Annotated in this window: 47 protein-coding genes, 3 tRNA genes and 1 pseudogene (1 of these 51 running past the window's edge); 12 read left to right on the plus strand and 39 right to left on the minus strand. The window is 36.3% G+C overall.

Annotation, left to right across the window (positions count from 1 at the left end):
* Positions 1–2: 2 nt before the first annotated feature.
* From AC4BHP_RS06010 to AC4BHP_RS06025, 4 genes are all read right to left on the minus strand, one after another.
* Positions 3–88, minus strand: a tRNA-Leu gene (locus tag AC4BHP_RS06010).
* Between the two features lie 14 nt (positions 89–102).
* Positions 103–177 (minus strand) — tRNA-Gly (locus AC4BHP_RS06015).
* Between the two features lie 8 nt (positions 178–185).
* Positions 186–267: transfer RNA gene (locus AC4BHP_RS06020), tRNA-Leu, on the minus strand.
* Between the two features lie 765 nt (positions 268–1,032).
* Complete coding sequence (locus AC4BHP_RS06025; RefSeq protein WP_490551688.1) at positions 1,033–1,518, minus strand: hypothetical protein; 486 nt, start codon at positions 1,516–1,518, stop codon at positions 1,033–1,035.
* Between the two features lie 467 nt (positions 1,519–1,985).
* Here AC4BHP_RS06025 and AC4BHP_RS06030 point away from each other — a divergent pair, with 467 nt between their 5' ends.
* On the plus strand, positions 1,986–2,720 hold the full coding sequence (locus AC4BHP_RS06030; RefSeq protein ID WP_490551690.1) for an alpha/beta fold hydrolase: 735 nt from the start codon (positions 1,986–1,988) through the stop codon (positions 2,718–2,720).
* A gap of 344 nt (positions 2,721–3,064) precedes the next feature.
* Here AC4BHP_RS06030 and AC4BHP_RS06035 read toward each other — a convergent pair whose 3' ends face one another.
* The 18 genes and pseudogenes from AC4BHP_RS06035 to AC4BHP_RS06120 all read right to left on the minus strand — a co-directional run bounded on the left by AC4BHP_RS06035 (position 3,065) and on the right by AC4BHP_RS06120 (position 25,605).
* Entirely contained in the window at positions 3,065–5,068 is a 2,004-nt protein-coding gene (locus AC4BHP_RS06035; RefSeq protein ID WP_490551693.1) for an FtsX-like permease family protein, read from the minus strand.
* Positions 5,058–5,825 carry an ABC transporter ATP-binding protein gene (locus AC4BHP_RS06040; protein WP_490551695.1) on the minus strand — a complete coding sequence of 256 codons (768 nt, stop codon included), beginning with the start codon at positions 5,823–5,825 and terminating at the stop codon, positions 5,058–5,060. Before AC4BHP_RS06040 ends, AC4BHP_RS06035 begins: the two co-directional genes overlap by 11 nt.
* 186 nt (positions 5,826–6,011) lie before the next feature.
* Positions 6,012–7,028: a sensor histidine kinase gene (locus tag AC4BHP_RS06045; RefSeq protein WP_490551697.1), complete on the minus strand. Its 1,017-nt coding sequence runs from the start codon at positions 7,026–7,028 to the stop codon at positions 6,012–6,014.
* Entirely contained in the window at positions 7,025–7,705 is a 681-nt protein-coding gene (locus AC4BHP_RS06050) for a response regulator transcription factor (protein WP_490551699.1), read from the minus strand. The genes AC4BHP_RS06045 and AC4BHP_RS06050 overlap by 4 nt, the downstream gene beginning before the upstream one ends.
* A 234-nt stretch (positions 7,706–7,939) precedes the next feature.
* A pseudogene (locus AC4BHP_RS06055) lies at positions 7,940–8,288 on the minus strand (GyrI-like domain-containing protein); the annotation flags it as partial.
* 376 nt (positions 8,289–8,664) lie between these two features.
* Positions 8,665–9,162, minus strand: a complete 498-nt coding sequence (locus AC4BHP_RS06060) for a hypothetical protein (RefSeq protein ID WP_490551700.1) — start codon at positions 9,160–9,162, stop codon at positions 8,665–8,667.
* 479 nt (positions 9,163–9,641) lie between these two features.
* Complete coding sequence (locus tag AC4BHP_RS06065) at positions 9,642–10,085, minus strand: hypothetical protein (protein ID WP_490551702.1); 444 nt, start codon at positions 10,083–10,085, stop codon at positions 9,642–9,644.
* Positions 10,086–10,523: 438 nt separating this feature from the next.
* Positions 10,524–10,832, minus strand: a complete 309-nt coding sequence (locus tag AC4BHP_RS06070) for an HIRAN domain-containing protein (RefSeq protein ID WP_490551703.1) — start codon at positions 10,830–10,832, stop codon at positions 10,524–10,526.
* A gap of 358 nt (positions 10,833–11,190) precedes the next feature.
* Positions 11,191–12,516, minus strand: a complete 1,326-nt coding sequence (locus AC4BHP_RS06075) for a hemolysin family protein (protein WP_490551705.1) — start codon at positions 12,514–12,516, stop codon at positions 11,191–11,193.
* Positions 12,517–12,819: 303 nt separating this feature from the next.
* Positions 12,820–14,259, minus strand: a complete 1,440-nt coding sequence (locus AC4BHP_RS06080) for a glycoside hydrolase family 1 protein (RefSeq protein ID WP_490551707.1) — start codon at positions 14,257–14,259, stop codon at positions 12,820–12,822.
* 6 nt (positions 14,260–14,265) lie between these two features.
* Positions 14,266–15,837: a response regulator transcription factor gene (locus tag AC4BHP_RS06085; RefSeq protein ID WP_490551708.1), complete on the minus strand. Its 1,572-nt coding sequence runs from the start codon at positions 15,835–15,837 to the stop codon at positions 14,266–14,268.
* Positions 15,834–17,558 (minus strand): cache domain-containing sensor histidine kinase, encoded by a 1,725-nt coding sequence (locus tag AC4BHP_RS06090; RefSeq protein ID WP_490551709.1) that lies wholly within the window; start codon positions 17,556–17,558, stop codon positions 15,834–15,836. The genes AC4BHP_RS06085 and AC4BHP_RS06090 overlap by 4 nt, the downstream gene beginning before the upstream one ends.
* 6 nt (positions 17,559–17,564) lie before the next feature.
* On the minus strand, positions 17,565–18,413 hold the full coding sequence (locus tag AC4BHP_RS06095; RefSeq protein WP_490551710.1) for a carbohydrate ABC transporter permease: 849 nt from the start codon (positions 18,411–18,413) through the stop codon (positions 17,565–17,567).
* Positions 18,414–18,426: 13 nt separating this feature from the next.
* A complete protein-coding gene (locus tag AC4BHP_RS06100) occupies positions 18,427–19,302 on the minus strand; it encodes a carbohydrate ABC transporter permease (RefSeq protein ID WP_490551711.1) in 876 nt (291 codons plus the stop codon).
* 65 nt (positions 19,303–19,367) lie between these two features.
* The gene (locus AC4BHP_RS06105) at positions 19,368–20,651 is read right to left on the minus strand and encodes an extracellular solute-binding protein (RefSeq protein ID WP_490551712.1); all 1,284 of its coding nucleotides are present in this window, start codon (positions 20,649–20,651) and stop codon (positions 19,368–19,370) included.
* Between the two features lie 506 nt (positions 20,652–21,157).
* Positions 21,158–22,492 (minus strand): MFS transporter, encoded by a 1,335-nt coding sequence (locus AC4BHP_RS06110; protein ID WP_490551714.1) that lies wholly within the window; start codon positions 22,490–22,492, stop codon positions 21,158–21,160.
* Between the two features lie 149 nt (positions 22,493–22,641).
* The gene (gene xsc, locus AC4BHP_RS06115; protein ID WP_490551716.1) at positions 22,642–24,399 is read right to left on the minus strand and encodes a sulfoacetaldehyde acetyltransferase; all 1,758 of its coding nucleotides are present in this window, start codon (positions 24,397–24,399) and stop codon (positions 22,642–22,644) included.
* Positions 24,400–24,420: 21 nt separating this feature from the next.
* On the minus strand, positions 24,421–25,605 hold the full coding sequence (locus AC4BHP_RS06120) for an iron-containing alcohol dehydrogenase (protein WP_490551718.1): 1,185 nt from the start codon (positions 25,603–25,605) through the stop codon (positions 24,421–24,423).
* A 177-nt stretch (positions 25,606–25,782) separates the two neighbouring features.
* Between AC4BHP_RS06120 and AC4BHP_RS06125 the strand changes: the two genes are divergently transcribed.
* On the plus strand, positions 25,783–27,234 hold the full coding sequence (locus tag AC4BHP_RS06125; protein ID WP_490551720.1) for a sigma-54 interaction domain-containing protein: 1,452 nt from the start codon (positions 25,783–25,785) through the stop codon (positions 27,232–27,234).
* On the opposite strand, the gene AC4BHP_RS06130 is transcribed toward AC4BHP_RS06125, so the two are convergent.
* The gene (locus AC4BHP_RS06130) at positions 27,231–28,148 is read right to left on the minus strand and encodes a selenium metabolism-associated LysR family transcriptional regulator (protein ID WP_490551722.1); all 918 of its coding nucleotides are present in this window, start codon (positions 28,146–28,148) and stop codon (positions 27,231–27,233) included. The genes AC4BHP_RS06125 and AC4BHP_RS06130 overlap by 4 nt on opposite strands.
* Positions 28,149–28,288: 140 nt before the next feature.
* Here AC4BHP_RS06130 and AC4BHP_RS06135 point away from each other — a divergent pair, with 140 nt between their 5' ends.
* Entirely contained in the window at positions 28,289–29,317 is a 1,029-nt protein-coding gene (locus AC4BHP_RS06135; RefSeq protein ID WP_490551724.1) for a YeiH family protein, read from the plus strand.
* Positions 29,318–29,644: 327 nt separating this feature from the next.
* Here the strand turns inward: AC4BHP_RS06135 and AC4BHP_RS06140 are convergent, their stop codons facing one another.
* The 6 genes from AC4BHP_RS06140 to AC4BHP_RS06165 all read right to left on the minus strand — a co-directional run bounded on the left by AC4BHP_RS06140 (position 29,645) and on the right by AC4BHP_RS06165 (position 36,641).
* Positions 29,645–30,451, minus strand: coding sequence for a MurR/RpiR family transcriptional regulator (locus tag AC4BHP_RS06140; protein ID WP_066104144.1), 807 nt, complete (start codon positions 30,449–30,451; stop codon positions 29,645–29,647).
* 28 nt (positions 30,452–30,479) lie between these two features.
* Complete coding sequence (locus AC4BHP_RS06145; RefSeq protein WP_490551725.1) at positions 30,480–31,166, minus strand: N-acetylmannosamine-6-phosphate 2-epimerase; 687 nt, start codon at positions 31,164–31,166, stop codon at positions 30,480–30,482.
* Between the two features lie 178 nt (positions 31,167–31,344).
* Positions 31,345–32,943 (minus strand): PTS transporter subunit EIIC, encoded by a 1,599-nt coding sequence (locus tag AC4BHP_RS06150; protein ID WP_077248034.1) that lies wholly within the window; start codon positions 32,941–32,943, stop codon positions 31,345–31,347.
* A gap of 465 nt (positions 32,944–33,408) precedes the next feature.
* On the minus strand, positions 33,409–34,281 hold the full coding sequence (locus AC4BHP_RS06155; protein ID WP_490551727.1) for a pirin family protein: 873 nt from the start codon (positions 34,279–34,281) through the stop codon (positions 33,409–33,411).
* A 593-nt stretch (positions 34,282–34,874) separates the two neighbouring features.
* The gene (locus tag AC4BHP_RS06160; protein ID WP_050614125.1) at positions 34,875–35,075 is read right to left on the minus strand and encodes a cold-shock protein; all 201 of its coding nucleotides are present in this window, start codon (positions 35,073–35,075) and stop codon (positions 34,875–34,877) included.
* A 423-nt stretch (positions 35,076–35,498) separates the two neighbouring features.
* On the minus strand, positions 35,499–36,641 hold the full coding sequence (locus tag AC4BHP_RS06165) for an acyl-CoA dehydrogenase family protein (protein ID WP_490551730.1): 1,143 nt from the start codon (positions 36,639–36,641) through the stop codon (positions 35,499–35,501).
* Between the two features lie 187 nt (positions 36,642–36,828).
* Between AC4BHP_RS06165 and AC4BHP_RS06170 the strand changes: the two genes are divergently transcribed.
* Complete coding sequence (locus AC4BHP_RS06170) at positions 36,829–37,197, plus strand: hypothetical protein (RefSeq protein WP_139891090.1); 369 nt, start codon at positions 36,829–36,831, stop codon at positions 37,195–37,197.
* Between the two features lie 25 nt (positions 37,198–37,222).
* Here the strand turns inward: AC4BHP_RS06170 and AC4BHP_RS06175 are convergent, their stop codons facing one another.
* The 6 genes from AC4BHP_RS06175 to AC4BHP_RS06200 all read right to left on the minus strand — a co-directional run bounded on the left by AC4BHP_RS06175 (position 37,223) and on the right by AC4BHP_RS06200 (position 43,358).
* Positions 37,223–38,146 carry a TIGR01777 family oxidoreductase gene (locus AC4BHP_RS06175; RefSeq protein ID WP_139891092.1) on the minus strand — a complete coding sequence of 308 codons (924 nt, stop codon included), beginning with the start codon at positions 38,144–38,146 and terminating at the stop codon, positions 37,223–37,225.
* A gap of 126 nt (positions 38,147–38,272) precedes the next feature.
* Positions 38,273–38,977, minus strand: coding sequence for a Type 1 glutamine amidotransferase-like domain-containing protein (locus AC4BHP_RS06180; protein WP_490551735.1), 705 nt, complete (start codon positions 38,975–38,977; stop codon positions 38,273–38,275).
* A gap of 133 nt (positions 38,978–39,110) precedes the next feature.
* Positions 39,111–39,521, minus strand: coding sequence for a hypothetical protein (locus tag AC4BHP_RS06185; protein WP_140461378.1), 411 nt, complete (start codon positions 39,519–39,521; stop codon positions 39,111–39,113).
* 310 nt (positions 39,522–39,831) lie between these two features.
* A complete protein-coding gene (locus AC4BHP_RS06190; RefSeq protein ID WP_140461377.1) occupies positions 39,832–40,893 on the minus strand; it encodes an NAD(P)H-dependent flavin oxidoreductase in 1,062 nt (353 codons plus the stop codon).
* A 182-nt stretch (positions 40,894–41,075) separates the two neighbouring features.
* A complete protein-coding gene (locus tag AC4BHP_RS06195) occupies positions 41,076–41,765 on the minus strand; it encodes a response regulator (RefSeq protein WP_066104175.1) in 690 nt (229 codons plus the stop codon).
* Positions 41,766–41,777: 12 nt separating this feature from the next.
* Positions 41,778–43,358 carry an ATP-binding protein gene (locus AC4BHP_RS06200; RefSeq protein ID WP_490551736.1) on the minus strand — a complete coding sequence of 527 codons (1,581 nt, stop codon included), beginning with the start codon at positions 43,356–43,358 and terminating at the stop codon, positions 41,778–41,780.
* Between the two features lie 88 nt (positions 43,359–43,446).
* Here AC4BHP_RS06200 and AC4BHP_RS06205 point away from each other — a divergent pair, with 88 nt between their 5' ends.
* Together AC4BHP_RS06205 and AC4BHP_RS06210 are read left to right on the plus strand one after the other, a co-directional pair.
* A complete protein-coding gene (locus AC4BHP_RS06205) occupies positions 43,447–44,490 on the plus strand; it encodes a DctP family TRAP transporter solute-binding subunit (RefSeq protein ID WP_139891101.1) in 1,044 nt (347 codons plus the stop codon).
* A 213-nt stretch (positions 44,491–44,703) separates the two neighbouring features.
* Positions 44,704–45,981, plus strand: coding sequence for a dicarboxylate/amino acid:cation symporter (locus tag AC4BHP_RS06210; protein ID WP_490551737.1), 1,278 nt, complete (start codon positions 44,704–44,706; stop codon positions 45,979–45,981).
* A 245-nt stretch (positions 45,982–46,226) separates the two neighbouring features.
* Here the strand turns inward: AC4BHP_RS06210 and AC4BHP_RS06215 are convergent, their stop codons facing one another.
* Genes AC4BHP_RS06215 through AC4BHP_RS06225 form a run of 3 tightly spaced genes read right to left on the minus strand, consistent with a single transcriptional unit; the run spans position 46,227 to position 48,513 of the window.
* Complete coding sequence (locus AC4BHP_RS06215) at positions 46,227–46,595, minus strand: hypothetical protein (protein ID WP_066104187.1); 369 nt, start codon at positions 46,593–46,595, stop codon at positions 46,227–46,229.
* Positions 46,596–46,608: 13 nt separating this feature from the next.
* Positions 46,609–47,688: a toxic anion resistance protein gene (locus tag AC4BHP_RS06220; RefSeq protein WP_066104191.1), complete on the minus strand. Its 1,080-nt coding sequence runs from the start codon at positions 47,686–47,688 to the stop codon at positions 46,609–46,611.
* A gap of 24 nt (positions 47,689–47,712) precedes the next feature.
* On the minus strand, positions 47,713–48,513 hold the full coding sequence (locus tag AC4BHP_RS06225) for a hypothetical protein (RefSeq protein WP_066104194.1): 801 nt from the start codon (positions 48,511–48,513) through the stop codon (positions 47,713–47,715).
* A 379-nt stretch (positions 48,514–48,892) separates the two neighbouring features.
* Between AC4BHP_RS06225 and AC4BHP_RS06230 the strand changes: the two genes are divergently transcribed.
* Positions 48,893–49,354: a PH domain-containing protein gene (locus AC4BHP_RS06230; RefSeq protein ID WP_490551738.1), complete on the plus strand. Its 462-nt coding sequence runs from the start codon at positions 48,893–48,895 to the stop codon at positions 49,352–49,354.
* A gap of 109 nt (positions 49,355–49,463) precedes the next feature.
* Here the strand turns inward: AC4BHP_RS06230 and AC4BHP_RS06235 are convergent, their stop codons facing one another.
* On the minus strand, positions 49,464–50,156 hold the full coding sequence (locus tag AC4BHP_RS06235) for a DUF1919 domain-containing protein (protein WP_490551739.1): 693 nt from the start codon (positions 50,154–50,156) through the stop codon (positions 49,464–49,466).
* Positions 50,157–50,439: 283 nt separating this feature from the next.
* On the opposite strand from AC4BHP_RS06235, the gene AC4BHP_RS06240 reads away from it, so the two are divergent.
* The 5 genes from AC4BHP_RS06240 to AC4BHP_RS06260 form a co-directional block, all read left to right on the plus strand.
* Entirely contained in the window at positions 50,440–53,379 is a 2,940-nt protein-coding gene (locus AC4BHP_RS06240) for an SH3 domain-containing protein (RefSeq protein WP_490551740.1), read from the plus strand.
* 190 nt (positions 53,380–53,569) lie between these two features.
* On the plus strand, positions 53,570–53,842 hold the full coding sequence (locus AC4BHP_RS06245; RefSeq protein WP_139891105.1) for a phospholipase A2 family protein: 273 nt from the start codon (positions 53,570–53,572) through the stop codon (positions 53,840–53,842).
* Positions 53,843–54,110: 268 nt separating this feature from the next.
* Entirely contained in the window at positions 54,111–54,878 is a 768-nt protein-coding gene (locus tag AC4BHP_RS06250; protein WP_139891106.1) for a YqjF family protein, read from the plus strand.
* Between the two features lie 289 nt (positions 54,879–55,167).
* Positions 55,168–55,326, plus strand: a complete 159-nt coding sequence (locus tag AC4BHP_RS06255; RefSeq protein ID WP_175354261.1) for a hypothetical protein — start codon at positions 55,168–55,170, stop codon at positions 55,324–55,326.
* 428 nt (positions 55,327–55,754) lie between these two features.
* Positions 55,755–57,671: the 5' portion of a DUF8508 domain-containing protein gene (locus AC4BHP_RS06260; RefSeq protein WP_490551741.1), read on the plus strand. The gene runs 465 nt beyond the window's last position; only the first 1,917 of its 2,382 coding nucleotides appear in the window; it begins with the start codon at positions 55,755–55,757; the stop codon falls past the right edge of the window.

The following is a 57,671-nucleotide window of genomic DNA, read 5'->3' on the forward strand; positions in this document are numbered from 1 at the left end:
AGTGCCGAGGGCCGGTCTCGAACCGGCACGGTAGTCACCTACCGCAGGATTTTAAGTCCTGTGCGTCTGCCAATTCCGCCACCCCGGCATATAACTTGGCATTGGAGCGGAAGACGGGATTCGAACCCGCGACCCCCACCTTGGCAAGGTGGTGTTCTACCACTGAACTACTTCCGCATAATAAGTGCGGGTGAAGGGAGTCGAACCCCCACGCCGTAAGGCGCCAGATCCTAAGTCTGGTGCGTCTGCCAATTCCGCCACACCCGCATGTTTATAGATGGTAAGCCATGAAGGACTCAAACCTGCAATCCTCGAGCTTCTAATAGATTAATTTCAAACCCTCTCGTTGACTGCTTTATTATTCTAATATGTATTTATCTATATTTCAATAAGTAATATATGGTAATATTAATTTATTTTTCTTCTTATATCAAAAAGATTAAAATTCCATGAATACATCTATCATACATAGGGATACAGGTTCCTCATATGTTGTTTGAACCCTTGCTTATACGCTATATAAACAACTCAAGATCCTTAATATCCTATTTATATTTTAAATTATCTTAGGAAGGCATAACTATCATGTTACAGTTTGAAACGGAAAGAGTGATATTCCTAGCATCATTAGAAATATAGATATCAATTCTAGTATAAAAAATCTCCTATCTTCTCCATAAAACTTTTGAAGATCTCATGAATTGAATTTTAGCTTGTAAAGATTTTTTTCTCGCTTTTCCAATTATCTTTTACCTACTTAACAATACCTTTAATGATTCTAATATCAAAAACCAAAAAGTTGCCGTATAATTACCATTAAATACAGTTGAAATATCAATCCTATTAATCATTAATAATTGTTCACTGCTTTTTTATCGCTATTGATATTTATTGCTTTATGATTCCATTCCTGATTACCAATTGGTAATGAAGAAGTAACTCTCATTCTTCGCTTCGTCTGCACCAATCAAGCCTATAGAAACAGTTTTTTCATCAGTCTCCCTCTATTTTCTTTAAAATATGTAGATATATTTAATTCATATGATCATAGATAATTTCTTTGAATATCTGTTTGAGTTCTTTTGAGGTTTTTCCGCGAAGCCATTCGACCTGGTCAATTGGCAGTGTGAGCTTAAGGGTGATCTTTTCATCAGGCATCTCGACTTTCCTGATGTCGGCAAGGGAAATCCCCTTCTCAACATCTGGAAAATTAATCCCATTCTCATCGATATGGTCAAGGCCCTGGTACTCATAGGGACCATCAATCACGCAATTCAAGTTCAATTGCGGTAGACGGCCAGGAATTGATTTTATGTACATAAATGAGCTGATTACTCGGCTATCGGTCAGCTCAATTTCAGCGATAATACTCTGACTGCTATATTTCTTTAGGGCTACCTCGCTCACGATGATGTCGAGCTCCAATGAAAATCCAGATGAATTTTCCAATATATATATGGCACTATTAAAAAAATAGATTTCTTCGCCGTCAAGATTCACCGTTTTTACGCCAACCATGTCATTCCCCTCCAAAAGAGACCGTCGGGAACATTCCCCCACCCGGCTTATTTTCTTTTATTCTACTAAATCATGGTAGTTCCTCCAAGCGTAGCTTCTCGGCGATGGCAATGACATTCGGATGCTCCTTCAAAACCAAAGCGGAAGGCCTCAGATATTTCGCCTTCAAATAGCTGTTTTACTATGGCACCTTCTTTTTACAAAAACAAACAGATGCATCACTCTGCTTTCCATGATGGTGTTGAACACCTTAGTGATTGCTTGCTCCGGCACATCTTAAAAATTGGTAAAAAAACTGGTGTTTGTCTTGCGCTTCGATTCAGCGAACGATGTAGACTTACAATTCTTACTTGATTAAGAAACCGAATTACCTGCTTTATGCTTTAGAAAGAATTTATACATAGCTTAGAAGCTCATATGCTAAAATTGAAATTGTAAATCATTTTTGAAAGAAAAGAAGGCATTTTATGAAGAAGATTATTACTATTAGCTTAGGTATACTATTGATTATTTTTGTGTTGGGTCTTACCGGCTTCTATTTTTGGTCCCAACAAACGTACAAAGCATCAGAAGAAGTTACATCATATGTAGATCTGGATGACATTCAGATGGAAGAAAACTGGCTTGTGTTCGAACCTATAGAAAAACCAAAAAGCGGGATTATTCTTTATCCTGGAGCAAAAGTAGAGCCTGAAGCATATAGCTACTATGCCCAGGGTTTAGCGGATAAAGGTTATTTGGTGATTGTCCCAAAAGTCAACTTGAACTTTGCCCTACTCGATATTAATCAGGCGGATTTAATTATAGATGAGTTCAGCGATATAACGAATTGGTATGTAGGCGGGCATTCACTTGGCGGCGTAGCCGCAGCATCTTATGCATACGATCATCTCGAAGATGTAAGAGGTTTAATCTTATTGGGTTCCTATCCGAGCGATTCCAATAATTTTTCAGAAACTGACCTCCCCATCCTCTCCCTGTATGCCGAGTTTGATGGGTTAACGACAACTGATAAAATAGCTGATACAAAACATTTGCTTTCGTCTGAAGCAACTTTATATGAGGTTAAAGGCGGAAACCATGCCCAATTCGGAATGTATGGAACGCAAGATGGAGACGGAAAATCCACGATTTCAGCAAAAGAACAGCAGGATGAAATAATAGAAGAAACGTTAAAATGGCTGACTCAATATCAAAGATAAGGGCCCAGTTTCTTTTAACACATCTGATACTGTAATAGCCCACCCGTTTTACGGGCGGGCTATTTTAAACTTTTATCTTTCATTTGAGGTAACCGCGCCTCACAAGCGCTATTATTTCTGACTATTTTAAATAAAACCCATAGTCTCTTCACAGATGTTTTTTCAATTATTCAATTACACTACTAATAGTCTCGAACCATTATTCCTTTTACTAGTATGATTCCCCATAAATTCAGATATTCGTTCTGAAACAGTAAATTTTGCATTTAAAAACACCCACAAGCCCTAATTTAAACAGTAAAAAAGCTGTGCCAAAACAACTCTTTTTTGACACAGCTTCTCTTTTAATTTTTCACAATGCGCTTGTACCCTGAATATGTTGCTATGAAATAACCGCCATATACAATAATCATAATTAACGCCGTAAACAAAGCCGGTATGAAAACGGAAGGTTGACCCATCATCAGAAGTTCCTGATTGACCACTTTAATTCCAAAAATCGAATGGATGATTGCTAAAGACAATGGCATCATGAAGTAAATAAATACCTGACCGAATATCGCCTTGTTAATTTCCTTACTTGTTACACCTATTTTTCTTAGCATGCTATAGCGCTCCATATTATCACTAGCTTCAGATAACTGCTGAAGCGCCAGTACAGCTGCACTTGAAATGAGGAACACAATCCCAAGATAAATACCCATAAAGACAATCATTGTAGACGATCCAATACTTTGGTCATACAACATCTGCTTAGTCATTACGTTGACATAAAAACCATATTTAGAATAAACTTCTTCATTTTGAGTTAAATGATAAAGCTCGTCTTCATTCACTTGACTATTACTACTGTAATTAACATTAGACAGTGACATATTAGGTGTCATACCTTCAATAGCTTGATCTGGAACAATCACGGTAAATGCAACTCTTCCTGGATAATCATTTATATATTGTACGTACTCTACTTGACGATTAACAATCGTATAATCCATAGCGTTCAATTTAATGGACTGATTTTCTTTAATATAGGCATTCACTGCATCAAAATAAGTCTCATCATCTGATATGAGGAGTACTTCTCCTTTATTAAACTTTTTCGGTTCAATGTCTTGCATTTGCAAAAGCTTTACATAATCAGATTCTTTCATCAATAAGATTTTTTTACGAGAGATTGCCATATCAAAGTATTGTTCTAACTCTGCATTTGCAAAAGGACGCAATAATTCGTTATACGTAGAATCCGCTTCATATAATTCAAAGGAACTATTTTCACCCATCTCATCCAAGTCCATACCCAATATTTCAATCGCTTGATCTATATTCTTTATTTGCGTATCTTCTTTTCCATACAGGTAGAATGTTGCATCATACGGCACTTGATTTACAAGCTGTTTTTCTCCCGCCGTCTTTATGCTAAATCCTGTTGATAAAACACCAATTGTGAAAAAGAGCATTAAGCAAATGATAGTCATGGATACAAAGGTTGTATTTACCTTGCTGCTTATTTGGCGTAGAACAAACATATTTAAGCCTTTAAAATATATAGTATTATTTCTTTGCAGCATATTAAGAGCAAATCCAGAAAGAGACATAAAAAACAAAAACGTTCCAAGTGACCCCAGTCCAACGCAGGTCCACGTGACAGTCAAACTTTCTGTTAAACCATACTTTAAAATAACAGTATAAGCAATCCCAAGAGTAATGAAGGATAAAACAAAGAACGCGATTGATGTTGATACTTTTCGGATCTTCAGGCTTTCATTTTTTCTAGCGGCTGTTAGCAAGTCGATGAGCTTATACTTCGAAATCACTAAACTATTAAAGATCATAACGAACAGAAAGATAATCCCAAAATAGCTCATTGTTTTGAACATCGCTTCACTGGAAAAGACAACTTCGAACTTTGTCATATCTGCCTTAAATAACGAAACCACTAGAACGGACAATCCTTGAGATATAAATATTCCCAGTAGTAATCCGGCCATTAACGATAAAACACCTATAAAAAGTGTTTCCATTACAACTATTAACGATATACTATATTTACTCATACCTAGCGTCATATAAATTCCGAGCTCTTTTTTTCGTCGTCTGATTAAGAAATTGTTTGCGAATAAAATCAGAAACCCTAACACAATCGAAACAAAAACAGATACTATTGAAATTAATTGTGTTATCGATTGAATCATTTCCGACTGACTGGCGCTTAAACTAGACATAGCAGCCGAAGCTGAAATCGAATTAAAGCTATAAAATATACAGACTGCAAATGTTAATGTTAAGAAATAAATTGCATAATCCTTGAAGCTTCTCTTCACATTGCGAGCAGATAATTTAAATAACATTATTCGTGTCACCTCCGAGAAGTGTTACCACCTCAATGATACGGCCGAAAAATTCTTTCCTCGTATCATCACCTCTCACCAGTTCATTAAAAATCTCCCCATCTTTAATAAACAAGATTCGATGTGCATAGCTTGCTGTAAACGCATCATGTGTGACCATTAAAATTGTAGCCTGGAACTCCTTATTTAATTTTTCAAATGAATCTAGCAGTAATCGGGCAGATTTTGAGTCAAGTGCTCCTGTCGGCTCATCAGCGAGAATTAATGACGGGTTCGTTACAATTGCTCGGGCTGAAGCAACACGTTGTTTTTGTCCACCCGACAGTTGATATGGGAACTTATTTAATACCGCCGTAATCTCTAATTTATTGGCAACTTCATTTACTAGCTTTGTAATATCAGCCGGCTTACGACCTTGTATGGTTAAAGCGATTGCGATATTTTCAAACGCTGTTAATGTATCGAGCAAATTAAAATCCTGAAAGATAAATCCTAGCTCATCCCGGCGGAACTTCTCAAGCTTTCCAGCCTTTAATGTCGTAATATCCTGACCATTTATATGAATATGACCCGTTGTTACATGATCAATTGTAGAAATGCAATTCAACAGTGTCGTTTTCCCGCTGCCTGAAGGACCCATAATACCAACAAATTCCCCTTGTTTTACATCAAAACTTATATGATTAATGGCTTTTGACACATTTCCTTTATTACCATAGTATTTTTCTATATCTTTTACTTCCAAAACTGTATTCATAACAACCTTCTCCTCTCTTTTATGCTTTTAGTATATCCCCCCTACAGCAATACAAATATTGAAGTTGGTTGCATAAACCTTACATTTTTGAAACTTGCACTGGAGATTAATGGCGAAAACCACCATACAAATTCATACCACAAATCATTAATAATCTCATTTTCGTAATAAAAAAGAGCCTTTCTCTCAAGACTCTAATAAAACCAATTTACTTTTCGGGAAAATGATATTTACCTCGGTTCCTACATCCTTCTGTGATTTGATCGTAATCCCTAAATGCAGCTTATCTACCAACATCTTGCAAAGATATAGACCGATGCCTGTTGACTTTCTGTATATGCGTCCATTTTCTCCTGTAAATCCTTTTTCAAATACTCTTCCGACATCCTTTTCATCAATACCAATGCCATTATCAACAATATGAAGTATAAGATTATGCTCATGATTAGTCGTATAAATAGAGATTAAACTATTTTCTTTATAGCAATAATTAATACTGTTAATGATTATTTGATTTACTATGAACTCAACCCACTTTTCGTCACTATAGACCACATCATCTATTTCTGATAACTTAAGCTGAATCTTTTTATGAATAAACGCTTTTGCATTTCGCTTAATTACTTTAGAAACACATTCTTTTAAACGAAATTCCTTCACAATATAATCCTTGCTGGCACTGCTGCTTCTCGCATAATACAAGGCCTGTTCAATATAATCCTCAATCTTCGTTAATTCCTCAGTTAAGCCAACAATCGGACCACCTTGATAATTCTCAATTATTAGCTTACTAGATGCAATCGGTGTCTTAATTTCATGGACCCACGCTTCAACATACTCTTGGTATTCCGATTGCATAGTCTTGTAGTGGTTGACATACTCATGCACCTGCTTGTCACTCGTCCGTAAAATGTCATATAAAATCTTTCCTTCTAAAAAATCAGGCTCATCCATAATTTCAGATAGCAAATATTTTTGATCAAGATTTTCAACATTTTCTATTACCTCATCATAAAAAGGTTTTTTCTTCATAAATTCAAGAAAATAAGATGTAAGCAGCGGACCAAACCAGCCTAATCCGACTATAACAATAACACCCTTTTGTATAGAAATAAAAGCTAAAAATAATGCTACCGTCATAAAAAGAAAAACATTAACCGTAATAAAAACGACTCTTTCCTTTAAAAATGCCCACAATGTCATGACATGATATACCCCAATCCTCGTCTCGTTTCAATCGGGTTTTCCATACCGATTGCTTCTATCTTTTTACGAAGTCGAGTAATGTTAACAGATAGCGTATTGTCATCCACAAATAAATCAGATGACCATAGATCCTCCATCAGCTGTTCTCTAGAAACAATAATTCCATTATTTTTCATTAAACAATGTAAGATTTTTAATTCATTTTTTGTTAGTTCCTCTTTCTTGCCTTGATAGGAAATTGTCCCATTAGCCAAATGCAGCTTCAAATCCTTGTAAGTCATTACAGCACTTGCACTTTCTTGTTTTGCATATGTCCTTCTTAAAATATTTTCAATGCGTGCCAACAAAATTTGCGTGTTATACGGCTTCGTAATGAAATCATCTGCGCCTATATTCATGCTCATCAATTCGTCAACTTCCGTGTCTCTACTTGTCACAATAATAATGGGTACCTGAGAGTATTTACGGATTTCGCGACAAATATAATAACCGTCGTACACAGGCAAATTAATATCCAATAAAATTAAATGAACATCATCCTGACTTGCATAGTTCATGACATTTTGAAAATCATCCGGTGCTTCCACTTCATAACCATAATTTTTTAAAAATGCGGTTAATTCTCTACGAAGCGTCTCTGCATCCTCAATGATTAATATTTTTGCGTTTTGCATAGTGATCACCCCTTAACGAGCTTTTCAATTGTTCATTCTTGAGCAACAAAAATCCTGCACCCTACAATGAAGCTAGGCTGTATTTTATATTTAGTCAATAGCTCATTTTTCATTATATTACTTTGAATATTGGATTATCGTGTAGAAAAACCCAAATAAATGATGTTTATCTTATCACAAATCAGATAAGGTTTGGAATTCTGCAATTCAGGAAATGTCCCTGCTCCTGCTCCGTTACCGTAAAGGAACTAATATTTCACACAAATGATTATCAATCATTTGTGAAGTATATCTTTCTATAATTAGTTGTTCTCTAATGGATAGATTATTTCTTTCTATCTCCGAAAAAATATTGCCCCAAAAATTAACTGACTGCCTCTTTTGTATGATCAAGCGAGAAAACAGCGTATTTCCCACCAGGAAATTTACCAACATGAGCTGGTTTTACCACATTAAAATCTTTATTTTTAACAACGCAAACTTCATAACGATATTCCTCTTTAGGAGTAATCTCTGGGTTATCTTAAGGTATACCTAAAATTGTAGAATTATCAAATACTCCATTCAATTTTGCCGACTTTTTAATAATTAGAGTATGCTTTAATTAATCAGTTTCTTTGTCAACTGCCCGTTGATAAGCCTTTTTAATTCTGCTACATTTTATTTTAAAACTGGATTTCTTGTTGCTCCAAACATTTCCCAACCTATTTGTTCATTTACAAAAATAAAAGGAGAAACAGCATCTTTTGCCATTCTCCTTTTTATCATTTCATTGCTTGCATTTCTACTTCCGAATAAAGAGAAAGAGTGAATTTCCCACAAGTTCTTCGGCTCAGCATCAAATAAGTCGTTTGGTTCATATCATTTTATTAAATTTCTTGCTAATCAAAACATATTCACGGTATACACAAGGCTTTCCACCTGTATCTTGTTTAGTTCCTTTGCAATTGCTAATAATCTTAATCAGAAAAGGACTTTGTATACTTAGGTAGCAAGTACCGGAATATCACCAACGCATGGACAATCCCAATTCCTGCAAAAAGAGCCCTCACAAACCATTCCTGCCAAAGCAGTGAGATACCATTCATATCGCCCCCACCAAAAAATCCACAAAGTACGCTCAAATATAGCGGATCAAGCAGTAGCATGACTAGTGAGGTATACCATGCGATGGTCCGGAAAACCTTTGATTTTACTGAACAGATTGGTTTACAAAATATAATAAGAAGCCAACTGAAAACAAGAGTTGCAATCGCACCCGCCAGACAGAAAATTCCCATCTGAATATCTGTCATCAGGGTATGATATACATCCACCTGAACCCCGAGCCCCATGAAATTGATTTGCTTAAAAACCCCGTAATAAAAAGCTACTAGGAGGTGCGCTCCCTCATGGATGATATAGTAAATGATAATAGCCGCAATAATTCCAATATATTGTCTTACACTTCTGCTCATAATAGTCACCTATCTTACTTACCGTTATACTTTTGTGAATGACAAATCTTTAAGCGAAACAATGCCTATTCAACAAACTCTTAACCAATCATCAGCCTGTGATTGGCTAATGATCATGTGCATTGTTTTTTTCATTTGTATGTTAATTCACAAAGGTAGTATATTGCATATAGGCACCTAAAACAATACATTTTTCTATCTACACCTCTTTTTGCAGATTCACTAGAGTACTCTTTAAATATAACCATAATACCGTAACCCCAGTAATAGCTATAGCAATCATTAATCTAATCCAATTAGAAGAGATTGGTGTAATAAAAATTACTGGTAACGAACAAATGTTATTAAAGATAAACCCTCCTAATCCACTTTAAAAGGTGATTTAATAGCATACTAGAGCAGATAAACTGAAAATATTGTTAAAAGTGTCTCTACTAAAAAAGCCGCCCACTAAGGGCAGCTCTTCTACTTATTTACCTCTAAAAAGAAGGATTTTTATTCTCCATATGTAACTTTCGGGTTACAGCTACAATTCTTTCTTTAGGAATATCCGGATGCTTGTCCTTGATTATCTTGACACATTCAACCCAATTGATTTCAGATTTTAACAAAGATGCGATTTCGTTTTTAATCATTGGATCTATTTGATAAATATCACTATCGGTTTCATCCGTTTCATTCTTTCCATCCACACTTTGGTCAATTTTATCAAACAGCAGCGAAGCAACAAGATGAATAGATATGATAATTATTTTCACAGTTGTAGAAAGATCGATGAGTGTAAAAAAGTAATCTAGTGCGCTAATAACTATATAACTACCAGCGAAAGTTAAGATACTCGCAATCAACTTATTGACAAAGATATCCTTATAAATGTCCGTTACGGCATGAAGAAAGCTATCAATAATAGTACCCACTCCCATATCTATAAGACACAACAGAAAAAGAAACAGAATTAAATAGATTATGTTCTCATAATACTGGCCAGTAAAATGAATAATCAAAGCATAAATAACCATGAGTGGTAGAAACAAGACTAAAACTACTGTCATAAGTAAAGAAGTAGATAGAAAAAAATTCTTCACAAGTATAGACTCCAGTCTCCATAGCTCTTCTCTGTCTATGGTAATTTCGTTAAATCATACCATTTATTTCATGTAAAGTCAGCGATTGCACATACATATCCCCGGCTGCCTTTTCCGTTTTGGTTTCTACTTCCAGCTTAATCAAAATTTTGCGAGAGCCACCCACAGCCTCTACTAAAATAAGACTTTCACTTTAAGGACGGCGTATCTCTACTTCACTTACGTTTAACACTTCAAAACTAATGCCATTCTTTCATTAGAGATAGGCAGATCTGGTTAAGCACTCTCTTCATTTCCTAATAATTTCACGATGATTGTATCCTTTACAATGAAAGCTACTTGTCCCATGCATACATCCTCGAATGTATCATAGATTCTGCCGGCACTACGCGTTCCTTTTGCAACTGTCTGATAACTATTAGCCACATAACCAACCTTTCCAATTGTATCGAGCTCGGCTTGAATGGCTTCATCATCATGCTTATTATCTAAGTCTTTTCTTAAGATTATCTTCTGCCCAACCTTAAAAATATCCGCCCCAAAATAATGACAAACACCTACAACGGATATATATTTCTCTGCCATTTCTATCCCCTCCATGCGACACTTTTTATTACTTTACTCTCTATATATTTACGAATTTCACAAAAATAAGTTTCAGTGATCCCTTGTATAAAGCCTTTTAGATTGTCATATAAAAGAGATAAGGCAGCTCACACGTTCTTATCGGATTGTGTATCATCTAAATAGGAACTATTTTTAGCTCCTTCACCTTTTCTTTGTTTCATTGCCAATAAAATTACACAAAATAAAAAAGCCTTAGAGAATCGAAAATGATTCCTAGGACTTTTAACGTTTCTTTAGATTTAACTCCTTCAATTTATGAGAGTTTGATTAAAGTATACATATTCCACATAAAAAGATGACCATTCATTAGGTCATCTTATATTATTTCTTCTGTTGAGTCTCTTTCTAGCCTTGTGATTAACACTTTATCTACTCGGGCACGATCCATGTCCACTACTTCAAGTTGAAAGTCATCTACTTGAATGGTGTCTTTAATTTTTGGTATATATCCAATTTTATTTATAATAAATCCACCTAATGTGTGGAAGTTTTTACTTTGGTTAAGAATCGTAAAGTCTTCCAAATCAAAATATCTAATAAACGTATCAATCGAAACAAGACCATCTGCCAACCATGAGTTTCCATCTCTCTCTATAATTTGCGGCTCTTCTTCATTATCCTTTTCAGGCATTTCTCCAATAATATTTTCCATAATATCATGAAGAGTGACAAAACCCTCAATTCCCCCATACTCATCAATAATAACGGCTTCATGCTGGCCGGATTTTTTCAATGTTTCCAATGCCCGATATACTTTCATTTGTTCTGGCAGAACGAGTGTATCTTTGACTGAATCCGCTAAAGAAAAATTCTCTCCTGCCACAATTCTTGATAAAAGATCTTTTTTATGAATGATTCCTTGAAAATCATCTAAACTTCCAATGCCAACAGGAAATTTGGAGTAATAACTTTCATTAATTTTTTTCATGTTTTCTTCAAACGAATTCTCTAAATCAATGTAAACAAGCTGCGTACGAGGAGTTAAAATATCACTCAGACGTTTGTCCCCTAAATAGAAAATTTGTTCTACCATATCCTGTTCTATTTCTTCAACAATCCCACTATGAACACCTTGTTCAATTAATTGAGTTATTTCTTCTTCGGTTACATTCGGTTGGCTTGTGGGTTTTATTCTTAATAATTTTAATGCAAAATCAGTAGACCTACTTAAAAACCAAATAATTGGGCGTCCAACTTTTGAAAAATAATACATTGGTTTTGCTACTGCACATGCTACTTTTTCTGGATTTCCCATACCAATCCGTTTTGGAACTAACTCACCAATAATTAATGATAAGTAAGTTGAAAGCCCTACAACCACGATTAGACTTAGCTCATTACTGAAAGAAGCAAGAACATTAATTTTTTCAATATAAACAGCTAGCTGGCTTGCAATGGTTGCACCGCCAAATGCACCTGTAATTACCCCAATTAATGTGATTCCGATTTGGATAGTCGACAGTAATTGATTTGGGTCATCCGCCAATTTCAAAGCATAACTAGCACTGGAATTCCCATCATCTCGCAATTTTTCTAGTCTATTCTTCTTAGATGTAACAATTGAAATTTCGGTCATAGCAAATATACCATTTGCCACGATAAGTATTAACAAAATTACAATTGAGGTCCAAATGCTGTCCAAAAAAATCTTCACCGTTCCTTTATTATATTTTTCAATTGGTATAACGTATACCACACACCATAGTCTATTTCCCTATTATGTTCAAAACAAAATAATACATTACCTTATATATGATTTAAATGTATCTTTTGCAGAATTATTTTATATATTTTTTAAATATCGCCTTTTTAGCAGCTTAAAATAAGACCTGTCCATATAGCTGCCTCTCATCTAAGTATCCATTACTTTATCCATCAATTCTATTGAATCAAGTTGATTTCAAGGGCTTGGAGGTTAGATACATTCTGGAATGGTCATCCCAACTCATCTATAAAAATCATCATTCTCTGCTTCAAATTCTTTTGTTTCGATTACTTGTTTATACCAGTAAGCAGATTTCTTAAGTGCTCGATTGCGGTTATCGTCTAAATTAATTTCAACTAAACCATACCGGTTTTTGAATGCGTTCATGGGTGATACATTGTCGGTGAATGCCCATAGCATATAGCCTTTACAGTTGGCTCCTTCTTCAATTGCCTTTAAGAGCCATTTTAAATGTTCGCTTATAAACTCAATTCGGTAATCATCCTGAATGATTTGTTCTTCATTCTTAAATCTGCCTTCGTTTTCTACACCCATTCCATTTTCAGCAATAAACCATTCAATGTTTCCGTACTCTTCTTTCAATCTGACCGCCATATCAAACATAATTTGCGGATAGATTTCCCAGCCACGATATGGGTTCATTTTCTTACCTACTAGCTCGTGTTTTTCATAATAATATTCAGGGTGGAAAGGTGTTTCTTCATTCCATGCAGTTGTACGTGCTTTGACGCGGTGTGGGAAATATAGATTAATGCCTACATAATTAATCGTATTTTCCTTAATGAGCTGCAACTCTTCGGTTGTATGTTCAAAAGTAATATCATGTTTTTCCATCAACTCAAATAATTCCTGCGGGTACTCACCCTTAATGGCTGGATCTAAGAATACACGGTTGAAGAACAGGTCATACATTCTAGCTGCTTTTTGGTCGTGCTCAGAGGACGAACGAGCATAGGTAACCTCTGGATTTAGGATGGTCCCAATTTTGGCTCCTGTCTGATCCTTTAATCCCATTTCCTTAAATAACTTCACCACTTTAGCAGTAGCAAGTCCTTTGTTATAGTTCCATTGCATCCATTTTTTTGTGTTCTGTTCATATGGCCAACGGATCGCATCCAAGTATATGCGTGTTTGGACTACAACTGGCTCATTAAATACGAACCAGTGTTTCACACGATTTCCATAACGTTCAAATACTTTCTCCGCATATTTTACAAATAGTTCAACCACATGCTTTGAGCCCCAACCACCGTATTTTTCAAATAAATAAGCAGGCAATTCATAGTGCTCCAGACAGATCATTGGCTCTACACCATTTTTAATTAATTCATCAATAACGTTTCCAACAAAGCTTGCGTATTCTTCATCCACAACAGCATTCTCATAATCCACTAAAAAACGAGACCAATTGATTGATGTTCTAAAATGGGTAAGACCTATTTCCTTCATATAACTGATATCTTCTTGATAGCGATTGTAAAAATCAGTTGCATATGCGGGTCCATATCCGTTATGCCAAACATTCTTATTCTTTTTATACCATAGGTCTAAATATGAATCCTGAGACTCTTTTTTATCGGTCCAGCCTTCAGTTTGCCATGCAGAAGATGATGCTCCTAAAATAAAGTCCTTTGGTAGCTTCCATGTTATTTTTTCCATCTAATATTATCTCTCCCCAGTTTTTCTATCTTGCAGGTTTCTAAATTTCCGATAGTCCGTCGCAGTCATTCCTGTCAGTTTTTTAAACACTCCCACGAAATACTTATATTCATGGAATCCTACTTGTTCGGATATTTCGTTTACCTTAAAAGGAGTCTCCGCAAGTAAGATCTTTGCTTCATCCACTCTTAATTGGTTAACGTATTCATTGAAATTAACGCTTGTTTTCTGCTTGAATAGTGAACTGAAATAATTTGGGGTTATATTAAGGACCTCCGCTACTTCATGAACTCTAATATTTGTTCTGTAGTATTCATGTATGTATTCCTTCGCGTGATTGATTAACAAATCCTGTTTGTCAAAATTCTTCAACTCAGATTGGTATTTACGAATGGAGGAAAGGTCCAGATAAAAAAGTTCTTTCAATAATTCGTATGAGTTATATTCATGGACATTTATACTCTCACTGTAATAAGGATCCCATTTCCTTACGTTTTTCCCACTCAGAGACTTATAGTGATCCAAAATTTTATTAAGCATCTCTCTGCAAATATGAACAGCTTCATCCAGGAAAAATTCATGTATTGTAAAGTATCCGAATAATTCATTAGTAAAAGTATGTAGGTCTAAATCTTTCATTTGAATAATAGCTTCTATTAATTGCTCTTCAAGTTTAGTTGGGTACGATTGAAGGGTATCCCGTCTCAATTGATCTGAAACTATAATGCTAGTACATTCAGTGAAAGCTAAATATCTTCCTTTATTTAGTAGTTCTGTTAGTACGATCATGAGATTTTCAACAGGAACCCTCTCATCGCTCCAAACAAATTGAAGGGGAAATTCATCATTTCGAATCAAGCTTTGCCGGATATCCGACGTCACTTTCCAATCATCATCACTATGAACACAGGTGACTAATATATTTTTTTCCGTAAAGAATGAATAAGAGGCAAGTCCATAATTTTGTAGTTTCCTCTCAATGCTTTTCTCCCATCCTCTTAAAAATTCTTCATATACCCCTTCTGATAAACTAGTTATTTTTCGTTTATAATTTTGATGCATACTAATGAATGGATAAATCATGAAGCCATTGTGATGGTCTGATTTTGCGGGTGTAGACCTCTGTAAATTTGTAACTTGTTGGAGGATTGCATTTCTCAATCCTATTTTGTCGAGTTCTTTTTTTTGCTGCCGCTTTTGCTTCATTTCGTTGGTTATTTCTTTAACATTTTCCACGAGCTCATTAATATCAACCGGTTTAAGAAAATAATTATCTACACCCAATTTGATAGCTTGCTGGGCATATTCAAATTCTTCAAATCCACTAAGAATAATCGTCCGAATCTGAGGGTAGTTTTCATACAGAAAACGTGCCAGCTGCAGTCCATCCATTTTTGGCATCCTTATATCTGTAATAACAATGTCAATGTCTCCATATTGTATGACCTTCTCGATTGCATCCTCCCCGTCATGTGCTGTGTCTACTACTTCGACGTCGATGGTCTCCCAGGGAATCGTTAAACGCAGACCACGGGAAATAATAGGTTCATCATCCACTATTAACATTTTAAAAGTCACGAGTGTTCACCTGATTTCTCCATGTTTATGGGCTGCCAAAGTAGTGGCAGGATTAGTCTTACCAATGCTCCGGATTCAGCTTCTAACACCAGCAAACCATATGGTTCTCCAAACGCAATCTCTAAACGTTCCTTTAGGTTTTTCATTGCATAACCAGTATCTTGCTTACCTTTCTCGAACCCCCAACCATTATCAATCACATCAATCCATATCTGACCTTCCGCTTGATAGCAGCAAATGTTTATGATTCCTTGTCTGGGTAATTCTTTAAAACCGTGCTGGATGCAATTTTCCACCAGTGGCTGCATTAATTGTTTCATTATGTAGGAACGTTTGATTTGATCATCAATAAAAATGTAAAAAGATAGACGTTCTCCTAAGCGGCTTTTTTGTAATTCTAAATAAGATTCAATATAGGCTATTTCCTCCTCTATTGTAACCCACATTTTACCATTATTTAGATTCATTCGGAATACTTTTGAAAGTTGTTCAATTTGTTGACCTGTTTCCATTGCATTTTCAAGGCGTGCGGTCCATCGAATCATGTCTAATGTATTGTAAAGAAAATGTGGATCAATTTGATTCTGAAGGGCCTTTAATTCAGATTCCTTTTGTTTAATAGTCAGTTTGTATTCTGTATCAATATGTCTTTGAATTGTTTTGACCATTTTATTAAACTGTTTCCCTAGTTGACCAATTTCATCATTTGTTGAAACACCCACATTCGCAGAGAAATCCCCTTTCTCAAGCTGGTGTGTTTGGCCAGTTAATTCAATTACTCTTTTTATATTAGATCGATAGAATCCATAAAAAGCGATGATTCCACATACTAGAAGAAGAAAGATCATATTACGGATCGAATTTCGAACGGTATATAGTTCCTTGACCAAGTGCTCCTCATTTACAATCACGATAGAGGTCCAATTTGTTCCACTTAGCTTTTTTTTTACAGCTTTATAGTTATGGTTGTTTTTTGTAAAATCGTAAGCTAGGTTCTCACTATGATTGACCCAATCGATAAAGGCAGGATCATTGTATTTTTTTCCTAGTAACTCTTGATTTGAATGAAGAATAATTTCACCTGATTTTGACATGACCAGGTAATTTCCTTGTTTTACTTCTAAATTTCTCTTAATTTTTTCCTGATCAAGACGGATTCTTACGATGCCAATTGGTTGATTAATCTTATTTAAATCGTTAATGACTCTAGAGAGGCTAATAACATATTTTTTCCCATCCCACCCACTTGTAACCCCATAGGTATCGCTCCAAATGGGAGATCCTTTTCCGTCTATGGCAGCCTGATCTAACTTATCCTCGTTTCCAAAAACAGGTTCACCAAATGCCAGCTCCTCACCATTTCCTCCTTTTAATAAGATGGATGATATATACTCATTTGACATCAATTGAAAAGTAAAATAGCCTTTTATCCCGTCCATACTACTTTTATCCGCAATAGGGATTTCATCTGTAGTTTTAAAAAATGTTCGGAAGTCCTCGCTGTAAATCATATAGGAGGACATACTTTCAACATCTCGTATGATGGACAAAAGGCTCTGTTCATCTTTTTCTAGTATTTCAAGGATATCCTCTTCCAGCTGTCTTTTAAGTACTTCCGTTGTTTGGTAGTAAATGAGAATTCCATAGCATACTGTTGGTAGTGTGATGAATACAAGGAATATAATCATAAACTTCTTTTTTAGGCCCCAATTTCGAATCATATTCATTTACCCTTTTACCGCACCAGCTGTCATACCTTTAACAATATTCTTTTCAAAAATCATGTAGAAAATGACAATTGGAATTAAAGACATCGTTAAACCAGCCATTTGGGCACCATAGTCGGTTGTAAATTGACCTGCAAAGTTTGCTAAACCTAGTGGCAATGTTTGAAACTCTGGGTCATTAATTAACACTAGCGCAAATGAAAATTCATTCCAATTGTAGATGAAATTAAGAATGACAGTTGTAGCGATTACCGGACGTGACATGGGCAGGATGATAGACCAGAATATTCTAAAAACTCCGCACCCGTCCATGATTGCAGATTCTTCAATATCCTTAGGAAAGCCCTTCATAAAGCTGGTGAGGATAAAGATCGTAATGGGTAAATGAAAAGCGATATAGGGAAAGAGTAAGGTGATGGGTGTATTCAATAGTCCTAAATTTTTCATTAGAATAAACATAGGTACTAATGTGGCATGGATTGGTATTAATAATCCAAAGATGAAAAATCCATATAACCACTTGCTCATCTTGAAATCAAATCGAGATAAGAAATAAGATGCTAAAGCCCCGATAAAAACGGTTAATATAGTCGCCGTTACAGTAATAAAAATACTATTCTTAAACAGGACACCTAAGTTAGCAATATCCCAAGCGGCAGTATAGTTTTCTACTATAAATTTCTTTGGAAACCCAAATTGGTTTGTTGCAAACTCCTTCTCGGATTTAAAGGAGTTGATTGCCATCCAAATAATTGGATACGCATTAATAATTGCAAATATGATTAATGTTATATAGATGCTTACTTTTTTGAAGCTTCTTTTCTTAGGTATTTCATTTGTTTTCGCCATCTATACCCACCTCCTAAATCATTTTCTTTCCTAATACTTTGTTCACAATCGCAATTAAGATCAGACTAAAGAAGAAAATAAATACGGACACTGCACTACCATAACCATACTGTAATTTAGAAAATGTTTCATTAAACATATAGAGCGCCATAACATCTGTTGAATGTGCCGGACCGCCGTGTGTCATGACATAAATTAAATCAAATGTTTTCAAACTGCCTGCAATACAAAGTGTAATCGCAACGAGAATGGTTTCCCATATCATTGGAATCGTAATCTTCCAGGTTGTTGCCCATTCCGATGCACCATCCATTTTAGCGGCTTCTAATACTTCAGTAGGTATATTTTGTAATGCGGCCAGAAAAATAATTAAGTATAGACCAACAAACTGCCAAACAACTACTACTAAGACAGATGCCATTGCCCACTTTGTATCTCCCAACCAATTTTGTGCGAGTGAATCTAACCCGATTGATCGTAGAAATTCATTGATTAAACCATTACGGGAATTGAAAATCAAACTCCAAGTTAAGGAGATCACTACGGTTGATAAAACAACTGGCAGAAACCCAATTGTTCTAAATAATTTTGCGCCCTTCATTTTACGGTTCAATAAAAGGGCAAAAAATAAAGCAAGTGGAACTTGACCCAGTACAGAAACTAATACTACGTATATATTATTTTTGACAGAGTTCCAAAACAGGGAATCCGCAAATAGCTTTTTATAGTTATCTAATCCTACGAAGGTCATTTCATTGAATCCGTTCCAATCCATGAGTGAATAATAGAAGGATTGGAGTATCGGATAAATGGCAAAAACAATATATAGTAAGAAAGCAGGCAGTATACCTAGTATAAACGCCCCTTTAGTCTTCTTAGTTAATTTCATTACCTTCCCCCCAAACATTCACAGGTTACTTGCATGAAGTAACCTGTGAAAGAACTTATAGACGATTATTTACTTTTGTTTTCTTTCTGCATCTCTTCCGCTAATTGTTTAGGCGTTTTGTCACCTAAGGTAATAGATTGCAAGCCATTGTTAATAATATCTGTAAGTTCAGGAGTTAATGTTGCATCATATACAGGCACTAATCCACCTTGAGCAAAGCTATTAGCATCCTGGAATATTTGTGGAATGCTGTCATCCATTTCAACAGTAGCTGGAACGATAATATTCGCTTTGATTAAGCCTTGGTATAGTTCATCACCATAGTAGTATTTTAAGAATGTGAAAGCCGCCTCTTGCTCTTCTTTACTTAACTTGCTGTTAACGGCGATTCCCCCGCCAGCAGCACCAGCAATCTTGGCTGGGTCCCCTTTACCACCTTCAAATGCAGGGAATGGAGCTACACCAATGTTATCAATATTTTCTACACTGTCTAAGATTGGACCAAGTGCCCATGAACCAGCAAAGTGGAGTGCTGCAGTTCCTTTAATGAATTCATTTCGCGATTGAGCTTCATCAAGGGTATTCATATCCTCATTAAATGCCTTTAATTTTGTTAATTCGTCGATTACGGATAATGCATTGATAAATTGAGGATCCTCGAAGCTGCCATCTCCGTTTAATGTATTCTCTAAGAAATCACTTCCAGTAAATCGGTCAGCAATTGTAGAGATGTAAACAGATTGCAATGGCCAGATTGCTTTGTTACCTAAAGAGATTGGAGTAGTGCCTTTATCATTAAGTGCTTTTACAAGTTTTTTAAATTCTGCATATGTTTTTGGAAACTCTTCAAACCCTACATCTTGAAGAATGTCCTTATGATAGTAAATTAATCCTGTAATACTAATGTTTGAAGGGATTGCGTAATAATTATCATCTAACGCATAGTCTTGTAGAATGGCATCAGGAATGACTCCATCCCAGTTCTCAATGATTGGGTTCAACGGAAGAATCGCTCCGCCTTCAGCAAGAGGCTCTGTTCTCGCCCCAGGCCATACACGCATCATGTCAGGTAATTGGTTACCAGCAGCTTGTGTTCTTAATTTTGTTTCATATTGGTCATGTGGTATGGCCTCTACCTTAACCTGAATATCATCGTGTTCTTTATTGAATTTAGAAATAATGTCTTTGTAAAGTGTGTTTTCCGGCCGATCCTCGGTCCAGTCAGTCCAAAGCGTAAGCTCAATTGCCCCATCCTTCGTGGATTGACCTGCTTTTTCATCATCATCGCTACACGCAGCCAAAGCTAGCACCGTCAGTAACCCCATTAGGACTAAACCTAATTTCTTCATCGTCTTTTCCCCCTTTATCATAAAAAATAAAGCGCTTACAAAATTCATTATAACGCTTACCTATTGATTGAAATATCCTACAAACCTATAAAAACATCTAATATTCTTGGGAAAGGTATTAGGGACGCTGAAAGTCAAGCACAACAACAGTCTTTTCTCCCCAAAAGAAGAAACAATTAATACAGAGATCACTTTTTATAATTTATCTTTATACTGAGGAGATATTTAAATAAAGCGATTATTAGTAGACTAAATAAAATTCCCAAATATGAATGATGGGGATATTATATTTTCTATCCTTAATAGGGTGGATTTGTTTATAATATAAAATTAAACTGGAGATGCTAATAGCTTTATCCACATTAGAAACCACAAGGAGTTAATCATAATAAAAAAACAGAAGAAGGTTAACCCCCGTCTGTTTTCAGAGTATAGATATGTGAATATTCAATTAATTTGTGGTGAGTTACTATCTTTATCATCTATTTCATCTATTTTCTTTAAATTTATATTAACCTTTTACTTACTTGTTCATTATCATTAATGTGTGGAAAAGTAGGCACTCTTTTATTATGTTTATGAATCCAATAAACAGATATAGCACTTACAACACCTGAGAAAGCTACATATAAAGTCATTAATAGGGGCGATCCATTATTAAACTCCATTAAAGAAGCTGCAATCATTGGGGTAATTCCACTTGCAAAGATCCCTGAAAATTGATAAACAAATGACATTCCTGTGTACCTAACCTTCACATCAAAAAGTTCTGCAAATAACGCTGCCTCAGGTCCATAAACAGTCGCATACAGAATACCAAATGGTATTAAGATAGATGGCCATATTATTAATAAATTCCCGTCACTATTGCTCATTAACCAAAAGGCAGGCATTGCGGAAAAACCAGTAATCAGGCTTCCATAAAAATATGTCTTTGTTCTTCCAACTTTATCTGAAATATGCCCAAATAAAGGAATAAAGAAGCACATTACAAATGCTGCTATAGATACACCTATTAAAGCAGCTGTTCGAGTAATTTCTATATAAGTTGTCAGATAAGTAAGAGAAAAAACTGCCATTATATTAAAGAATACCCCATCGATATAGCGAGCACCCATACCTGCAAAAATTTTACCCACATTTCCTTTCCACATTTCTTTAAATGGCACGCTAGTTTCCGCATTTTCCTTCTTTACTACTTTAAATTCAGGTGATTCTGAAACATTTAATCGAATCCAAAATCCTAAAATAATTAGTAGAGTGCTTAATCCAAATGCAACTCTCCATCCCCAGCTCATGAATGCTCCATCTGACATTACTGAAGAGAGAATAGCAACCACACCTGAAGAAAGCAACAACCCTAGTGACAATCCAATTTGAGGTATACTGGCATATAATCCTCTCTTCTTTTTAGGAGCATGCTCAAAAGCCATTAATACAGCCCCTCCCCATTCTCCTCCCAAACCTATTCCTTGAATAATACGAAGAACGACTAACGAGATAGGTGCTAGAATACCAATCTGATCATATGTTGGTATTACTGCTATGAGAGCTGTGCTCACACCCATTATTGTTAGCGTTAATATTAGCATACTTTTACGGCCAACTTTGTCTCCAAAATGCCCAAATATAATCCCGCCTAATGGCCTGGCGATAAAACCAACAGCAAATGTTGCATATGCTAGTATAGTAGATACAAAAGGATCATCTGAAGGAAAGTAAAGTTTATTAAATACAAGACCAGCCACTACACCATATAGAAAGAAATCATACCATTCAATTGTTGAACCGATTAAGCTTGAACCAACAACACGTTTAAGAGAACTTTTCACATTATTCATTTATTTCCCTCCAATAAAATTTTTTATTATCTTCGAATTAGCCAATAGAATTTTCAAATTAATTGAAGAAAGCGCTTTCTTTTTATGTTAAAAAGACTCAAACTGGGGTGAGAAAATCTCCCTTCCCTACCCCAGCGATGAATATTAAATTACCAGTTTTTATGATCTAGATGAGAATATTTCTCTAATAATCTAGTAGGCATCTTTAATGCATCTTTTCTAAATGGTGGTGCAAGTTGTGTTCCATCCACCTGAATATCGAGAACAGTAGGTTTATTGGATTTAATTGCTTCCAATAATTTCGGACCTATATCTTCAGCTCTATCTACTCTTACTCCTGCAGCTCCCATTGATTTAGCAACTTCAGCAAAATCAGGGTTTTGAATATCAGCCCCAACAAATCGATTATTGTAAAAATCAACTTGATTCTTCTTTTCTGCGCACCATGCACCATTATTAAATACACAGGCAACAACAGGAATATTTTCTTCCACCGCTGTACTCACTTCATGTAGACTCATTCCCCATGCGCCATCACCAACAATAGCTACTACCGGACAGTCAGGACGCGCTAGTTTGGCCCCTAAAGCTGTCGGATAAGCAAACCCTGTATTTCCAAATGTTAAAGCTGCTATATGCTTTCTTGGTTGATTAAATTTTAAATAGGCATTAGCTGTGGAAGAAACATTACCAATATCTGTTGTTATTATAGTATCTTCAGGAAGTACATTTATTAACTCTAATAGTCCCCTACGCGGGTTTATTGGATTCCCATCAACCATGGCTAAATCCACCAATTCCTTTTCCCAATCTTCTTTAATAGCTTTCAAATCAGTTAATTTACTTTGGTCCATTATTGGAGAAGTTACTTCCCTAATCTGTTGGAAGAGTGCTTTACTCGCTTCTCTTGCATCTCCTATAATACCAACCTCGACAGGATGCGTCCTTGCAATATTTCTAGGATTTATATCAACCTGAATAATCTTAGCTTCCTTAGGAAAATAATCTATATCGTAGCAAGGTAACGTTCCAAATACTGAGAGGCGCGTTCCTATTGCCAATACAACATCAGCCTTTTTCAAAGTATTCATGGCAGCTTTAGATCCCATATATCCAATTGGGCCAACAAACAAGGGGTGATTGTTCGGAAACGCATCATTGTGCATATATGATACAGCTACAGGGGCTGATAGATATTCCGCTATCATCTTAACCTGATCAATTCCATTTGAATCTACTGTTCCTCGTCCGGATATAATAACCGGATACTCTGCTTCTGCTAAAATTTTAGCAGCCTGCTCAATACTTTCATTAGATCCTGCTCCCCGAGAATCTACCCGGTACTGATGGGGTTCTAATATAAAATCTTCAACCTCACCATAAAAGTAATCCCTAGGGATATCAAATAAAACAGGTCCCCGCTCTGCATAAGCAATTCGGAAAGCTGTTCTCAAACAATCTGCAACTCTACTCGGATGTGTGACTCGAACTGTTTCTTTTGTAATAGCCTTGAATATTGAGACTTGGTCACATTCTTGAAATCCATCCCATCCAACAGTAGGAGTGCCTGCAGAAGGCGAAATAACAACCATCGGAGTATGTGCTTGATTTGCTGCAGCAACAGATGTAACCATATTAGTAATTCCAGGACCATTTTGCCCAATAACTACTCCCGCTTTCCCCGATACCCGTGCATATCCATCCTCCATATGTGCAGCGCTTTGTTCATGTCTTACTCCGATAAAACGAATACCTGCAGTTGGCAAAAGATCCAACATATCCATAAAAGCAGAACCTAATATCCCAGAAATATGGGTAATCCCTTCTTTTAACAATGTTTCTACAATTGCTTCACTAGGCGTCATTTTTAATTTAGTAGCTTTAGCTTCCCTATTCTTTACTTTCATACAAACTCCTCCTAAATTGTTTTATAAACTTGATAGTTTATCAGCTAATTTATAAAATAAATCATGCACATCTTCTTGCTTTGGCACTTTAATGTTTGTTAGAATTCCATTCCCAGATATAGCATCTTTCCCCAACAATGTAATATTCCTTCTTAAGTCATCAACATCTATATACTTTTTACCATCCTCCCATATATTGAATATGTCATTATAGTTATGAAGGATGTCTAATGTCTTTACAGCTAACTCTTCCTTACTCAAACTCGGCTCAGCCCCTAAAGCTAATGCAATATCTGCATATTTATCACTAGCTGAATCTAATCCATATTCAACTACAAATGGCATGAGGAGAGCGACACTTAATCCATGCGGTATATGGAAACGCGCACCCAATGGCCGACCAGCTGCATGCGCTAGATTTGTTGAAGCATTTGAAAAAGCAATTCCTGCATAACAACTACCAAGAAGCATATTTTGCCTAGCTTCAATGTTATTACCATTTTCATAAATGACAGGCAAGGAATTACTGATTCTGTCTATCGCCTCAAGTGCAAAAGGCTCAGTCATAATGGTAGAATTAGTAGAAACATATGCTTCCATTGCATGACTTAAGGCATCAAGACCTGTATAAGCTGTAAAGTTCTTAGGAAGACTTAAAGTAAGTTCCGGATCAAGAATTGCTATATCCGGTATGAGATGAGGATGACCTGGATTCATTTTAATATTTGAATCAGTATCAGTTATAACCATTATTTTCGTAGCTTCAGAACCTGTTCCTGCGGTAGTAGGTATTGCTAATAAAGGTAATCTATTAAGGTGAGGTTTCTTTACAATGTCAGCCCAATCAAGATTTTCGTTACAGCTAAATAAAGCAACAGCTTTTCCAATATCAATTGCACTTCCTCCACCAATGGATACAATACAATCTCCATTGAATTCCCTTAGTACAGTAAGCGCATTACTTACATGTTCAGTTGTAGGTTCACCGGAATACGAACTAAAGATAGCACTTTCAATTTTCTCCGAGATTAAAATCTCCTTTACTTTTATATCTAAGCTAATTTCAGGTCTTGTCAGAAATGTATCCATAATAACTAATACTCTTGTTCCGCCAGCTTGTGATACCATACTTCCTAGAGAATTTATACTGGTTGCTCCTAAATGTATTTGACCAGGTAAATCTAATCTTAAGACATTCTTCACCATCTTAATCCTCCTTTCAAAAATATTTGGTTACAACTATATATATTGCAATTATCATGCCAACCTTAATCTTCTTGTTTAACAAGTGTTTTCTATTTATAATTAAGGATAATGGTGTTGAAACGTCACCATAACGGTGTTTTTTTTCACCACCTAAAAATATAGACAAGGAGGGAAACTTTGATAGATGAATATAACGTAGGAGATAGTAGTAAATCTGATGAGTTAATTAAATTACAATCTATAAACGAAATTCTCCATTCCATCGTTCAGTATTCCTCAGATGGACTGTTTGTGGTCAACGATGAAGGCATAGTAATTGAAGTGAACAAAGCATACGAAGAAATGACAGGAATATCAAAAAAAGAGGTAATAAATAGAAATATCACAGACCTTGTATTAAATCAATACTTTGACAAATCTGCCGCCTCAATAGCATTAGATACAAAAAAAAAGACAACTATTATACAACAAATAAAACAACAGAAATATTTTGTAGTAACAGCAAACCCTATTCTTGATAAAAATCAAAAAGTTTCAATGGTCGTCACCAGCGTCCGTGATATCAGCTATCTTTATCATTTACAAAAACAGCTTCAAGATTCTCATCATATTACTAACAACACCCCAAATACACTCTATAACCAACCAGACTTTTATATAGTATACAATAGCCCACAGATGAAAATGTTATATCAAAAAATCGAACAAATATCTCAATTCCCAACGAATATTTTGATTACAGGCGATTCCGGAACAGGTAAAGAAGTATTAGCTAACTTAATACATCAATTGAGCTCCAAATCAAACCAACCCTTTATAAAGGTGAATTGTTCTGCTATCCCAAACGAACTATTTGAATCAGAGATGTTTGGATTTACAGGTGGTTCCTTTACTGGCGCTAAAAAGGAAGGGAAACCCGGATTTTTTGAACAAGCAAACAATGGAACAATATTATTAGACGAAATTGGAGAAATCCCCATTCAATTTCAAGTAAAGTTACTTCGTGTATTGCAAGAAAAAAGCATCACTCGTATCGGATCTACTAAACCTATCAATCTATCGTTTAGATTAATTTGCTCAACGAATCAAAATCTAGAAAGATTAATCCATGAAAAGAAGTTCAGGTTAGACCTATGGTATAGAATTAATGTTGTTCAATTGAAGATACCACCCCTAAAGTCCAGAAAAGATGATATCCCACCACTTGTGGAACAATTCAAAGATGAGTTTTGTAATAAATACAAACTGACAAAACAAATTTTACCCGAAACTATGAACAAGCTAATTGAATACGATTGGCCAGGTAACGTTAGAGAATTAAGAAATGTAATTGAATATGTAATTATCTCAACTCTTACTTCACAGGTTGGACCTGCCGATCTTCCCGATAATATAAGAGAAAATTGGAATTTAGAAATGCCGTTAATTAGCGAGGATGAGTTTTCAGATCAGGCTTCCCATTTACTCTCAAAAGAAATTAGTCTTAAATCAGCCCTTGAACAATATGAGACAGAAATTATAATTAGTACATTGAAAAGGACAAGCAGCATTCGTTCAGCTGCTCAACAACTTAAAATTGATCATTCCAGTTTAATAAGAAAAATGCGACGACTGAATATAACCTATTAAATAGATATCTGTGGGTTAGGTAAACTACAAATATTTTCTTTCAGAAATTTTACAAATATATCAGCAGTAAGACTTAAATAATGTTCATCATATAGCATATAAAAATTTCGCTTCATCGTTATATCTTTAATATGCAATTGTTTCAAAGTATTTAAAGCTAATTCTTTTCTTACAGCTGAATGGGAAATAATCGAAATACCTGTAATTGATTCAACGGCAGATTTAATAGACTCAGTGCTTTCCAGTTCCAATACAATGTTTAATTTTGAGGGATCCAGATTGTTTTCCTTTAGTTTTTCTTCAATCACTTGTCTTGTCCCGGATCCCTGCTCTCTCATAATAAAAGGAAGAGAAAAAAGTTGGTCGATTGTTATATAGTCAGTCTCTATTAATGAATTATGGGGAGATGTGATTATAATTAACTCGTCTTCTAGAAAAGCTTCTTGCTTAAAATCAGGATATTTCAGCATTGATTCAATAAAACCTAGATGTATCTCTGTATCTTTAAGTTTTGTAATAATCTGTGCAGAATTATTAAGTTTTAATTTCAAGCTGATATTAGGATGAACTTTCACAAATTCTCCAAATAAGTAAGGTAAAATATATTCTCCTACTGTTAAACTCGCACCAATGATCAATGTCCCTTGAATTGTGTTAGATAACATTTCAATTTCTTTTTTTGTTGAATGTATCTGCCTTAATATTAATTCAGATGAACTGAATAACACTTTTCCTATAGGTGTTAAATATACCTTTTTAGTTGTTCTTTCAAATAATTTAACACCTAAATGTTCTTCTAATCTTCTAATATGTAAACTAACATTCGGTTGAGTCATATGTAATGATTTAGCTGTTTCTGAGAAATTCCTCTTTTTAGCTAATGTGTGAAATATCTTTAAATCCTCAAAGTTCATATATACTCCCCCTTTAAAAGAAGATCTATAATAAAAATGTATAAAACATATGAAATTTCTAAATAAGTGACGTATATATTTCTATGCTATCTTTAATTAAGCTACATTTTACCTGTAGCTACTTAAAGGAGGAATGCTTAATGTCACAATCCCCATTAGAAAAACGTCAACAACATAGCACTTATCCCATGTTTCAAATGGTCGGTGGTATTGGATTTACTTTTTTTATAGCTTTATTAGGGTTAGGTTTATCCAAAATTAGTGGATTTAATCTAATGGGTCCACTGGCCTGTTCGATAATTATAGCTATTATCTATAGACAAATTTGGAGTTATCCAGAAAAAATCAGAAAAGGAATCGAATTTTCATCAAAAAAACTATTAAGGTTCGCAATCATTCTTTATGGTTTGAAATTAAATATTAATATAATCTTCAATCAAGGTATGCCTCTGATCTTGCGTGGTATTATTACTATCGCCTTTGCTCTGATAATTACAATACTCCTTGCCAAGTGGTTGAAAGCAGACATGTCATTATCCTTGTTATTAGCTGTAGGAACAGGTATATGTGGCGCAGCAGCAATTGCTGCTGTGTCTCCAATTTTGAAAAGCAAAGAAGAAGATACAGCTATGGGAATTGGTATTATTGCGTTAGTTGGGACTTTTTTTGCTGTCTTATACACATTCCTTCGACCTATAATCCCCCTATCCGACTTAGACTATGGAATATGGAGTGGTGCCAGCTTGCATGAAATAGCTCATGTTGCTTTAGCTACAGCTCCGGCTAGTCAAGATGCAATGGCTATTGCTCTATTGGCCAAATTAAGCCGAGTCTTATTATTAATACCATTTTGCTATCTCTTAATTTTTTGGATAAACAGTCGAAAAAAATCTAACAATATAAACTCCAAAATAGAATTTCCTTGGTTCTTACTTGGCTTTATTGCTATGAGTTTAATCAATAGTTTCATTTTGGGAGAATATATAATTATTCCTGATTCTTTTTATAACATTATTAACATTTTCACCACTTATATTCTGACAATGGCAATGGTTGGTCTCGGTTTAAACGTGAGTTTCCAAGCTATACGTTCTAAGGCATTAAAACCACTTATAGCAATTTTTATTACCTCTGTATTGCTTTCCATTGTTTCATTTTTCTCCATTTAATAATCTTTTGCATTCGCTTTACTACAATAAAGAGTTCAACAAATGAGGGCATTAATCCTTCTTTAAAATTAAGTGTGCTTTATTAACACTTAAACTTTAAACATTGTTCTTAAAAAAGGCAAAAAAATCACCTATACCTTTACTACCTATTAACCACATGAAGACTTAGTTTATAATTCACTTTCGCAAAAATAACACACTTGATAATAAAAGTTCTGGGATAGTTTAATAGTTTAAATATCTTTTTCCAAAAAAATACTCCTCCTAAGGTAAGCGGATTTTAAACAAATCAACTCTCTCAGGCGGAGTATTTTAAACTTCTCTATTTCAACTATTAATATGGATTTGAGACGATACTGCGGATATAGTTTCTTGATAGATTTTTTTCCTAGTAGGATCCTCCAGGAAATGCATACTAATTAAATCGATGAGGTAAAGCGCGCTTAAATCAAGACCGGTTGATAAGTAGGCATTGCGAACAGGATGAACGGTCCATAGCACTTCATCCGATAATTTTGTTAGATATGTATGGTCATAGGCGGTTAGAGAGATTAATTTAACATCTTTTTTCTTCGCTTCATTAACAGATGAGATTAACTCCCGGGTTTGCCCAGAGCGTGAAATAGCTAATAGTAAGTCCCCTTTTTTTAATAAGGTACTTCTAATAATCATTAAATGTGGATCGGTTACAGCTTCACTGGCAAAACCCATCCTACTCAATCGGTAATTTAATTCCTGTGCGGCAAGTCCCGAACTTCCTAAACCATAGATAAAGATCCGCTTAGCATTTGTAACTAATTTGAGTGCTTTCATGATCGATTTGCGACTGTTTAACCCCTGTATATCGCGGATTACATCCATATACTGACTTCTAATTTTAGAATCCATATCTTCCGCTTCTTCATGGTGCGTCTCTCTTGCTAGATTCATTTTTAATTCGACGAAATTTTTACAGGATACTTTTCTACAGAATCGTGTAATCGTTGCAACGGATACATTCGTCTTTTCTGCTATTTCTTTGATCGTGCACTTGGAAGCTTCTGATGGCGAAGAAAGCAAATAATCAGCTAAGCCTTTTTCTTTATCGGAGAATGAAGAATATTTCGATTGAATTTCCTTCAAGAGCGTAACCATAGATGACTCCTTCCTCCTTAATGATTGATCAGCAACCCCTCTTTATTTCTTCAACAAAGCGACTTGTTATTTGCTGTGGCCGAGTGATTGCTCCCCCGACTACAACGGAGTAAGCTCCAAGGTCAAGTACCCTTCCCGCCATTTCAGGAGTGATAACATTTCCTTCAGCTATAACAGGGATTGAGACATTTTTTAAGACTGTTTTGATAAATTCAAAATCATTCTCATATAATTTACATCCTTTTGTCTCATTTGTATAGCCATAAAGGGTTGTGGAAACACAATCAAAGCCCAATCGTTCCGCATTCATCGCATCTTCCAAAGAGGAGATATCTGCCATCAACTGAACCCCTGGATAATGCTCTTTTACATATGAAACTAGATCAACTAATGTTTCTCCATTCGAACGTTCTCTTAGTGTTGCGTCCATCGCAATCATTTCACAGCCTGTCTCAATTAGTTCATTGACTTCTTGTTTTGTTGCTGTGATAAAAACTTCACTATTTGGATAATTTCGCTTTACAATTCCTACGACCGGTAAATCTACTTCTTTTTTAATCGCGATAATATCCGGTTTCGATTCTGCCCGAATACCAGCCGCTCCACCTTGCTTGGCAGCCAGAGCAAGCTTTGACATGATAAATGAGCTATGAAGAGGCTCACTCTCTTGGGCCTGACATGAAACTACAAGACCCTTTTTTATTTGTTCTAACATTTTTTATTCACCTACTATTTCTGTTTTTCTACCTTGATGATTACAATTGGAGCACGTTTCCCCTGCAGCAAATCCAATTAACGAAACTTAAATAGTGGAGGTAGCTTAGCATTAATATATAGATTAAAGAAAGAAAAAACATAATACCGCTACAGCTCCACCTATTAACCTTTTAGGATTATTTAACGTTGTTTATCTCATTCTTTAAGATCTCTGCGAGGGCTCCATATACGACTTGAACACCCTTGCCTTTCTTAAAGAGTCCCTTTGCCTTCAGTTCATCTTTCCAAACTGAATCTTCGGCAACTTTATCGATATCCTTAACTGTTACTCTTAATCTTGTTATACATGCATCCACGTCCACTAGGTTTTCTCTTCCACCTAAGGCTGTGATTACATCCTCGATATCAATATCTTTTAACAAAGCATCTTTCTTCGTATATAACTTATTCTCAGATTCCTCCCCACGACCTGGAGTTTTTAAATTCAATTTTAGAATAAGAGTTTTAAATACAAAGTAGTAGATAAGTGCTGTTGGAATTCCGAGAATAAGAATCCAAATGTAATTCGTTTTATCATTACCCTGCAATAGACCGAATAATGTAAAATCAATAATACCCCTTGAGAAAGTAACCCCTACCGATACATCTAAAGCATATAAAGCAGCATAGGAAATTCCCTCTAGGATGGCATGAATCCCGTAAAGTAATGGTGCTACAAAAAGGAATGTAAATTCGATTGGTTCAGTAATCCCTGTTAAGAAGGATGTTAAGGCTGCTGAAAATAGAATACCACCTACAATTTTCTTGTTTTTACTGTTAGCAGTATGATACATAGCAAGGGCAGCTGCTGGTAAACCAAACATCATTGGTAAGTATCCACCTGTGAAATACTTCGTTGCTTCAGCTGAAAATTTGGTAACAGTCGGATCAGCCAATTGGGCGAAGAAAATGCTTTGTCCACCTTGTATGATTTTTCCTGCAACCTCTAATTCTCCACCAAGTGAGGTGTACCAGAATAGTGGATAAATCGCATGATGAAGTCCAAAAATATTGAGAAGTCTCATCAGAGATCCATAGAAGAACATTCCGATCGGGCCTGTTCGTCCAAAGAATTCTGAGAAGGTTGAAATTCCAAGGTGGACATATGGCCAAATAAATGGAATTATCACCCCTACTACACTGATTGCAAATACTGAAATAATCGGAATAAACCTTACTCCAGAGAAAAACGAAAGTGCTTCTGGAAGCTGCTTGTTGTAATATCTATTAGCTAAAAAGGCTACTAATAAACCAACAATAATTCCTCCAAGCACGCCAATTCTAACTGTAAAAATACCAAGCTCGTATCCATATACGTTTGCCTGCTTTGCTGCTTCAACCGGATCTAGACCCTGTGATAAGAAATAGTCTACCGTTGTCGTCTCTGGTGTATGACCCAGGAAACCTAGAATGGTACCAACGATAACATGCATGACAAGAAAAGCGATTGCCGCTGATAAACCCGCTGCACCTTTTTCCTGTAATGCTAACCCTGAAGCAATCCCAACAGCAAATATCAAAGGCAAGTTAGCAAAAACAATATTACCAATTGCAGACATGGTGCTTAAAATATAAAACAAAATTGTGCCTTCTCCTAGGATTCCTTCCAACCCATAGGTTTCTACCATAAGGGGGTTGGTAAAAGCTGCCCCAATACCAAGCATGATCCCGGCTATTGGCAAAACAGCAATAGGAATCATAAAAGCTTTTCCTAAACGTTGCAGTTTTTCAAACATTCGTATCCCTCCATTTTCAATCAGATTTAAAACCCTTCGCTTAATAAGTTGTTACTTTTGAAAAAAATTATCATAAATCACATTTAATGTAATTTATTATCTTCTATTATATGAGAGTACTAGATTAATATGCAAATAATTTTTAGAATTATTTTACTATATTGATAAATTTTATAATTTTTCCAAATTCCACATGTAATGTTCGTCCCTTTGGTAGATTATTTGTAGGGCAATAGATATGGATATAGGACTAGAAAGGAACTGAACTCAAAAAATATATGTATTTTGATTGGTTATTTTTGCTTTTGGTAAGATCACTGATTAAATTTGTCAGTAACACATTTCTAGGATCAACACTCTCGATAGTTTAAGAACATACGTTCACAAACTATACAAACAAACACCAGATGTTTATGATCCATCTGGTGTTTGTTTGAAAATATATTTTATTTCTCTCATTATGATTTATTTTTTTACTGCAGGTGGTCCAAATAATCCGCGCTGAAAATCGCGGAACGCCTCCCTGATTTCTTCCTGTGTATTCATTACAAATGGTCCACCAAGAGCTATTTCTTCCCGGATCGGAACGCCTGAATAAATCAATACTTTAGAACGAGATAATGCTTTTATTTTTAATTCACTTGAGTTAGAATCGGAGCCTTCCTCAATAAAGGATAGTGTAGCCGCTCCTGTTTTGGCTATATTTGTCTTACTTTCTCCATACTCCATCTCACCCGCCAACATATACAAAAATGCATTATGATTCTCAGGCAAAACATGTGTGTATTCAGCCCCTTCACGGAGGCTAATTTCTGTCATCGTAATAGGAACCAAACTATTCATAGGTCCCGTTACCCCTGCAACATCACCTGAGTAAACACGAATGGAACCCCCTTCAACATTCACAACAGGAGCATCTTCTACATAGATGTTTTGATAACTTGTTTCTGTATGCTTCAGACTTTTTGGCAGATTCAGCCACAGCTGTAAGGTATGAATAAGATCATCGTCAAAAGCCTCTTCCGCATGCCTAGCTGCCCAACCAGCATTCATGTATTGGGCATCACCAGCATCCAAAATGCTATACCCTCCTGCATTATCTATATGTTCAAGCCTTCCATCAATAACATACGTTATAGTTTGAAAGCCTCTGTGGGGATGGTCGGAGAAGGTTCCACGCTTAAACCAGTCTTCAGCCATTAGAATAAACGGGGAAAATTCCTCATTCCTCTCAGGATTTAAAATCATTCCTTGTTGAACATGCGGGTATCCATTTTTGTTGTATACTGGATACCAAAAATCTTTTACTTCTCTCTGAAATGTTGATTCATTAGACATTTCAATACCTCCTTTTGGACTTTTAAACATATGAATAAATTTATTTTCGTGCAGCTTTAAACTACTTTACAAAATTTCAATTGGGTTTCTTTTTAGCTCTTATTAGAAACTTTGCAATTAATTTTTCAGGCTGTTTCCGTGTAGCATGAATTGGAATTCCTTAAAGAAGTCATCAACGATCATTTCAATAATCCCTAAGGCAGTTTCTTTTGGTAGGCATTTGGTTCTTGATTTAAAACCCCGAGCCCTTGTATTCTGTGATTGTTTCTTCACCAAATACTTTTACTGTAAACTCTTTTTTATTTCAGAATCATTACTTTTTCCCTTATTGATATCCCACTATCTTACCATTAACATATTACCATAATATTCCGATTTGTCGTCAGAATATCACTGTATAATCCGGTTTAAATTAGTGATTATTCAACCACTGTGCTATACTTAGCCTACCATTTGATATTACTAGTTTCATACGTTTGTTACAGAGGCTCTATTCATTTCTTGAATTGAATAGGGCTATATTTTTATTCTCAAAATTATTGATTAAACAAAAAATAGACCCTACTAATGTAGGGTCTATCTATTAGCTGTTATTAAGCTTTTTGAACGTTTGTAGCTTGTGGGCCACGTTGTCCTTGTTCTACTTCAAACGTTACACTTTGACCTTCGTCTAAAGATTTGAAGCCTTCGCTTTGGATTGCTGAGAAATGTACGAATACGTCTTCTCCGCCTTCACGTTCAATAAATCCAAAACCTTTATCTGCATTAAACCATTTCACTTTACCTTGTTCCATAATTGTTGCCTCCTAGTGTGTTTCCACACAATGTGTTACTATCCTTGCTCAAAAACCTTAGACGAAAATCAAAATCGCTTCTCAATCTGAAAACGAACAAAAATAATTCTTCTTTAGAATAACAGATAAATTCTAAAATAGCAAATTATTAGACTTATACCTTCTATATCACACTAAACATGTGAGTTAATATTCTTCAAGGAGAAATGTTTACATTTGGTAATTTCAGGAGTATCACCAATCAATGATTCACTAGTGAACTGAGATAATTATAGTCATTGGCTCTCAATCTTTTGTGAATTTTATTACTTAAAAAACCTTCATTAACGTAAAACAAGGTAAACCATTAGATTTACCCTGCTCTCTTTAAACATTATACCGGTAAGCTTAAACCATTTTCTTAATCTTACCTTTTTTCTTCTATTATATTTGTTTCTCTAACGCACTTTTAGCAAGTAAGGTCAATGTAGAATCATCCATAGGAGGATTATGCAGACCAGCTCGAACATCACGATAATATCTTTGCATTGGATTTTTCCGTTGCAGGCTTTGTGCACCGACTATTCGCATGGCCGTATCGACAATCGAGATCGCTTGATTGGTTATAGCCGTTTTCACAGCTGCCAATTCAGGACCCATTTGTTCCCGCTTCTCAGGATACTGCTCCCATCTTTGAGCAACAGAATACAAGAAGCTCCTCGACTGCATCAGCTCAAGCTCCATTTGGCCAATCTTTGCCTGAATATGCGGCAGTTCAGAGATTGTGCCCTTTAAACTGTTTGGGGAATACGTTTTTGCAAATTGAATTGCATAGTTACGTGCTCCTTTTGCAATGCCGATATAACAGGCAGGTATATGTAAAAGCCAGCCCGAAGCTTTTCTAGCAGATGCTCTTTCCACAAAATATTCTTCACGAAGCACTACATTTTCCATAAGTAAATCATGGCTGCCAGTTCCCTGCATCGAGATCATATCCCATGTTTCATCAATACTCACACCGCTCTGGTTTTTGTATACTTTAAACCAACCAATCGTTTCCTCGTCAGGAATCCATGCACTTACAAGAAAAATATCCAAAACCGGAGCCAGTGAGGTGTACGTTTTTCTTCCGTTAAGAATCCATTTATCTCCTTTTCTAAGAGCGATCGTCTCTGGTCTACCTCCCCTTGTTGGGCTACCTGTCGCTGGTTCAGATGCGGCACGATTAACCAAAGCTCCGTCAGCGATTTCGTTAAATAGTTTCTTTTTATTTTCTTCTGTCCATGTTTTATTTTCTAAGAGCTCCAGGATCACCATATTGTGCCACCCAATTGCTAGTGACGTTGAACCGCAATGCTCGGCGATGATCTCCTGGCCAAGCAAAAAAGTCGTTAACCCTTCCCCTGCTCCTCCAAATTCCTGTGGCAAGGTTAAGGTTGTATACTTCATTTTTTTCAAATCGGTAATATTCTCGGCTGGAAATGAGCGTTCCTCGTCATATTTTTGTGCACTTACAGAAAACTCTTTTGCTACGTCTTTTAATTGCTGCAAAATAGTTTCTTGTTGCTTTGTTAAATATTCCTCCATGTTGCCAGCTCCCTTATCGAAAAAACTATTCTGGGTTGAATAGTATGGTTTATATGTTTATCATATCACTTTGCCGTTTCTATACCCATTACCAAACTATAATTATTCCCCTATTCCCTAAGCAAAACGCCTATGCAAATGTTCTATAACGTGCATTAACTAATTATAAAGAGAGGGGAGACTACATTTGAGTAATGAAAGTGATAAAGATTTTTTTGATTATGCTTCTGATCTAATTAGTGAACAAGTCCAGGTTATTACAGTTGAAGGTTCATATTACGGGGAATTAAAGGCGTTAAAGAGCGACTTTTTGTTGCTGCTTACCACAAATAGAGGTCAAACTAGCATAATAGCCATCCGCTTCAAGAAAATAATTGGCATTTCAAGAAACCTATACAAGGAAAGAAGACGTCCATTATTCTTCGGTCAACAATGGAACCAAGAGCAGGATCATACAGACGACCAATATGATGATCATGTAGAGGATCATTATGAACATTCAGCAGACAATGATCATGGTGAGCATGAAAATCATGATTTTCATGACGAAAAATAATTCAAAAGAAGTAAGGACTCTGCTTTTACCTCCGCGAGTCCTTTCTTTGTTTTACTAATTGCCTTAGAGCAGACCTTAAATCCGGATAGATAAATGAGTATCCGGCTTCGATTAATTTTTTGGGTATCACCTTTTGCCCTTGCAGTATTAACGTACTCATTTCTCCAAGAGCTGTCTTCATGAAAATAGAAGGAATGGTTGTCCAATGCGGTTTATTAAGTACCTCACCCAGAGTTTTACCGAAATCCTCCATTCTCTTTGGATGCGGAGCGGTAAAATTCACCGGGCCATTTATTTGGTTATTTCGGATACAAAATAAAATTGCATTTGCCACATCCTCAACATGAATCCACGAATACCATTGTCGGCCTGAACCTAAATTACCTCCGACAAATAGCTTATAGGGCAAAATCAATTTTGGAAAAGCCCCTTCTTTGGCACCAAGAATTAGACCAAAACGGGCAAATACGACTCTCATTCCAAAATCTGTTACTTTTTGGGCTCCCTGCTCCCACTGAACAACAGTTTCCGCCAGAAAATTGTCACCTGCTTGTTTCCAGTCCTCATGATAGGTTTGTTCTAGAGATGGCTCATAACAACCAATAGCACTTGCATTGATTAAAATTCGAGGTTTAGGGTCAAGCTTTGCTATTATCCTATAGATCTCATTTGTTGCATTTATACGGCTTTTTAAAATTTGCTTTTTTCTTTTCTCCGTCCAACGACCAGAATTCAGGGATGTCCCAGCTAAATTAACAATAGCTTCAATCCCTTCCAATTCCTCTTCTGGTTTACTATATTCATTAAGCCATTCGACTGGTTTAACAGTTGACATTGTCAGCTTATTTTTATTACGGGTCAAAATATAAACCTCGTGACCTTCCCTGACTAATAATGCAGCAAGTTCCTTCCCAACAAAACCGCTACCGCCGGCAATCGCTATCTTCATCCTCCGCACCCCATTCATTTGCGACTATCAATTCAGAAAGACTTTTAATCTATTTTTGCTTACTTTTCTACTTCCCTCAAAAGAAAAAGATGTAAACATCATAATAATTACAACGTGGTATTCTCTCTATAAGTCTTCCTTTCCTAAATAATAGGGTAGGATTTTTTCCTCAATGCCATCTTCAGACATTTCAACTCTATATGCTGCTGCGTTCGGTCTGGAGCTCACTACTTTTACCAGCTCTCCATTTACATAATGAAGCCCTACCCCATCATCAGCAGCAATACCTGGATTTATTAATCCATCTTTAATCATTTGTAGATAGGCCGGTCTTCTATTCATTTCACCGTCGTAGTGAGGGGAATGACTCCCCTTTAATATCCCCAATGCCTTTATTGGTTCAAGAGTATCTCCAAATGAATCGGTCAATCCTTCCTCATACCAGCAAATTGCACCTGCACTTATACCGCACAATAGGATTCCTTGGTCATAAGCAGTTTTCAGTATTCGATCCAATCCCCACTCTTTCCAGAGAATTAATAAGTTCTTTGTATTACCTCCCCCAACATAGATAATATCCTGCTTGAGTATGTAATCTTGCAAATTTCTTGTAGGTGGCTTAAATAATGATAAGTGAGTTGGTTCGCACTCCTGCTCATTAAAAAAGGTATAAAACCTTTGTACATACCCGTCCGCATCCCCGCTGGCAGTTGGTACAAAGCATATTTTTGGCCTATTTACAGTAGCCTGTTTTAAAATATATCGATCCAATAACGGATTATCCGGTTCCATTGAGAAACCTCCGCCTCCTAAGGCAATAATCTGTCGCATAGCTCAATCCTCCCTTACTTTTGACGACCAATAACGTTCAGGCAAAACTTAGTCTATAAATAACGTTTAATATATGTTTGTTAACAGCGTTTATAATGAACAAATGCATAAAAAAGCCTTACTTAAGGCTTCTTTAAAACTTCAGTACTATTGATTTACCATCATCCTTAGAATGAATAGTTACTTGTTTTTGTACAGAGCGATTTTTTTCTAAATGGACATCATATGAACCAGGTTCTATGGTCAACTCATATTCACCTTTACTATTAGTTTGAACATTTAAGGGTTTCTTGTCTTGATTCTTAGAGTTTTTCTTAATCAAAATATCAGTTTCACCAAGTGCATGACCGGATGAATTCAAAAGGATAAATTTTATTTGAACATTTCTTCTGATATCCTCATCCGAGGAAGCAGTGATTTGTTTACTAGACGTGTGATTTAAATTCAAATCATGATCCCCAAAAGAATAGAAAATGGCATACAGATAAATCGAAAATACGATTACTGCATAAAATATGAGTTTAACCTTCGCCATCATATTCACATCTGATCGCCCCTTCATTCCCTTTAAAAAGTAATCATGAGCCTGCCTACTACCATTATATTTCCATCCTTAAGCTATCATTCCCTTCCAGTATTTAAAATTTGTTAAGAAAATACTAATAAGTGGCTCTAATAATCAGTTTGATAAACAGTATTGGAAGAGCAGAAAAAATGAACGAATTTGAACATTTAATTAGTCTATTACAACATGGAGCGATCTGGTCCATATTTACAACCATAGGATATTTATTTTTATTAGTTTGGTGGTTTTTGTTCTTATTCAAAAGTAAAAATAAAAGATAAATTATAAATTATAAATTTACAAACTGGTTCAGAATCCCTTTTGATTCTTCTTGAAGAGATTGTATTAATTCTTTAACCGATACTTCCCTGCTTAATCTTGGGCTCTGCCCAGACCAAAGTGACATATATTCCTTATTATTTTGTTCACTTGCTACCCTTCTTATTTCTTTAGTTAATGTATTTTGATAAGGATAAGCCGGCAATTCATTTTCGTACTCTCTCATATTTTCCATGAATTTATTGTTAACACCCCGGGCTGTCTTACCAGAAAAGACCCTGGTTAATAATACATCTTCTTCTGATGCATTAAGAATAGCCTTCTTATGTAATGGATGTGCTCCACTCTCTTTTGTAGTTAAAAAAGCTGTGCCTAATTGAACTGCTTTTGCACCAAGACATAAAGCCGCTGTGACACCTCTTCCATCCATAATCCCTCCTGCAGCAATAACAGGTATGGAAACATTATCTACAACTTGTGGAATTAAAGACATTAACCCTATTAAGCTATCTGGATTCATAAATGATCCTCTATGTCCTCCTGCTTCGCTGCCTTGAACAACCACTGCATCCATTCCTATACTCTCAACTATTTGGGCTTCTTTTACATTTGTTGCAGTACCTATAACAACTGTTCCGACCTTTTTTAATTCTTTCACAATCTCTTTACTTGGAATACCAAATGTGAACGAGCAAACCTTCAATTTTTCTTTTAATACTATTTCAATTTGTTCATCGAATTCTGATTTAGTAGAAATCGACAAATCATCCTTTACTATCTGAAGTTCTTTTCGATATTGGTCTAATAAACTATTCGTTTTTAAAATTTTATCTTCTATTAATTCATGATTTTCAGGTACAAAAAGATTTATACCAAATGGATGTTTAGTTAACTTTTTTACATTATGTATGAATTCTCTTGTTTTATCTGCTGTTAAATAACCGGCTCCAATACTACCTAAACAATTATTATTTGAAACTGATGAAACTAGTTCCGGAGTGGTCACGCCTGCCATAGGAGCTTGTAAGATGGGATATTTAATCCCTAACTCTTGAATCAATTTATTCTCCATAACGAGTTCCCCCTCATTTTTTTGAATTTATAATAAAGTTTTTCCCCAGGATGTATTGTATTTTTTACTTTTCATTGCTAGGTTGCCAAACGTTGAATAACCTTGAATGGATATTGCAATAATTCTCTGATAAAACAAGAAATATTTAGCTTTTGTAGCTTCTTAACTGATTAATGCTAATATCAATTAACCGTTTGATAACGGTTGATAGGCCGTCCTATCCCGCCATACTGTAATACAATTTCTACTTTGTTTTGCTTTTCGAGATGTTCCAGATAACGACGAGCTGTGACTCTTGCAAGTCCAGTCCCTTCGGCAACTTCTTCTGCCGAGATTGGTTTCTTTTTCTCTTCGATGAATAGAAGTATTTTCTCCATTGTTGCCGGGTTAAGTCCTTTAGGGAGTACTTCCTTCTTCATTTTATGCCCCTGTTCAGGTTGGCTGCGCAAGAGACGGTCCAATTCATCCTGAGTCAACTCCTCTTTCTGTTTGAATTGCTCCCTGTATGCCTTATAGTTTTCGAGCGCTTGCTTCATTCGCTCAAAGGTGAATGGCTTCATGACATAGTCAAAAGCTCCAAACTGCAGAATTTCCCGAATTGTCTGCTGGTCATTAGCTGCCGTAACGACGATGACCTCTGTCGAAATGGCCTTTTCCCTGATTTTGCGGATAGTAGCAAGCCCATCCTGTTCAGGCATGAATATATCCATTAAAACAAGTTCTGGCTTCAAGATTTCTATTTGTTCAAGCCCCACCTTACCGTTCGGGGCAAAACCGACGACATGGAAGCCTTCTATTTTCTCAATAAACCCACGATTAACCTCGCGTACCATTGGATCGTCCTCAATTAGTAATACAGTAACTGTTTCCATTTCATTTCCCCCTTAAAAAGTAATGACAATGCTGGTCCCTTCACCAGGAGAACTATCCACTTCAATATTGCCGCCGCCTTTGGCGACAATTTCATGAATCAAGTACATGCCAATCCCATGTCCTTCTTCTTGTTTGGTGGTGTATCCATTTTTGAATAGATTATTGATGACGGCTTCATCCATCCCAATTCCATTATCCTCCACCAAAATTGATGTAGATTCATCCGTTTGGTCCAAGCTAATAGACACTTTACGCTCTTTTTGGATAGATTTCTGTACAGCCTCGAATGCATTTTCCATAAGATTTCCGATAATGACGACAAAATCATGATGGTCAAGCCCATTTGGAAAATGAGTCCAATTGCTGTTCTTATCTATTTCGACTTCGATACCTAGTTCTTTCCCATGGCTAACCTTACTTAAAAGCAAACCTGATAGATTGTCATCTTTAATGCGTTCATGTAGGAAATCAGTGAGCATTTCTTGTTCTTCTTTAGCTTGGAAGATATATTCAGTTGCTTTTTTATATTTACCAAGCTGAAGCAAGCCTGCGATTGTATGCATCTTATTTTTATGTTCATGATTTTGAACACGGAGAGCCTGAACAAAAGCCTTTACGCCTGTAAGCTCCTCGGCTAGCTTCTTCACGTCTGTCCTGTCCTGAAAGACTGCGACGGCTCCAATCGTTTTGCCCCTTACCTGAATAGGAATACGATTACTCAAAATGGAATGCTGGTTGACCAATAACTCCTTATTATAGACCGGGTGATTAAAATCAATGATTTCTGGCAATCTTGTATCAGGCAGAACATCATAAATATTCTTGCCGATTAGATTTTGCTTATCTACACCAAGGATACGATAGGCCTTTTCATTAAAAACCGTAATGGTCATATCATTATCAATAGCGATAATTCCTTCATGCATGGCATTGAAGGTTTCATTCCGTTCGGCATAGAGACGAGCTATTTCATGTGGCTCAAGCCCAAACATTTGGTTTTTAACATGCCGTGCCAGTGACCATGCTCCCCATGCGCCAAGTAGCAGCGAAAAACCAATAGCCAAGAAGATTTCAATCCTTGTCCCCCATACAATTTCCCATAGAGTTGGGGTCAGATATCCTGTGATAACCACCCCTACCTGATTATGTTCATCATCCATAATAGGAACAAATCCGCGCATAACTGTGCCTGCTTCTCCATTCGCTTTAGAGACATAGCTGTGTTCCGTAAACGCAGCATCCTCATCTGCCGTTTTTGACACTGTACCTATCATCCTTTTGACAGGATGGGACAGTCGGATACGATTATTATTGAGCACAACAATATAATCAGCATTATTGATAACCCTAATCCGCTCAACAACTGGGTTTATTTCTTCCGCTCTGCTTTTGTCACCGCCTTCTGAAAGCAGCTTCCTCACCTCAGGCAATTCAGCAACCGTTCTTGAGAGGAGCAGGCTCCGTTCGCTGATTTCTGCCTCCTTCTTTTCCATGAAACTTCCGAGCACAAAGATACCTGCAACAGCAAAAGAACAGATAATGATGAAGAAAGTCATAGTCATAATCTTCCAATGGATAGATATTTGCTTCATGCCCAAAACTCCTCGAGTAACTTTTTTCCATTGTACCACCAAAAAACATGGTAGAATATTGAAAAGAATAATATGGCGGGGATATGATATGAAAAGTTTTTTAATAACAGCTGTTTCCATCATTGCCGTATTGGTGATATACATGGGGGTTCAGCATGATTTTGGGCAGAAAGCAAGCTTACCGCCTGATTTTGAACAAGAGGGCTTAAACGAACAAATTGTCATCAACTTTAGTCATGTTGTTGCCGAAAATACACCAAAAGGGCTCACCGCTGATAAATTTGCAACGCTAGTCGAGAAGAAGACTAACGGAGCTATCCAGGTAGAGGTATATCCAAACAGCACACTCTACTCAGATGGGGAGGAACTGCAAGCTTTGCAAAATGGCGATATCGAGATGATTGCTCCCTCCTTCTCAAAAGTGACAGATTGGATTCCCGAATGGCAAGTTCTCGATCTGCCGTATTTATTGAAGAATTATAAAGATATAGAAGAGATTTTCACAGGTCCCATAAAGGGAGAGCTATTAGGGATGCTTGATGAGTATGGTGTAAAGGGCTTGGCCTTTTGGAATAATGGATTTAAACAAATTACAACGGCCCATTCTCCTGTTAAACTGCCAGATAATCTTGAGGGACTTACTCTGCGTACCATGCCAAGTAACATGCTCAAAAGGCAGCTGAACCTTGTTGGTGCAGAGAACCGAAGCGCTTCCTTTGACCAGGTTTATAGTTTATTAGAAAGGGAGAAGCTTGACGGCCAAGAAAATACGATCTCTAACATTGATTCTAAGGGTTTCTATCAAGTGCAAGATCATATGATACTATCCAACCATGGTATTCTTGGATATGCAGTCATGATTAACAATGAGTTTTGGAACAGTCTTCCAAAGAATTTACAGCAGGCAGTCATCGAAGCAATGGACGAAGCGACAGCTTGGAACTTAACGCAATCCGAGCAAATGAACAGAGAATCCTTAGCGAAATTGGAAGCTTCCGCTGAGCTTGAAATCTATCATCTAAGTGACGAAGAATTACGGCAATGGCAGCAAACTTTCTTGCCACTGTATGATTACTATAAGACCCAATTCGACGAAAAACTATTAAAAAAGATTCAAGAGTCGATTGACTGATGAGGCCTTCCCCTACGGAAGGTCTTTCTTTTTCATATAGATTGGATGCTGATTAAAGAAATATGCTCATTCTTTCGATTAAGATAATTATCCTGGTGACCAAAAAGACCAAAAAGAACATTAAAACCATAATCCCACAATTCCTTCTTTATCCTTTAAGATAAACACAATAAATTGTAAGCGCTAACAATAAAACAGAAAGAAGGGTTGGCTTTGAAAATCTTTAAGAATCTAACTGTCCAAGTTGTCACCGGTATCATTTTAGGGATTATGGTAGGGGCAATTTTCCCTGAGTTCGGTGCCAGTTTAAAAATCCTTGCTGATTTATTCATAAAATTAATTAAAATGTTGATTGCTCCAATTATCTTTTTGACAGTAATCATTGGGATTGGAAGCATGGGCAACCTAAAGAAAATCGGGAAGATTGGCGGCAAGGCTTTATTGTATTTCGAAATTGTATCCACTCTTGCTTTAGCAATCGGTATTCTTGTCGTCAACTTTGTTCAGCCTGGAAGCGGGCTTAATACAGAGAATTTAAAAACTGGCGATGTATCTCAATATACGGCACAGGCTGCTGAATCGGATCAGGGCTTCGGAGCATTCATTCTGAACTTGATTCCTGAGAATGTTGTCGGCGCCCTTGCTTCAGGGGAACTGCTTCCGGTCTTGTTCTCAGCAATTCTATTCGGACTGGCTGCTGCTTCTGTCGGCGAAAGAGCCAAACCAGTCATCACCTTCTTTGAAATAATAGCTGATATATTCTTTAAGATTGTCAATATGGTTATGAAAATATCCCCTATCGCCGCGTTTGCCGCAATGGCCTATACAATCGGAAATTTCGGTCTTGGATCGCTTGTTTCACTCGGAAAATTGATGGGCTCTGTGTACCTCACTATGTTTTTATTCGTCGTCTTGGTCCTCGGCTCAATTGCAAAATATTACGGTTTTAATGTCTTTAAGTTCATGGCCTATATTAAAGAAGAGATTCTGCTGGTTCTTGGTACATCATCTTCCGAATCTGCCCTGCCGGGAATGATGCGAAAGCTAGAAAACTACGGCTGTTCAAAGCAAGTCGTCGGTTTGGTCATCCCTACAGGGTACTCCTTCAACCTTGATGGTACATCTATATATCTATCAATGGCCGCCATCTTTATCGCCCAGGCCTATGGGATTGATTTGACCATCTGGCAAGAACTGACCTTGCTTGGCATATTGATGCTAACCTCAAAAGGCGCTGCAGGGGTGACAGGATCCGGCTTTATCACACTGGCCGCCACTTTGGCTGCCTTCCCAATGATTCCGGTAGAAGGAATGGCGTTATTAATTGGTGTCGATCGTTTCATGTCTGAAGCACGTGCAATTACGAACCTAATTGGCAACGGTGTGGCAACTGTTGTTGTTTCTAAATCAGAGAAAGAATTCAATGCGGATTTTGTGCCTGATGAACAACCAAAGAGGTATGATGCCACTTCTCCTGCAGACAATCTATAAAACAAAGAGAAAGACAAGCCGTGCCTCCATCTGCCAGCTTGTCTTTCTTTTTAAATACTTTTTCTAATTTTCCATTCATATACGGATGATCAACCTGTGATACTTATTATTTCATTTTCAGGTTAATTTAATTATTGCTCTTAATCCATACCTGAGAAGATAGCTGCATAATGAAAAGACTGCCTATCTGACGTCCCGTCTCTGAAGAACAGTTAAATAAAAAAAACGCCGAATCAATCGGCGTTTCAGTAGTATATTCGATTTCCTTTTTCCTTCTGCTTTTTATAATACTTGTCGTATGCAACCAATGTTAAGACTGCTAGGATGGGATAACACAGTACCATGGAGTTGTATGAAGTGTATCCTGCAAAATTAAAATGGAATAGCAGGAAACCAATCGTATTAATGACAAGCAACCTCATTTTCAATGAATGGTTTTCTTTCATTTTCATAAAGAATAAGCCAAATAAAAGAATTGTAATCCCGATGGACATGGAAATATAGGAACCCAGGAACATTCCGAATGAATCAAAGAATACCACTGGTATCAATCCACTAAACATCACGGTCAAATAACAGGTTAGCAGCAAGAGAGAATATCTAACATATTGCATGGTTTCTTCCCCCTTATTGATTTAATAACTTCGTTTTCATTTCTCTGTTCATATCATCCAGCTTCGTTACAAACTCTTTACTGCTGGCGATAATCCTTCTGCTGGATGCTTCCTGGGTCTCAATAGCAGAATAAATATCCTGGTAAGCCTTTTGAAGCTTTTCAATCGAGATAGATGGATTCTCCAGGAGCTTCGTTGTTTTTTCTGTGTTTTCTTTTAGCATTTGCGCGTTTGCCAAAATCATGTTTTCTGTAGCTTCATTCACATCATTGATTGCTGTAATGATTCTTTCCTGATTTTGCAGTGCCAAATGAATAGCAGATGTAACGGGAGCTAAGTTCTTAGTCGTATCAATTGCATTCCGAATGGCTTCTTTCAATTTATCATTATTTTTCTTGATAATATCAACAGAAGCAAGGGATTGCTGTAGCACATTTACCATAGAGCTCATATTCTTTGTTCGCACAATAATTTTCTCCTGTGCCTCCATGACAAGCTGCTGCTTATTCTGCCATTCTGGATCGTTCTTTTTATCCTCAATCATTTGGAAAAGATGCTGACCCATATAGATTTGTTTATCTAAGAGATAAATTTTTTCATGGACATCTTTTTTGATGACATCAAGCTCAGCATTATCCTCCTGAAGCATATCTCTTCCTCTAAGTAAGGACTGGACGATTTCATCAATATTCTTTTCCACTGTTTGATACTTTGCAATAAACTTTTCATTTGAACTCTTGCGCAAAAACTTTGGAACAATCTTTGCTATTCCTTTTGTCTGATAGGCATTTGGATTTAGGTCAGAAACCGCCTCGCGAAGCTTGAGCAGATTAGTTGGTATATCGTGATTGTCCTTGTTGTCCATCATGTCTTTGACTGGTCTGCGTAGACTGTTTAATGATTCCCCAGCCATACGTTGCTCATTGCCGCCGAAATTGCTTAAATGCTCTAGGACGGAGTCAATATTATGTGCATCCGTGTCAGATATTTTTTTGACGACCTGAGTTGCTTCATCATTTAATTTTTTCATATCTTCGGGATTTATGAATGATTGAATCGCTGTTTCATCAAATTCCCTATTTTGTTCACTCATCGGTTTTCCACCTCTTGTCCAACATTATTTTTCGTATCTTTGATCGATTGTAGTCAATGTTTTCTTTAAGTCAAATTCCCTTGTATTGTCAATATGTCTGCGAATTTGTGTAATTCGCTCCTGTATGATAATCAGTCGATTTAATGTATCATGTTCATACTTTTCTTGTTGTTTGGATTCCAATTGACTAAAGTCAGCTATCAGCTTTCGTAAATCTTTAATTATTGTCTCCTTAACCTGATGCTCATAATCAACATCAGAGATGAGATCCACATGCTCCAGTAAATAACCCAGGCTTGGGATAATTTGAGTAAAGGCATGATCAATCGGTGATGAGAGATAGTTTCTTTTTCTCGCATCTTCCAGCTCGTTTATAAGAGCAGTAAAGTTATTGTTATTTTGATATATCATTTTCATTTTTTCCGGCTGAAAACTCATAATGGCCCATCTTAAAAACAGGTCAATCTTTTCTAGATCGCTTTCTTTCTTTAATAACTGTTCAGAGATTTTCTTTTCTGTATAAACTCTCGATCTTGTATCGTATCGAACATCAAGTAAAGGCTGTTTGGTTTTAGCTTTTTGCGCATTAATCGTAATGTAATCCGGTCCAGCCAAGATAGATAGTATATTTGAATCCAATTCATATACATAATGGGCATAACGATCATCCAATTGAGTGCATACAAACTGGTCTTTTTGATTTTTACCTGCTATTCGCTTCATCACATTTGCCAAACGTTCCTGTTTTGGTCCTGCTGGTTTTGCGTCCTGCAGAAAAACTACAGCTGTAGCTCCTACCAATCCAAGAAGGATCATATAGAACATAAACAGTCACCCCTTTCTAAGGCAATTTTACCATACTATACATACGAACAAACAGACAGATAGTTTCAAAAAACATTGGTAATTTTCATTTCCTGTAGCACTTTTATCAAAAATAATGGATATCTCAAGAAAAACTATATTTATATATTATTTCTTTCCCTAAGCGAATATCTTAATTTAAAATTTCAGAATAGAAACTATTTTACACACCTAAAATATGGATTGTTTTGGTAAAATACAAATTGAAAGCTGACCCAAATCGTAAAACGGCCAATCGACGGCGAATTTCCATTAATTCACCTGTTAATTTGAAGGGTAAATTACATCTACATACGTACCACCAAGAAAGTATAAATTCAAACGAATAGAGGATGATAGCATGTATTTTTCATCAAAAAGAGACTTATGGATAACCGCTACCATTTGGTTATTCGCATTTATTTTTATTCTTTCACCCATTTTCTTTCCAGACCTTGGTGTTTGGATGACCCCTGAGTTCTTAGACAAGCAATGGATTAAAATCGTACTCTTAGTACCAGTTGGTTTTTGTTTAATGTGGATATGGCTTAAAACGGGATATACAATTGCGGAAAATCTCCTCACCATACACTACGGTCCATTTAAGAAGGAAATTAAGATTGATACGATTAGTAGTATAAGAAAAACCAGAAATCCTTTTACAGATCCTGCCCAATCTATGAATAAAATAGAAATTAATTTTACAGGATTTAATACGATTGCCATTTCACCAAAAAACCAAACTGAATTTGTTCGTCAATTATTAAAGCAAAATCCACATATAAAAACGAATTACCATTTTGAAAATCGTACGGAGAGTTAGGATAAGAATTAATAGATTAGCCTTTTTAAGTGCAATCTGCCTGCAGCGTCGGTCTAATACCATGAGCACATAAAAAACACCGGAAAACACCGGTGTTTTAATTAATTATCTATTTGTTGTCGATTAGCTTAAAAGGAAGATGCAGTTCAAAATTGGCTTTTCTTTTTTCAGGCTCTTTCTTAATCACTTCCCCTGTATTCAGCCAAGATGCTACATCAAAGTATTTCTTATAATCCGTTAGCTCATTTTGTAATTTGGTTTCTATGTGTTGATTTGAAAAACAAATCACATTGTCTAAATGTCCCATTGGCCTAGCCGTAAAACAGACTTTGTTTTTTAAAGGCAACTGATTGAACGTTTCAATACATTCTTTTCTGCACTGATACTGATCGCTGAATTTAAAAAACAACTGATCCCAATTTATGCGTTTAACTCTTTCATTCCAGTCATTTAATGCTGTCTGTTTATACTTATAGGAATAGAAATGGATCTCCACTTTCTGGTCCAACAGCCCAATGGGATAGATATCCGTTATTCCATCATATTTTGAATGGAGTGTAAATTTAAGGGGAGATTTCATATAATGCTCAAAGTTAGATAAAAGCTCAATATAGTCCGGTGCAAATATGAACATTCCAATAAATGGAGAGTTGTATTCCATACCTAAATCATCGTATACTTTCTTGCCCCAATCATTGTCTGAGACAATCGTGAAATGACTGTTTTTCACTTTCTTTTTCATATCCAGATGAAAACAATAACTAGATATCTTTTTCGTTATTTTTTGTAGATAACCTTCCATTTTATCTCCCCCTTTCTACATTATTATTACCTTTATTCCTTTTTTTAATGAAAAAATAACATCTAAATTATGGAATCTTACATTTCTCGCTAAAGATTTCCCAAATTATGCCGATATGTGATATAGCACCATCTATGACATTTTATGATGGAGACATTTTTTAGTTACTCATTTTATCCTTAAATTTGTTTGGGATTGATTTAACTGGTCTTTGCAGTTGTCTGACAAAAATATATGCCATACAGCCTTGTAAAACTGAGGGAGAATAAAGGAGGATGTACATTTGCAAAATCAAAAGGCAAGCCATAAGCCATTGGTCTATAAGGGTACAACACTTTTATTATCTGCAGGATTTATCCTATATAGCGGGGATACATCATTAAAATTATTGGACACCAAAAAGGCAGAAGCATCTAGTGTTACGTATTACGAAACCACTTCTAATTTAAATTTACGAGTCAGTAATTCTACTAAAAGCACTGTACTCTTAACCATCCCTAAAGGGGAAAAGATTAGCTACCTTGCAAAAAGTGGTTCTTGGTTCAAAGTGAAATTTAACAATCGCACAGGATGGGTCAATAATAAGTATGTGAAGAAAGCTGAAAATATTACTTCTAGTAAAGCAATTGTGTCTGGCTATCAAACTACAGCTAATCTTAATTTACGATCCAAAGCGTCAACCAATGGGAAAATCCTGAAAACCATACCTAAAGGGAAAACCCTAACCTATATTTCCACTAGCGGTTCTTGGATTAAAGTAAAATATCAAACTACTACGGGCTGGGTTAGTTCAGATTATGTAAAAAAAATAAATGAGAAAGCTAAGGTTGAACCTGCTGTGGTGAAATCTGCTGTTGTTACCAGCAGTTCATCAGTCTACACAACGAAAGCTAACCTTAATTTACGATCATCCGCTTCAACAAAAGGAGCTATTTTAACGACGATTCCTAAAGGGAAATCCGTTACTTATATTTCCAAAAGCGGTTCATGGTTCAAAGTAAAATATGGCGGTAAAACCGGTTGGGTCAGCTCCAGTTATTTAAAAGCTAACTCAGCTGCTGCTAAACCAACGAGCAGCACCCCTTCCGCTGTGGCAAAACCACAGCAAGAGGTTACGTACCAAGCAACAGCTAATTTAAATTTACGATCCTCTTCTTCCACAAAAGGATCTATTCTTACGACGATTCCTAAAGGGAAATCCGTTACTTATGTTTCTAAGAGCGGTTCATGGTTCAAGGTGAAATATAGTGGTAAAACCGGTTGGGTCAGCTCCAGTTATTTAAAAGCTAACTCAGCTGCTGCTAAACCAACAAACGGTACAGGCACACCATCTACCGTGGTAAAACCACAGCAAGAGGTGAAGTATCAAGCGACAGCAAATTTAAATTTACGTTCTTATGCTTCAACGAAAGGATCCATTTTAACGACAATTCCTAAAGGGAAATCTGTTACTTATGTTTCCAAGAGTGGTTCTTGGTTCAAGGTGAAATATAGCGGTAAAACTGGTTGGGTCAGCTCCAGTTATTTAAAAGGTGTTACACCGGTTAAAAATGAGAGTCCCTCCCCTTCTGTTGAAAAACCAAAGGCGAATTTGACTTATCAAACTACTGCTAAACTGAATCTAAGAACTGAGGCTTCTACCCAGGGGTCTGTATTAACGCTTATACCAAAAGGAGAGAAAGTTACCTATCTATCAAAAAACAGTTTTTGGTTTAAGGTGAAGTATGGAAACAAAACAGGTTGGGTCAGCTCTGAATTCCTAAAGGAAACAACTGAAGATAAAAAAGAGGAAGTAAAGAATAAAGAGATTTATACGACAACTGCTAATTTGAAGTTTCGAATTTCAGGCTCTACCAGTGCAACAGTCATTACTACTATACCTAAAGGAAAGCAGGTTACGTATTTATCCAAAAAAGGGGCATGGTATAAGGTTTCCTTTAACTCACTTACAGGCTGGGTCAACTCATCCTACCTGGTAAAAGGAGCATCTACCTCCGATTCCTCTAATCCAATCAGTTCAGATTCCTATGTAACGATGGATTTAAGGACAAAATCATCCGTAACAGCTGCTCAGATTAATACGTATATTGCGAAAAATGCAACCTCCTCCAACAGTGTTCTATATAACAGGGGAAGCATATTTATTGATGCAGCAAACAAGTATGGCGTGAACGCTTTGTATCTTGCAGCACATGCCATTCATGAGAGCAATTTCGGTAAATCGACTATATCATTGGCAAAAAATAATCTGTTTGGTTACGGAGCCTACGATGCAGCTCCATTCGTGGGTGCTGTCAAATTTAATACAATCAAATCAAATATTGAATTTATTGCTCAAATGATGAAAGCAACGTATTTAAATGAAGGATACTGGTCCTATAAAGGTGCTTATCTTGGTTCTACCGTTAAAGATAGTAATGGGAATAGAATCGACAGCCTAAGCAGCGGGATGAATTTTTATTATGCGACCGATTCAAATTGGGGAAAAGCGATTGCCAAACATATGTCGGCAATGCTTGATTACAGTAACGAGGGTGCAAAAAATGCCACCCCGAATAAAAAGGTGCCAAGCAGACCCTCTTATCCTGATGCAAAAGATGTCTTTCCTACCGGTACTCTTGCTGTAGCCCATAAAACAATTAATCTGACATCAGCAGATAACACAGGTTCAACCGTTTATCAGACAACTTCAAACCTAAATTTGCGATCAAGTGCTTCAACAGATGGTTCTATTCTGCTCACCATTCCTAATGGGAAAACGATAACCTATCTTAGTGCAAGTGGTAGCTGGTGTAAGGTTCAATATAACGGAAAAACCGGCTGGGTCAGTTCTGAATATGTCACAAAAACAAACTCAGGATCTTCTGTCAGCATTCAAGCAGGAGAAACCTTTAATTTACTAGAAAAACATAACAATGAGTCTTTAAAAGTAAAATACAAAGGGAAAATGTATTATACATCCAGTTTTGGATTAAGCAGTTATTATAAATACATGTCCGTTAAAAATCTGGCGCGTGTGGATGCTACATCCTTAAATGTCCGTTCTGCTGCGAATACAGGCAGCAGTATAGTCGGTACCCTATCTAATTATCAATATATTGAGCTATCGGTTGATTCAAAAAACAATCCGGAAACCAGCAATGGATGGTATAAAGTGAAACTTTCAAATGGTACACAAGGATGGGTTTCCGGAATGCATATTATCCGTGAATTGAATAAATAATAGATTGTGAGATTGTCATATCTTAGTTTTTAGCCCAGAGATTCACTCTGGGCTTTTTTCTATAAGGATATATTTGTTTTGTCACAACAGCCCATTAGAAAACAAAAGGAAACATTCACTATTTATCCGCCCTTACGTTTTGTCCGACTCCTCATATATTAATTATAAAGATTTATATGGAGGTGGAAGTATGCAAAGAAGAAGAAGACGTGCAGGCAAAGGACTATGTTATCCAGGATATAATTGGTGCGGTCCTGGCTGTTCCGGTCCATGGGGACCTACTAATCAAGTAGACTCATGCTGCAAGAAACATGATGACTGTTATAAGAGATTTGGACCCACCAAACAGTGTGACGAGATGCTGTTAAACTGCCTTCAATCACAAATAAATCCTCGAACAAAAATGGGACGAGATGCTCGATTGTTTTACAATGTCATGCGCCTTAGGTATGATCTCCGATAATTTAATCAGAAACTATAAAAAGCCTCTCGAATCTTTTTGATTAGAGAGGTCTTTATTTTTACCTATACATTACATCAGTACTATTAGATCTGGAAATTTTATATTTAACTCCATATTTCCCTCAGCTATAATCACTCTTAAATATTATGTAAATTGCATTCCCTCTTGTTCTATTCTTTTTATTATGCCGTGTTGCTTTATCGGAATGTTTAATATCTATATATATGGGCAAAACATTTAATATACCTAGAGAAATGAGGCGGAATTTATGTATTTTGAGTTGAAAGAAACGAAACATCGCCCTTTCCCTTTACCGAAATCACCGTGGGTACTGACCCAGGTATGGAATGATATGCTATTTTTACATTATCAAATAGATCCCACCCTTCTCCGTCCATATGTGCCGGAGGAATTGGAGATTGATTTATATGAAGGAAAAGCATGGATTTCGATTATTCCCTTTAAGATAACTAAAATGAGAGCAAGAGGGCTTCCACATTTTCCATATCTTCATACTTATTTAGAGCTGAATGTACGTACATATGTTAAATACAAGGGTGTTCCTGGTATTTATTTTTTTAGTTTGGATGCTGATAAACTATTAGCCGTCTTGGGAGCACAAGTGGGCTTGGGCCTACCTTATAAAAAAGCACATATGTACTTTCAACAAGATAGGGATCAATTTTATTTTCAAAGTGTACGAGAAAGCAGTAAACAAACCTATCAACTCGATGTTCATTATGAGCGTAAACAGATTTTATACGAACCCCTGCCGGACTCTTTGGATTTTTGGTTATTAGAACGATACAGTATGTATAGTATTTGGGGCGATTTAATCATACGCGGAGATATTCATCACGATCAATGGAAAGTAAGTATGGTTCATGCGCATATTTCAACTAATACTATGCTCGACTTTTTAGGAGATGAAACACTCGATCCTGCACCACAGCATATGCATTACTCGAGAAGAAAGCGATTTTTATTTTTCCCTCCAAAAATTGTGGGCAAAATTAAACACTCCACAGACAAATAATCTATACAATAGGTGTAATCTCGACTATATTATGTTAAACGAAAATATACTCTCTTTAGTCTGGTTAGATAAAAGTATTTAACTGAATTCTTCTTAATTCATTCTCCCTTTTATCATACCCATCAGTTGGGTAAATGATTGCTACCATAACTTACTCCTATCTTTTCGGTAAATTGGCTTTCTTTTGACTTCTTAATAATATTAAAATGTAAACTCCTATTAATCTATTCGTAACATTGTAACTATATAATGGTACTATAATAGTTTTCCAGAAGGATAGATGCTAAAAATGGACATAAAAGAGCCAACGAAAAAAACGAATTCAATAACCATACCTCCGGTGATTAAAGATTATATCGGAAATAAAACTACATTAGAAGATTTAGAGCAACTGAAGCATTTGGTTGCAAAAAGATATGCTGAACTTAAAGTACCCCGTCTCGATTAACGGGGTTTTTTATTTGCCTACATTCAACCTCTATTCATACTTTTCCTACTTAGTGTTTTCTCTTCATTTTTTCTATAATTCTTACCCCGTATTTTCCTATCCTAGTTCATCAAATCTGCACCTTAACTTCATTAAGATGTTAATCTAATGAAAATAAAAAGCTCTCTCCTAGGCTCATTCTGGCTATAGTATTCTCTCAGCCCTATATTTAATAGAAGAAACTCGATATTTTTTACTAAACGATATTTCTAACTTCAAAAAATTGAGGATTCAGAGTCAATACCTTTCTAAAAAACAATAGAATCATGACTTTTTACTTATATTGACTATAACTTTCAATTGAAAGATGAATCTAACCACCCTGTACTAATTGCCCTCTTTTTTGTAGTATATGGGAGAAATGATAGAAATTTAAAGGAGAGTGTCGAATGTCAAAATCCAATATTAATCGTTTCTTCGTCCCAGCCTTTCTCGTGTTCCTGCTCCTCTTATCGTTCATTCCTGCGGTAACACCCAAGGCAGATGGACCAATTACTGTAACAGAGGCAATAGCAAACAATACAGGCAATGCTACTGTTGAAGGCTATATCGTTGCCCATACGACAGGAAATAATAGCTACAATTTTGAAGCACCATTCAGCAGTGATTTTAATATTGCGCTAGCTGATTCACCCAATGAAACGGATAAAGAAAAACTGCTTCCTATCCAGCTCCCGGCTAAATTCCGAGCAGAATTTGGGCTTCAGTCTAATCCATCCATCATCGGGAGTAAAATTCACGTTACTGGAAATCTTGAGGCTTACTATACAGTGCCTGGATTAAAATCACCTACCTCCATTGTTTTTGCAGAAGAACATGATCCAACTCCGAAAGCTGCCGCTGCTGCGAGCTCAGTCTCTCCAGGACCAGTATCAGCTGGAACAGCTATTTCCTTAACTACAGAGACGGAAAACGCAACCATCTACTACACAACAAATGGGATGGAACCTACCATAGACAGCGAAGTGTACACGACCCCTATCATCATCGCAGAAAACACGACAATTAAAGCAATCGTCGTAGCAGACGGCTATAAAAACAGTGATATTGTATCACTAGCCTATTACATTGCCACTAGCGGTTTACAGATACATGACATTCAAGGTGCCGAGCACCACTCTCCATATCAGGATCAATATGTGGCAGATGTTGAAGGCATCGTAACTTATATTGCCGATGCTAACAACTTTTACATGCAATCTCTAACGCCTGATAAAAACCCTGCCACCTCAGAAGGCATACTTGTCTATAAAAGGAACCATGCTGCACAAGTTGGTAATACCATTAAAGCAAGCGGTCAGGTTAAAGAATGGGTACTTGAAGGTTATGCAGAAAAATTAACAACGGATTTACCGGTTACAGAAATCAATGCTACTAACATTACGATTGTAAATGACTCACAACCGCTCCCTAAGCCGATTGAGATTAGCCCGCTTAAAGGACAGCCAACACGAATCATCGATAACGACCAGTTCAGCAAGTTTGATCCATATCAGGACGGGATTGATTATTACGAGAGCCTAGAGGGAATGCTCGTAAACATTAAACAGCCGAAGGTTATTGCACCGCAGGATTATGGCGAACTATATGTAGTGTCAAAATATACTTTACTCAACACCCTGGCAAAAGGCTTGAGGATTTCAGAAAACGATTATAACCCTGAGCGACTCATCATTGATACTGGTGATTCAAGCTTTGTTACCAAGACAGGAGATTCATTTACTGGAGATATTCATGGTGTTGTAAGTTATGGTTTCAGCAATTACCGAATCTTATCTGATAAAGAAAATTTACCAGAGCTTAAAAACGGTAGCCTGAAACAAGAGGTAACGAAATTTAAGCAACATGCCAAAAAACTGACAGTCGCTTCCTATAACGTAGAAAATTTCTCCCCGAAGGAAAGCGACGAGAAAACTACTAAACTTGCAAAAGCCATTACTGACAATTTAAATCAGCCTGATATCATTGGACTTACTGAAATACAGGATAATGATGGTGCCACAAATAGCGGTAATACAGATGCAAGTGCAAGCTATCAAACATTGATTGATAAAATCAAAGAGTTGGGCGGTCCTTCTTATTCATTCACAGATATTGCGCCGGTTAATAATCAAGACGGAGGTGCTCCTGGAGCGAATATTCGCGTTGGATTTTTATATAACCCAGAGCGAGTGTCACTCAATCCTGCTCCAAAAGGCAGTGCGAATGAAGCAGTCAGCTATGAAGATGGCAAACTGACAGCTAATCCAGGACGAATTGATCCTGAAAATCCTGCTTTCGATAGTAGTCGTAAGCCTTTAGCTGCC

It is taken from the genome of Pradoshia sp. Z4_20 (genome assembly GCF_058216035.1).

Excerpts from the sequence above, each read along its gene's own strand:
- AC4BHP_RS06095 (WP_490551710.1), bottom strand. The coding sequence starts at position 18,413 with ATGGCGAAAACAAATGAAATACCTAAGAAAAGAAGCTTCAAAAAAGTA.
- AC4BHP_RS06155 (WP_490551727.1), bottom strand. The coding sequence starts at position 34,281 with ATGTCTAATGAATCAACATTTCAGAGAGAAGTAAAAGATTTTTGGTAT.
- AC4BHP_RS06110 (WP_490551714.1), bottom strand. The coding sequence starts at position 22,492 with ATGAATAATGTGAAAAGTTCTCTTAAACGTGTTGTTGGTTCAAGCTTA.
- AC4BHP_RS06145 (WP_490551725.1), bottom strand. The coding sequence starts at position 31,166 with ATGTTAGAACAAATAAAAAAGGGTCTTGTAGTTTCATGTCAGGCCCAA.
- AC4BHP_RS06120 (WP_490551718.1), bottom strand. The coding sequence starts at position 25,605 with ATGGTGAAGAATGTCTTAAGATTAGATTTACCTGGTCAAATACATTTA.
- AC4BHP_RS06070 (WP_490551703.1), bottom strand. The coding sequence starts at position 10,832 with ATGGCAGAGAAATATATATCCGTTGTAGGTGTTTGTCATTATTTTGGG.
- AC4BHP_RS06135 (WP_490551724.1), top strand. The coding sequence starts at position 28,289 with ATGTCACAATCCCCATTAGAAAAACGTCAACAACATAGCACTTATCCC.
- AC4BHP_RS06175 (WP_139891092.1), bottom strand. The coding sequence starts at position 38,146 with ATGAAGATAGCGATTGCCGGCGGTAGCGGTTTTGTTGGGAAGGAACTT.
- AC4BHP_RS06255 (WP_175354261.1), top strand. The coding sequence starts at position 55,168 with ATGGACATAAAAGAGCCAACGAAAAAAACGAATTCAATAACCATACCT.
- AC4BHP_RS06030 (WP_490551690.1), top strand. The coding sequence starts at position 1,986 with ATGAAGAAGATTATTACTATTAGCTTAGGTATACTATTGATTATTTTT.
- AC4BHP_RS06220 (WP_066104191.1), bottom strand. The coding sequence starts at position 47,688 with ATGAGTGAACAAAATAGGGAATTTGATGAAACAGCGATTCAATCATTC.
- AC4BHP_RS06060 (WP_490551700.1), bottom strand. The coding sequence starts at position 9,162 with ATGAGCAGAAGTGTAAGACAATATATTGGAATTATTGCGGCTATTATC.
- AC4BHP_RS06025 (WP_490551688.1), bottom strand. The coding sequence starts at position 1,518 with ATGGTTGGCGTAAAAACGGTGAATCTTGACGGCGAAGAAATCTATTTT.
- AC4BHP_RS06040 (WP_490551695.1), bottom strand. The coding sequence starts at position 5,825 with ATGAATACAGTTTTGGAAGTAAAAGATATAGAAAAATACTATGGTAAT.
- AC4BHP_RS06180 (WP_490551735.1), bottom strand. The coding sequence starts at position 38,977 with ATGCGACAGATTATTGCCTTAGGAGGCGGAGGTTTCTCAATGGAACCG.
- AC4BHP_RS06065 (WP_490551702.1), bottom strand. The coding sequence starts at position 10,085 with ATGGGAGTGGGTACTATTATTGATAGCTTTCTTCATGCCGTAACGGAC.
- AC4BHP_RS06090 (WP_490551709.1), bottom strand. The coding sequence starts at position 17,558 with ATGATTCGAAATTGGGGCCTAAAAAAGAAGTTTATGATTATATTCCTT.
- AC4BHP_RS06225 (WP_066104194.1), bottom strand. The coding sequence starts at position 48,513 with ATGTTCTATATGATCCTTCTTGGATTGGTAGGAGCTACAGCTGTAGTT.
- AC4BHP_RS06050 (WP_490551699.1), bottom strand. The coding sequence starts at position 7,705 with ATGCAAAACGCAAAAATATTAATCATTGAGGATGCAGAGACGCTTCGT.
- AC4BHP_RS06215 (WP_066104187.1), bottom strand. The coding sequence starts at position 46,595 with ATGCAATATGTTAGATATTCTCTCTTGCTGCTAACCTGTTATTTGACC.
- AC4BHP_RS06160 (WP_050614125.1), bottom strand. The coding sequence starts at position 35,075 with ATGGAACAAGGTAAAGTGAAATGGTTTAATGCAGATAAAGGTTTTGGA.
- AC4BHP_RS06205 (WP_139891101.1), top strand. The coding sequence starts at position 43,447 with ATGAAAAGTTTTTTAATAACAGCTGTTTCCATCATTGCCGTATTGGTG.
- AC4BHP_RS06080 (WP_490551707.1), bottom strand. The coding sequence starts at position 14,259 with ATGGAAAAAATAACATGGAAGCTACCAAAGGACTTTATTTTAGGAGCA.
- AC4BHP_RS06105 (WP_490551712.1), bottom strand. The coding sequence starts at position 20,651 with ATGAAGAAATTAGGTTTAGTCCTAATGGGGTTACTGACGGTGCTAGCT.
- AC4BHP_RS06230 (WP_490551738.1), top strand. The coding sequence starts at position 48,893 with ATGTATTTTTCATCAAAAAGAGACTTATGGATAACCGCTACCATTTGG.
- AC4BHP_RS06190 (WP_140461377.1), bottom strand. The coding sequence starts at position 40,893 with ATGGAGAATAAATTGATTCAAGAGTTAGGGATTAAATATCCCATCTTA.
- xsc (WP_490551716.1), bottom strand. The coding sequence starts at position 24,399 with ATGAAAGTAAAGAATAGGGAAGCTAAAGCTACTAAATTAAAAATGACG.
- AC4BHP_RS06130 (WP_490551722.1), bottom strand. The coding sequence starts at position 28,148 with ATGAACTTTGAGGATTTAAAGATATTTCACACATTAGCTAAAAAGAGG.
- AC4BHP_RS06250 (WP_139891106.1), top strand. The coding sequence starts at position 54,111 with ATGTATTTTGAGTTGAAAGAAACGAAACATCGCCCTTTCCCTTTACCG.
- AC4BHP_RS06200 (WP_490551736.1), bottom strand. The coding sequence starts at position 43,358 with ATGAAGCAAATATCTATCCATTGGAAGATTATGACTATGACTTTCTTC.
- AC4BHP_RS06195 (WP_066104175.1), bottom strand. The coding sequence starts at position 41,765 with ATGGAAACAGTTACTGTATTACTAATTGAGGACGATCCAATGGTACGC.
- AC4BHP_RS06150 (WP_077248034.1), bottom strand. The coding sequence starts at position 32,943 with ATGTTTGAAAAACTGCAACGTTTAGGAAAAGCTTTTATGATTCCTATT.
- AC4BHP_RS06165 (WP_490551730.1), bottom strand. The coding sequence starts at position 36,641 with ATGGAGGAATATTTAACAAAGCAACAAGAAACTATTTTGCAGCAATTA.
- AC4BHP_RS06035 (WP_490551693.1), bottom strand. The coding sequence starts at position 5,068 with ATGTTATTTAAATTATCTGCTCGCAATGTGAAGAGAAGCTTCAAGGAT.
- AC4BHP_RS06045 (WP_490551697.1), bottom strand. The coding sequence starts at position 7,028 with ATGACATTGTGGGCATTTTTAAAGGAAAGAGTCGTTTTTATTACGGTT.
- AC4BHP_RS06245 (WP_139891105.1), top strand. The coding sequence starts at position 53,570 with ATGCAAAGAAGAAGAAGACGTGCAGGCAAAGGACTATGTTATCCAGGA.
- AC4BHP_RS06100 (WP_490551711.1), bottom strand. The coding sequence starts at position 19,302 with ATGAAATTAACTAAGAAGACTAAAGGGGCGTTTATACTAGGTATACTG.
- AC4BHP_RS06235 (WP_490551739.1), bottom strand. The coding sequence starts at position 50,156 with ATGGAAGGTTATCTACAAAAAATAACGAAAAAGATATCTAGTTATTGT.
- AC4BHP_RS06140 (WP_066104144.1), bottom strand. The coding sequence starts at position 30,451 with ATGGTTACGCTCTTGAAGGAAATTCAATCGAAATATTCTTCATTCTCC.